The following is a 49348-nucleotide window of genomic DNA, read 5'->3' on the forward strand; positions in this document are numbered from 1 at the left end:
GTCTGGACCGACACCGACCCCGACCGCACCGGCATGCTGGACTTCGTCTTCGCCGACGGCTTCGGCTTCGAGACCTATGCCAACTACGCCCTCGACACGCCGATGTATTTCGCCAAGCGCGGCGACCGCTATGTCGACGCCTCGGGCCAGTCGTTCCGCGACTTTCTCAAGGGCGAACTGCCGGCCCTGCCCGGCGAACGGCCGACGCTGAAGGACTGGAACGATCACCTGACCACCCTCTTCCCCGAGGTGCGGCTGAAATCCTATCTGGAGATGCGCGGCGCCGACGGCGGCCCGTGGAGCCGGATCTGCGGCCTGCCCGCCCTGTGGGCCGGCATCCTGTATGACGCCCCCTCGCTCGCGGCGGCCTGGGACCTGTGCAAGGACTGGGACATCGCCGACCACGAGCGGCTGCGCCGCGACGTCACCCGGCTGGGCCTGAAGGCCGAGGTCGCCGGTCGTTCGGTGCGCGACATCGCCGTCGACATGGTGGCCATCGCCCGCCGCGGCCTCAGGAACCGCGCCCGCATGTCCGGCGGCATGGTCGACGAGCGCGGCTATCTGTCCGAGCTGGAAGACATCGCCGACAGCGGCATCACCCCTGCCGACCGGCTGCTGAGCCTGTATCACGGCGAATGGGAAGGCGACGTCACCCGCATGTACCGGGACTTCGCCTACTAGGCCGGCCATGCCGACCGAGAATGAGCGCAAATATGTACTGGAGGACCCGGCGGCGGTGCTGGCCCTGTGGCCGCGCGCCGACTGGAGCGAGGTACGCCAGGGCTATCTGCCCGGGGATGCCCGTATCCGGCGGCAGACGACCGGCCGGATCACGACCGACAGCTTCACCTGCAAGATCACGGCGGCGGGACGTCTGATCGAGATCGAGACCGCCGTCGAGGCGCGCGATTTCGACGACCTCTGGCCCCTGACCACGCGCCGCATCCACAAGCTGCGCCATACGGTGGCCGATCCCGCCGGCCTGCGCTGGGACATCGACCTGCTGCTGGACGGTGAGGAGGCCTTCTACTGGGCCATGGCCGAATGCGAAATGCCCGAGGCCATGGACGCCCCGCCCTCGATCCTGGCCGCCCTGCGGCCCCATGTCGCCTATGCGGTGCCGCGTGACCGTCAGGTCGAATTCAGCAATGCCCGCCTGTCCGACCCCGCCCATGCGGCCGCCCTGGTCTGGTGAGCGCCCGGCTGCGGCAAACAACCACGGGAACGCGTAGCCAGCTTGAGCATTCGCTTTGGCATGACCCAGCAAACAACCCCGCCCAACCACCCCGCCGAACGCCCCGCCGACCACGACGCCCGCCTTTCGGATGGACCCACGATTGCCGTGAAAGAAGTCAAACAGGGCCGCGGCGGCCTGCGCATCCTGTGGGTGCTGCTGGCCTCGTTGACCCTGATCGTGATCCTGTTCGCCATCATCTACGCCGCGCGCGCCCCGGGCCTGAGCCAGACCGAGGCCGAAACCGACGCCCGTCCGATGCCGGCGGAGCTGCAGCCCCAACCGCAAGCCGATGTGGTGCCGCAATAGACGCGCCGGTCGGTCTCTGATTGCCGGCATGTCTCGTCCCGGCGATCACCTTGACAAGGTTTGCCATGATTGCGCCAATACGCGTCACAGGAGACCGCGATGGCGACGATGAACATCTCCCTGCCCGCGCCCATGAAGGCCTGGGTCGAGGAACAGACCCGAACCGGCCGCTACGGCAATTCCAGCGACGTGGTGCGTGACCTGATCCGCCGCGAACAGGACCGGGCCGACAAGATCGCCCATATGCAGCGGCTGATTGACGAAGGTTACGCCTCGGGAATCAGCGATCAGACACCCGAGGAAATCATCGCCGAAGCGCGGGCAGGAAACGTCCGATAGGCAGTTGTCATCCCGGAAGCGCCGCAGGCGCTGTCCGGGACGCTCGAGTGCAAGAAAATCAATCCTCCCGGAAGCGGCGTCAGCCGCTGTCCGGGAGACGGGCCGGGATCCCGCATGGCGGCACCCGTCTCCCGGACAATCGCGCCGCGATTTCCGGGAGGCCCCTGCTGTCAGGAGCAGTCCGTCCCGGATCGCCGCGTCGCGGCGTCCGGGATGACAAGGCGACCGGATCCTTACACATGTCGACCGCCCGCGCCCGCGCCGGACCGGCGACGTCCACTTTCGGTGCGAATGTCGATGCCCGATCCACCGGGGCCGGACATCACCAAGGACGGCTTCCGACCCATAGCGGACCGCAGAACGGCTCAGGCGACGCCATTACAATGGGCTGAAAGAACGCGGCGGCTTTCATAGTCAATCGAGAGCGTCACGATCTCGCAGCCGCCATCGAAGATGACGGCAAACGGCTCGTCGATGTGGATGTCACGGCGACCGCGCCGCAAAGCCTCCTCGGACGGCTGTGCAGCTGGCCCCAAGTCCTCCATTCCGTTCGCCGTATAACGAGACGTCCGCCAATCGGACGGATGAAGCTCGACCGGCGGCGCGAAAACAGCTTCGACAATCGCCTTCCCATCAATCTCGACCACTCGGTAGTAGCGAGCATATTCAGTGATTGGTTTCGGATCGCCGCTTCGGCGGTCTGTCGCGCTTAGAGCCGCATGCAGATCCAGTTCGGCTTCCAGATGTTGAGCCCAATCACGGGTTAAAATCGGCGATTGAGCGACGACAACCTGCTGCGACGCGAACGCTGCCAGACCGCCCAACAACAGTGCTTCGCCCCAAAACCTCATAGGCCAAACAAAGCGCGCCCTCGTCCGTAGCGCAAGTCAGCTTGCCACCCCTGGCAGACATGGGCTCGGACCCCGTTGTCAGACATTCCCGTTTCCTGCGATCCTCCGCTGTCAGGGAGCGAAACATGACCCACCCCATCCACATCGGCATCGGCGGCTGGACCTTCGAGCCGTGGCGGGGGGTCTTCTATCCCGACGGTCTGGTCCAGAAACGCGAGCTCGAATTCGCCAGCCGGGCCCTGACCTCGATCGAGATCAACGGCACCTACTATTCCACCTTCAAGCCCGACAGCTGGCTCAAATGGCGGGACGAGACGCCGGACGGTTTCGTCTTCGCGGTCAAGGCCAGCCGCTACTGTACCAACCGCAAGGTGCTGGCCGGGATGGGCGAGTCGATGGGGCGGTTCCTCGGTCAGGGGCTCAGCGTCCTGGGCGACAGGCTGGGCCCGATCAACTGGCAATTCATGGGCACCAAGAGGTTCGACCCCGAGGATTTCGAGGCCTTCCTGACCCTGCTGCCGGCCGAACAGGACGGGGTGCGGCTGCGCCATGCGGTCGAGGTGCGCCACCCCAGCTTCGACACCCAGCAGTTCTACGACCTGGCCGCCCGATACGGCGTGGCCATCGTCTATGCCGTCGGCGATGAGTCCCCCGACTGGCCCCGCATCGACCAGCCGACCGCCGGTTTCACCTATGCCCGGCTGATGTCCAGCCGCGAGGACGAGCCGACCGGCCTGACCGCCGCCGAGCTGCAGGCGGTGGCCGCCCAGGTCAGGGCCTGGGCCGGCCGCGGCGACGTCTTCGCCTATTTCATCTCGGGGGCCAAGCTGAGGAACCCGGCCGCGGCCCAGGCCCTGATCCGCGAACTGGGCTGAGGCGGGGCGACCCGTCCGGCTCTGACGCAGGGCCGTGCCAGGCTGGAGGGGCGGCCGGGTCCGGCCGCCGCCGCCCCGGTGGACCCAGTGGACCGAGTGGACCGAGTGGACCCTGTTTTTCTGTCCCGCTGCCCCGCCCGGGGTGGCGACGACGCCAGGGCGGCAAGGGGCCGCCCGCGGTCTTTCCGCCGCCGGTCCGCCTTGCGGCGGCGGGCCCGCGACCACATCTGAAGAGGCCCGCCGCCAGTCCGGAAACTCCCCCATGCCCATTGCCACCCGCGCCTTCGCCGCGACCGCCGCCCATACCCCGCTGTCGCCCTACAGTTTCGAGCGGCGCGACCCGGGTCCGGACGATGTGGCCATCGACATCCAGTTCTGCGGCGTCTGCCATTCGGACCTGCACGTCGCCAACAATGACCTGGGCAATACCCGCTACCCGATCGTGCCGGGCCACGAGATCGCCGGCGTCGTGTCCGCGGTCGGCTCGGACGTGACCCGCTTCAAGATCGGCGACCGCGTCGGCGTCGGCTGTATGGTCGACAGCTGCCGCGTCTGTTCCTCCTGCAAGGAGGGCGAGGAACAGTATTGCGTGCCGGGCATGACCCAGACCTATGGCTCGCCGGATCCCAAGGGGGCCGCCGTCGGCCAGACCGTGACCCAGGGCGGCTATTCCGACCACATCACCGTCGACCAGAACTATGTGCTGTCGATCCCGGACTCGATCCCGCTGGACGCCGCCGCCCCCCTGTTGTGCGCCGGCATCACCACCTATTCGCCGCTGCGGGAATGGAAGGTCGGCCCCGGCTCGAAGGTCGCGGTCATCGGTCTCGGCGGCCTCGGCCATATGGCCGTCAAACAGGCCGCGGCCATGGGGGCCGAGGTCACCGTCCTGTCGACCTCGGACCGCAAGAAGGCCGATGCCGAGCGGATGGGGGCCAAACATTTCCTGATCAATTCCGACAAGGCCGCCATGGCGGCGGCCGGCGAGAAATTCGACCTGATCATCAACACCGTCTCGGCCACCCACGAGATCGCCAGCCACATCAACCTGCTGGCCCGCGACGGCACCATGGTGATGCTGGGCCTGTCGACCGAGGGCATGCCCGTCTATGCCCTGCCGCTGCTGTGGCGTCGTCGCCGCATCGCCGGCTCGCTGATCGGCGGCATCCGCGAGACCCAGGAGATGCTCGATTTCTGCGCCGAACACGGCATCGCCTGCGAGATCGAGGTCATCGCCCCCGACCGGATCAATGAAGCCTATAGCCGGATGGAGAAGTCCGACGTCCGCTACCGCTTCGTCCTCGACATGGCGAAGCTCTAGACCGTCCGGCGTGGGGGGCCGCCCGCCCGGCCCCCACGATCGGGGTTCTCCCGCTCCCGCCAACCCGCTAGGATCGTCCCGAACAAGGCCCCGCGTCAGACGGAGCCGTCAGGGACAAGGAAACGCACATGGCTCGAGTGGCTCTGGTCACGGGTGGAACCCGCGGCATCGGCAAGGCAATCGTTCAACGTCTGAAGGAAGACGGCATGGCCGTCGCCGCCGGCTATTCCGGCAATGTCGAGGCCGCCGAAGCGACGGCGAAGGAATTGGGCGTCACCATCGTCAAGGGCAATGTCGGCTCGTTCGACGACTGCGCCCGGGCGGTGAAGGAGATCGAGGACCAGCTCGGCCCGATCGACGTCCTGGTCAACAATGCCGGCATCACCCGCGACGGCTTCTTCCACAAGATGAGCCACGACCAGTGGTCCGACGTCATCCGCGTCAATATGGACAGCGTGTTCAACATGACCCGCCATGTCATCGTCGGCATGCGCGACCGCGGCTTCGGCCGCATCGTCAACATCTCGTCGATCAACGGCCAGAAGGGCCAGGTCGGCCAGACCAACTATTCCGCCGCCAAGGCCGGGATGATCGGCTTCACCAAGGCGCTGGCGCTGGAGAACGCGCGCAAGGGTGTGACCGTCAACTGTATCGCCCCGGGCTATATCGACACCGAGATGGTCGGCGCCATGGACGAGAAGGTCCTGGCGGGCATCATCGCCCAGATCCCCGTGGGTCGACTGGGCAAGGGCGAGGAGATCGCCGACATGGTGTCCTGGCTGTCGGGCGAGCGTGCCGGATATGTCACAGGGTGCACGCTCTCGCTGAACGGCGGTCAATACCTGGTCGGCTGACCCCGACCTTGCCTAAAATCCGCCGGGGTGAGGTTCCACCCTCCGCCGCATGATATTCTCGGTTCCGGTCAGAACGGCGTCCACGCCGATCGCGACCACGCTGGCGCTCGCCATCGTGGTCGCGGGCCTGACGGCGACGACGGCCGCCCGGGCCCAGATCCAGGGCAATGCCCAGGCGGAACAGAGCCGGGCCCTTCGCAATCAGGACCGGTCCGACAGCCTGCCGACCGCCGGACGCTATGTCGCGGACAGTGGCGAGACCTTTGTTCTCGGCGGATCCGGCCGTCAGGCCCTGCTGCGCTTCGAGCGCCGCGACGAAACCTGGGTGTTGCGCCCGACCCCGGCCCCGCGCGGCGACATCATCTATCGCAATGACGCCGGCGAGCAGGTGCTGCGCGTGACGCCCGACGGCGGCATGACCATCTTCACCCCGGTCGCCCGGGGCGGCTCACCGGTGTCGTTCGCCGGACCGGGTCCGACCCTGTCACCACCGTCCCTCGGCCCGGCCGAGCTGTTCAACCTGATGGCGCGCCGCAGCGGCATGATCACCCAGGCCCTGGGCCGTCTGGTCGAGATCAATCTCGACACCGGCGATGACTCCGAATCCCTGGCCGTCGACGCCCTGATCATCTCCACCGATGCGGTGATGCGGATCGCCCGCTCGCCGTCGGCCCGTCCCAGCCTCAGCCGGCTGCGGCGCATCACGATCATCGAGGGCGATCGCGCCGCCGTGACCTATCTGAGCAGTGAGCTGAGGATCGTGGTGGCCCCCAGTCAGGGCCTGGCCGGTCGACCGTCGTCGGCCCGCATCATCCGCGCCTTCCTGCCCCAGGACTGACGCCTAGCCGCGGAAATCGTCCTTGGCGGCGCGGCGCACGGCGAAATCGGCGGCGTCCTTCGCCCTGAGGAACGGATTGTAGGCCCGCTCGACCCCTATGGTCGTCGGCACGGTCGCCTCGCCACGGGTCCGTGCGGCGAAAATCGCCTCGGCGTGGGCCCGCATCTCCGGACGATCATCCAGCGACAGGGCGAAGCGGGCATTGGCGGCGGTATATTCGTGGGCGCACCAGACCCGTGTTTCCGGCGGCCAGGCCGCCAGGGCCTGAAGACTGTCCCACATCTGCTGTGGCGTCCCCTCGAACAGGCGGCCGCAGCCCAGGGCGAACAGGGTATCCCCGACGAAGGCCTCGCCGTCGGCGACCGACCGATAGACCAGATGGCCCAGGGTATGGCCGGGGGTGACCGTGACCTGCAGCAGGGTCTGACCCAGCTCGACCGCATCGCCATCGCCCACGATCCGGTCCAGCGGGGCGACGCGCCCCACCTCGGCCGGTCCGACGATCTCACAACCGGTTCGGGCCTTGAGCGCCGCGTTTCCGCCGGTGTGGTCGGCGTGCCAGTGGGTGTTCAGGATCAGGTCGAGCGTCCCCCATCCCAGCCGTTCGATTTCCGACAGTATGGCGTCAGCGGCGGGCGTATCGATCGTCGCCACCCGACCGCTGGCCGCATCTCGGACCAGCAGGCCGTAGTTGTCGTTGAGGCAGGGGAACAGGTGAACGTGCAGGGCCATGTGCCCATTCTAGCAGCGACCGCTCGCCCAAGCCTACTGCAGCCGCTATGTTCGCCCGATGCGACGCAGCATCGAAGAGCTACGAGCCTTCTACGGTGAACCCTCGGGGGCGCTGGTGCGACGCCTGCTGGCGCGACGCCTCGACAACGCCTGGGGTGAGGCCAACGACTGCGACGTCCTCGGTCTCGGCTATGCCACCCCCTGGCTGGACGCCTTCGTCGGGGCGCGGCGTGTCGTGGCCGCCATGCCCGGCGGGCAGGGTGTCGAGCCCTGGCCGCTGGTGGGACGAAACCGCTCCCTTCTCGTCGATGACCGCCGCCTGCCGTTCACCGCCGGGAGCTTTGACCGCATCCTGCTGATCCACGCCCTCGAAGAGGCCGACGACGCCAGGGCCTTGCTGGCCGAAGCGGTCCGCGCCCTGGCCCCGGCCGGTCGGATCATCCTGACGGCGGCGGCCCGCGGCGGCCTGTGGTCCCGCGCCGAAGCGACGCCGTTCGGCCATGGCCGCCCATTTACCCGCGGCCAGCTGGAACGGCTGGTGCGCGAGGTCGGCCTTGAGCCGACCGCCTGGTCTCAGGCCCTCTACATGCCGCCGTGGCCGCCACTCCTGCCCCTGGCCGACGGCTTCGAACAGGTCGGACGCCATCTGTTCCCCGGGGCCGCCGGGGTGATCATGCTGGAGGCGACCCGCCAGGCCTATGCCCGCCTCCCGGTCAATGGCGCGACCCGCACCGTCCGGGGCCGGACACCGGCCATGGCCCCGCAACCGGCCACCCAAATGCCGGGTTCCGCACGGAACGATCTGGATGGATCGCCCGAACGCCCCTAAAGGGCGCTGATGCACCGACTGATCCTGATGCGGCACGCCACCGCCGAACGTGCCCCCGGCCCGGGCCGTGACCGTGACCGGCCCCTGTCGGCCACCGGCCGTCTCGACGCCGCGCGCATGGGCCGCGCCCTGGCGGCGCGGGGCCTGCGGCCGGACCGGGCCCTGGTCTCGTCGGCGACCCGCACCAGCGAAACCTGGGACCTGCTGCATGACGCCCTGGGCGACGTGGAGGTCCGGCATGAACCCGCGCTCTACAATGCCGGAGCCGATGTCCTGCGACGGTTCGTCGAGGCCTCCGAGGATGAGGTGGGCTGTCTGATGGTGGTCGCCCATAATCCGGGTATCCATCTACTGGCGGTCGAATATCTGATCGAAAGCGCGGCCTCACCGTCGATTCTTGACCGGCTGAGTGGCGGTTTCGAGCCGGCCTCGGTCGCCATCTTCACCGTGGATGCGGCCGGCCGCTGCACCTGGGAGGGCCTGCTTGAGCCCGGCACCGTCGGAGATCGGGAATGACCGTAGCCCTCGGGACGGCCTTCAAGCTGATCGACGCCGCCGAATGGAAGGCCGCCCTCGAGGCCGGTCACTACGACGGGTCCGCCGTCGACCGGGCTGACGGCTATATTCACATGTCGACTGCGGCTCAACTGGCCGAGACTGCGCGCCGCCACTATGCGGGCCGGGACGGGCTGATGCTTCTGGCGGTCAACACCGGGGCGCTGGGCGAGCGCCTGGTCTGGGAGCCCTCGCGGGGCGGCGACCTGTTTCCACACCTGTACGGTCCCCTGCCGGTCACGGCTATCGGCACGGTCCGCGCCCTGACGGTAAGCGACGACGGACAGATGCGCTTCGACGACGGCGGAACGGCTCCGTGAGCGGTTTTGATCCCGGCACCTGGCTGTTGCGCCGGCTGGACCCGGAGGTTGCCCATGGTCTGGCGATCCGGGCCCTGGCCTGGGTGCCCCTGCCCGTCCCCCCCGCCGACGACCCCATTCTCGCCACCACGGTCGCGGGCCTGCGACTGAGTAATCCTGTGGGTCTGGCCGCGGGGCTCGACAAGAACGGCGAGGCCTTGCGTGGCCTATCTCGCCTGGGCTTCGGCTTTGTCGAATGCGGCTCGGTCACGCCGCGCCCGCAAGACGGAAATCCAAGGCCGCGCCTGTTCCGTCTGTCCGAGGACCAGGCCGTGATCAACCGCATGGGCTTCAACAATGCCGGACTGGACGCCTTCGCCGACCGGCTGGCTCACCGCCCGCCACATGCCGTCGTCGGGGCCAATCTGGGGGCGAACAAGGACACGGAAGACAAGGCCGCCGACTATGTCGCCGGACTGCACCGCCTGGCTGGTCTGGCTGACTATTTCACCATCAATATCTCGTCGCCGAATACGCCGGGCCTGCGGGCCCTGCAGGGGCGGGCGGCGCTGGATGACCTGCTGGGCCGGATCGCCGAAGCCCGAACTCCGGGCGGCGTCCCGGTCTTTCTGAAAATCGCCCCTGACCTGACGGTCGCCGAGATCAGCATGATCGTCGAGGCGACCCTGGCCTACGGCATCGATGGTCTGATCGTGTCGAACACCACCCTCGACCGCCCGGACAGTCTGCGTTCACCATACAGGGATGAGTCCGGGGGGCTGTCGGGTGCCCCGTTGAAGGTCCGGGCGCGGGCCGCACTGCGTGCCGCCGCCGAGGCCGGATCCGGCCGTCTGCCGCTGATCGCGGTCGGTGGAATCGACTCCGGGGCCGAGGCCTATGCCCGCATTCGCGCGGGTGCCGCTGCGGTTCAGCTGTATTCGGCGCTGATCTACGGGGGGCCGGGACTGGTCCGCCGGATCAAGCGGGATCTGGCCGCCCGGCTGCGGTCAGACGGGTTTTCCACACTGCAGGAAGCGATTCTGGCGGGCCCGTTGACGGAGCGTTAGGGCTACCCGGGCATGGTCATTTCAAGGGTAAACGTGCCCGCCTCGGAAAGCCGCATGCCACAGGCCTACGCCGACACACCGTCTGACTGGACCGACGCCGTCCGACAGCGCCGCAAGGCGTTGCTGCAGCGGCTCGGCATGGGGGCGGCCGCCGCCCTCGTGTTCAGTCCGGTGATCGGCTGGACCTACTGCCTTTCCTGGGTGGTCGGCTATTTCGCGATCCAGCTTCTCGACATCTGGGTCTTCGAGCCGATCAACAGCGGCAGGAGCAGCCATCTTCGCGGCCCGCGCCTGTTTGCCGGCGGCGTCCTTCTGTTTCTCAACACCCTTTATTTCGGCAGCCTGTCGATCCCGCTCTGGCTGATCGGCGGGGCGATGGGTGGTATCTGCGCGACGATTCTCCTGACGGCCGGTGCCGTCTACAGCGTCATCAACGCGCCTCGGTCCAAGGTCGTTCTGGCCCTGACCATCATCCCGCATCTGACCTATCTGGCGGCCACGCCCTTCTTCATGTCCGTGCTCGGGGCCTCAACCGCCTTCGCCACCGCCACGGCCATCTCCGTGGCCGTCTTCGCCACCTATTGCGTCTCGACCTGGATGCGGCTGAACCAGGCCCGCACGGCCGAGAGCCAGGCCCGCGTCGAGGCTGACCTCAAACGGGCCGAGGCCGAACGGATTATGGAGAGCCGCAGCGCCTTCCTGGCGGCGGTCGGCCACGATCTGCGCACTCCGATCAGCGCCATCCTTACCGGAGCCGCGGAACTGGAACGGGGTGCCGGAGACAATGCCGGCCGGGCCCAGGCCCAACTGATCACCGACGCCGGCGTGATGATGAAGGCTCTGCTGGACGACCTGCTCGACCACGCCAAGCTCGAGGCCGGGCATATGACTGTCGAGGCCAGCGATTTCGACCTCCGGGCCCTGCTGTCCCAGACTGTTCGCCTCTGGCGCGGACCGGCCCGGTCCAAGGGGCTCAAGCTGCGGGTCGAGGGGGCCGCCTCGATCCCACAGTTGGTACGCGGCGACCCCATGCGTCTGCGCCAGGTGCTGAACAACCTGCTGTCCAACGCCATGAAATTCACCGAGACGGGCTCAGTCACCCTGCAGCTTCGGGCCTGGGACGATGAACTGACCCGCCACGCCCTGCTGATCGAGATCAAGGACACCGGCCCCGGCATGACCCCGGCCCAGGTCGACCGCCTGTTCACGCCGTTCGACCAGACCGCAGAAGGCGTCGGCAGCCGCTACGGCGGTTCCGGCCTCGGCCTAGCGATCAGCCGCCAGCTGGTGGAGCTGATGGGCGGACGGCTCACCGCACGCAGCGTCCGCGACGAGGGCTCCAGCTTCACCCTCGCCCTGAACCTGATGGAAAGCCGGACCGCCGCCGTCGCGGCACCGTCAGAAGCCCTCGACCAGGACAGCCGCGACGCCGTTGCCCAGTCCCTGGGTCGTCGCGTGGCCAGGCCCGTCCAGCAACCCAGGGCACCGGTCGCGGAAGAGGTGGTCGCGGTCGAGGACGACGAGGAGGGCCGCCCCATGCGGGTTCTGGTCGTCGACGATCACGACATCAACCGCCGCGCTATCCAGCTGATCCTCCAGCCTCTCGGCTGCGATATCGCCACGGCCGCCGACGGACTCGCGGCTCTGAAGATCTGCGAGAACGCCAGCTTCGACCTGATCTTCATGGACGTGCGTATGCCCGAGCTGGACGGACGCGAGACCACGCGCCGCCTGCGGGCGGGCAACAGCCCGAACGCGGATACCCCGGTTATCGCCGTCACCGCCGATACTTCGGCCGATGACATCGCCGCCTGTATGGCGGCGGGCATGACCTATTTCGTGCCCAAGCCGATTACCCCGACCCTGCTTCTGGGGGCGGTCTCCCACACCCTGGCGGAAGCCGGAGCTGCAGACGACGACGACACCGCCGCCGCCGTCGCCTGAGCTCCGCACCTCGACCCTGTCGGTCTAGATCTGGGCCAGCAGATGTTCAGCTGACGAGACCTTGAACTCACCACCCTGTTCGATGTTCAGCTGGTCGACCACGCCGTCCTTGACCAGCATCGAATAGCGCTGTGACCGCTCGCCCATGCCGAAGCCCTTGGCGTCCATGGCCAGACCGACGTCGCGGGTGAAGTCACCGTTGCCATCGGCCAGCATGACGACGTCGTCAGAACCGATGCCCTGGCTGTCGGCCCAGGCCCCCATGACGAAGGCGTCATTCACCGAGACACAGGCGACGGTGTCGACACCCTTGGCGGCCAGGTCGGCGCGATGGTCCTTGAAGCCCGGAAGGTGTCGGGCCGAACAGGTCGGAGTAAAGGCCCCCGGCACCGCGAACAGGGCCACGGTCTTGCCCTTGAACAGGGAGTCCGTCGTCACCGGACGGGGACCGTCGGGGGTCATGGTGGTCAGGGTGGCCGAGGGAATACGGTCGCCGATCTGGATCGTCATCGCAGGTCTCCGGTGTTTGGGAAGGATTAGGTGTCCTGCGTCAGATAGAGAGCCGTCGCCCCATCTCCAAGGGGCGCGCCCCCGGAAGCTGTCGAGCGCAATTCGGCAGCCACCCGCTTGCGCAGCGGCACGGCGCTGCCGATGATGGTCATATGAGCGATTTCCCCTCCCTCGTCGGACGGTTGCTGGTGGCCATGCCGGGCATCGGCGATCCACGTTTCGAGCATGCGGTGATCCTGATCTGCGTCCACGAGCCGGACCATGCGATGGGGCTGCGCCTCGATCGCCCGGCTCCGGGTGTCGACCTGAAGGCGGTCCTGGCCAGGCTGGACACCCCGGTGCCGGCCCGGGCCTCCGGCCAGCCGGTGCTGATCGGCGGTCCGGTGGAACGGGAACGCGGCTTCGTCCTGCATACCGACGACTGGATGGCGGCCGACGCCAGCCATGCCTTTGGTCAGGGCCTGGCCATGACGGGAACCCGGGAGGCCCTGGTGGCCATGACCGACCCCCTGACCGGTCCGCGCCGGTCGACCCTGCTTCTCGGCTATGCCGGCTGGGGCCAGGGTCAGCTCGAGGACGAGATCAGCGAGAACGTCTGGCTGACGGCCGACGCGGACACGGACCTGATCTTCGACGATAGTCATGACACCAAATGGAGTCGGGCCGTGGCCGGCCTCGGCGTGGATCCGGGACAGCTGTCCGGTCAGTCCGGGCGGGCCTGAGGCCGCCACAGACCGGTCAGGCCGAGCGAGCCTTCAGCGGGGCCGTGCCGTCGGCCAGCGACTCATTCAGATAGACCTCGGCCTCCTGAGCCGGCAGGGCCTGGGCATAACCAAAGCCCTGGCCGTAGTGGCACTGGGCCTGCAACAGAAGCCGCGCCAGATCCGCGTTTTCAACGCCCTCGGCCACGACTTCCAGCGACAGGTCACGACCGAGGTTGACCACGGATTTGACGATCTTGGCCGAGCCCTCGTCCTTGTCCATTGTCAGCACGAAATAGCGGTCGATCTTCAGCGTATCGAACGGCAGCTTGGCCAGCCAGGCCAGGGACGAGAAGCCGGTGCCGAAATCATCCAGCGCCAGCGAGGCCCCGGCCGCCTTGAGACGGCTCAACACCTCGGCCGCCTGGGCTGTGTCGCGCATGATGTCGCCTTCGGTGACCTCAAGCTTCAGCGCGCCGCGCGGCAGACCGGTCTCGGCGATGATCCGGGCGACATCCTCGACCAGGTTGGCGCGTTCGATCTCGCCGACCGACAGGTTGACGCTGCAGAACAATTTGCCCGCCCCGGGGTGGCGTTTGAGCCATTCGGCCAGCTGCCGCGCCGCGCGCGTCATCATCAGCAGACCCAGGTCATTCATCAGACCCATCTCCTCGGTCAGGCCGAGGAAGTCGTCGGGCGGGACCAGGCCGCGCTTGGGATGACGCCAGCGGGCCAGAGCCTCGAAACCGGCCACGGCCCCTGTGTTGAGATTGACGATCGGCTGGAAGAAGGGTTCGATCTCTCCGCGCAGGAAGGCATTTCGCAGGTCCGCCTCAAGGCCGAGGCGCGACAGGCTGTCGCTTTCCAGGGCCCGACCATAGGCCGCGGCTCCGCCGCGCCCTGCGGTCTTGGCCTGTTCGACCGCCAGTTCCGCCCGACGCAGCAGTTCGGCGACGTCCGGCGCATCGGGCCCACCCTCGGCCGTGACCGCGCCGATGGCCACGGTCGGATAGATGTCGAAACCGGCGATCCGCAGCGGCTGCTCGACCGCTTCGCGCAGACGTTCGGACGGATTGCCCGGTGCGCGCGGAACCAGCACGGCGAACTCGTCCTCGCCGACGCGGGCGGGCAGGACATCCAGCGAAAAGGCCGCCGACAGGCGCGATCCGAGGGCAGCCAGAACCATGTCGGCGCGCTCGTGGCCCAGGGCCTCATTGAGCCGCCGCAGACGATCGACGTCGGCGACGATCAGGTCGTAATCACCCGGCTGGGTCAGGACCTCGGCCGCCCGGTTCAGGAAGGTTCGGCGATCCAGCAGGCCAGTCAGGGCGTCGAGATGCCCACCGGCGAATTTGGTCTCCAGCGCCACCACCCCGGCAGCCCGCAGCCCGTCCTCAAGCCAGACTCCGCGCCACAGACAGGTTTCCGCATCGCGCATGCGCAGGCGGATGGCGATCTCCGCCCCTTCGGCCTGGGGTTTGAGAATCCGTTCAGCGAGGGCGCGGTCCTGGGGGATGGCCACAGCGGTGAAGGCGGCCCCGGAACACTCGGGGGCCAGCGGCCCCAAGCCCAGCGACCGGGTCGCCCCGGTGAAGCGCATCTGGTCGTCGGCGGGCGTCCATATCCACAGCGCCGTATCGGCCGCGGCCAGGGCTTCGATGGCGGTCGTCGCGTCCCACGCCAGAGATCTCGGCCGAGTATTCAAAACGCTTGTCCGACCCCTGTCATGGCGGCGTTTGGCCGTCGCTGCGCTCCGCTGCGTCATTCACACAGCCGAACAGAAGATGATCTGCCCATGCCCCGTTAATTTTGAGATAAGCCCGGGCCAGACCCTCGTGGACGAAACCGGATTTTTCCAGCACGCGACGCGAGGCGAGATTGCCGGGAACGCAGGCGGCCTCGAGCCGGTGGAGGTGCAGCGAGCCAAAGGCGAAGACCACAAGAGCCCGAACCGCCGCCGTGGCATGGCCGCGCCCGGCGAAGGGCTGGCCGATCCAGTAGCCGATCGTGCCCATCTCGGCGACGCCGCGACGCACATTGGACAGGGTGACCGCCCCGACCAGGGTCCCGGTCTCTGCGGTGAAGATAAAGAATGGCCAGGCGTTCCCCAGTTCCACCTCGCGCGCATAGATGATCATGCGACGGCGATAGGCGGCCCGGCTCAGATCATCCTCGGGCCACAAGGGCTCCCAGGGCTGGAGATAATCGCGCGAGCGCTCGCGCAGGCTTGACCAGGCGGCGTGGTCGACCGGCCGCGGGGCCCGAAGGATAACCCCTTCTCCCTCCAGCACCGTCCCGATCGGCTCGGGCATCCAGTCGAACAACGCCATCTGAACAGCCTAGCCCCGGAGTACTCAGCCGAACAGGGCGTCACGGAAGACCGCACCCGCGCCCGCAGCAGCACGGGGACCGAGGACGGCGCTGGCCGCGCGTGCCGGCACCAGCAGGTCACGGGCGACGGTTCGCACATCCTCAATGGTCTGGGCCAGAACCCGGTCAGCCATGGTCTGGGACGGGATCGGCGCGCCGAAGATCAGGGTCTGGGCCGCATGGCGCCCGGCCCGCCCGGCCGGGCTTTCGTCTGACATCCACAGGCCGGCATTGAGCACGGCCTTGGCCCGGGCCAGCTCGGCCGCGGTCGGGCCGTCGTCGGCAAGGGCGCGAATTTCGTCGGCACAGACCCGCGCCAATTCCTCTGCGCGGTCGCCGGCGGCACCGGCATAAATCCCCAACACCCCCTCACTGTCATAGGGCTCGTGATAGGCGTCGATGGCATAGGCCAGACCCCGTTCCTCGCGCGCACTCTGGAACAGGCGCGACGCCATACCCCCGCCGAGGATTTCCGCCATCAGACGGACGGCGGAATAGGCCGGGTCCCGGACACCGGGGGCCGGCAGCTGGAACACCAGATTGGCCTGTTCGATGCGGCGGGACAATTTGGCCTCGCCACCAGTGAAGACTGCGGATGCAGGCTCCTTCGCCGGGGTCGCCACCGCCGCGCCAAAGGTGCGCTCGGCCAGCTCCAGGAACCCGGCCTCGTCGACCGCGCCCGAAACGGCAATCACCATCCGGTCCGGGGAATAGAGCCGGGTACGCCAGGCTCCGATACTGTCGCGGGTGACCGGGGCCAGACTGGCTACGGAACCGAGAATGGGCCGCCCAAGGGACTGGCCGGAGAAGGCCCGGGTCTGGACCATTTCGAAGACATGGTCGTCGGGGGTGTCGAAGGCTTCCGCGATCTCCTGGGCGACGACATCCTTCTCGCGTTCGATCTCGGCCGGATCCAGCGTCGGGCGGAACACCAGATCGGCGACCACCTGCATGGCCAGGGGCAGGGAGCCGTCCAGGGCCCGCACCTCGAAACTGGTACGCTCATAGCCGGTCGCGGCATTGATCGACCCGCCCTCGGCCTCGATTCGCTCGACGATCTCGCGGGCCGCCATATTGCCGGCCCCCTTGAACACGAGGTGTTCGAGAAGATGGGACCATCCCGACTGGGCCTCGGTCTCCCAGCGAGCACCGCCCCGCACGGCCACGGTCAGGGCCAGGGTCCGCAGCCCCGGCATGGGATCGCAGACCAGACGGACGCCGTTGGACAGGGTGTGCAGGGTTGCGGTCAGGGCTTCAGCTTTCGACGGACCAGGGCGATGTAGAACCCGATCAGGGCCAGGGCCAGACCGAACCAGGTCAGGGCATAGCCGAGGTGATTGTTGGCGAAGGCGACGGGCGGTACGGCGGGACGCAGCGCCGGCCAGTCGGGATTGGTCGAGGTGACCGCATACAGGGTTTCGGCGCCCACCAGACTGGTCACACCCAGGGTCCGGGCCATGGCGGCATTGTCGCGGGCATAGAAGTGACGCCCTTCGGGCGGCAGGGCCATCAGGCCCGGGGTCGAGGCGGTGCGGATCACGGCCACGAGCCGGATCGGGGGGCCGTCGCGCGTCACCGGCGGGCGGGCGGAAATGGTCTCGGCGACGAAGCCGCGATCGACCAGCAGCACGCCGGTCTCGGGCCGTCCGGGCGCGGCCGGCTCGGGGCAGGCCGAGATCAGCCGCACCCCGGCCTCGCCGTCGAGGATCGACTGCAGTTCGACAAAGGGGGCCGTGGCCAGTCCCGGGCAGTCGAGGATGACCTGACGAAACTCCCGGTCAGGTCCGGGCGGCAGCTGGGTGATCGGAACCGGGGCCTTTGCCGCCGCGGCGTCCGCGCGGTCCATCAGTCCCTCTTTCCACTGCAGGCGTTGCACCTGCCAGACCCCGAGGCCGATCAGCAGGGTCAGCATCAGGGCGGAGACGATGGTCAGCCCCCACGGAAACCGGGCCCGCCAGGATGTCTCAGAAGTCGTCATTATTGACCTGCGCGGCCTTGTTGCGCATCTGCAGGGCGACCATCACCCCCTTGGCCGGGCGCATCAGGCCCAGCGCCAGCCCAGCCACCAGCGGCAGGGCCACCGCCAGCATGGCCCAGATCGGCGGGTTGTAGGCGACCTGAACGAACAGGGCCCCGAACACCACGATCCCGCCGGCGATCTGCATGACGAAGATCGCCGCGCCGTCGCCGGTGTTCATGCCACTGAAATCAAATTCGCAGACCGGACACCGGTCGGTCACTTTCAGAAACCCCGTGAACAGCCTGCCCTGCCCGCAGTTGGGGCAGCGACAAAGCAGACCGGCGCGGATCGGATTGATCCGCACCGGCGCGCGAGGTTTAAGAAGCGGGTCTTCCGTCAACCGAAGGTGACGTAGACGAAGGCGAAGAGGAACAGCCAGACCACATCGACGAAATGCCAGTACCAGGCAGCCGCCTCGAATCCGAAATGCTTCTCGGGGCTCATCTGGCCGGCCAACAGCCGCAGCAGGCAGACCAGCAGGAAGATGGTGCCGACCAGGACGTGGAAGCCGTGGAAGCCCGTCGCCATGAAGAAGATCGAGCCGTAGAGGCCGGCGTTGGCCGCCTCGGCGTTGAAGAACAGGTTCTCATGCAGAATGTGCTGGTACTCATAGACCTGCACCGCGGTGAACAGGATGCCGAGGACCACGGTAATGATCAGGCCGGTCTTGGCGGCACTGCGATCTCCGACCTGCAGGGCATGGTGGGCCCAGGTCACCGTCGTGCCGCTGAGCAGCAGGATCACGGTGTTGAGCAGCGGCAGTTGCCAGGCGTCCAGGGCCTCAATGCCCTTGGGCGGCCAGGTCGACCAGGCGGCGGCGGTGTCGGTCCAGCCGGCGATGGCCGGAATCTCGGTCCGCGCCTCGTTGAACACGGCCATGTCAAAGAACATCCAGAAGAAGGCCGCGAAGAACATCACCTCGGAGGCGATGAACAGCATCATGCCGTAGCGCAGGCCGATCGAGACGACCGGGGTGTGATCCCCGCCGCGGCTTTCCTTGATGACATCCGCCCACCAGCCGAACATCGACAGCAGGACACCGGCGAAACCGGCGAAGAACACGGCGGCCTTGCCGGGCCCGAACAGGGCAGCGGTCACGGCGTCGGAATCAGCGGGCGCGAGCCCCTTCATCCAGACCACGGCCCCGATCATCATGATCGTGACCGCAATGGATGACACCAGCGGCCAGGGGCTGGGGTTGACCAGGTGGTAGTCGTGGTGCGGAGCAGCGTGGGCGTCGGCCATCAGTGGGTCTCTTGAATCGTCGATAGTCGTTGTGTGGGCTATAGCGCCCGCTATCCGACAGCGCCAGTGGCAGAAGCCAGGGAGGCCGTCTGCTCACCCTTGGTCGGGTAGAAGGTGTAGCTGAGGGTAATCTCGCGCACGCCTAGGCTTTCGCGGTCAGTGGCGATCTCGGGGGCCACAAAATACTGGACCGAGAATTTCTTCGTCTCGCCGGGCGCGATCGTCTGACTGTCGAAACAGAAGCACTGCAGCTTCTGGAAATAGGGACCGGCCCGCTCGGGCACGACATTGTAGGCGGCGGTGGCGTGGATCGGCTGGTCCGAGGTGTTGGTCACGTCGAAAAAAGCCATGCCGGTGTCGCCGATCCGGACCCGCTGGGCCACCTGTTCGGCGCGAAACTGCATCGGCAGGTCGCGGACATTGGTGTCGAAGCGAATCAGCAGCGTCTCGTCCAGGATCTCGGTCGGGGCCACTTCGGCGCGGCTCACCGTGCCGTTGAAGCCGGTGACCTGGCAGAAGATCCGGTACAGGGGCACCGAGGCGAAGGCCGCGCCCGTCATCAGCACCACCGTCGCCGCGCAGGCGAGGGCGATCGTATGGGTCCGGTTCACTGGGCCGTCACCGCTTCCGCCGGATTCGCTGCGATCCGGGCGTCGATATTGCGCTTCAGGTTCAGCACCGTGACCGTGAAGATCAGGACGATGAAGGCGACCAGGGCACCGGCGATGGCGACATTGCGCTTCTTGCGGGCAGCGAGGGCTTCAGGGCTCAGACGCATGGTTAAATTCCCAGACCGGACAGCTTCTCGAGCAGCAGCGCCGCGAACAGCGCCATCAGATACAGGATCGAGAAGGCGAACAGATTACGCGCCGGTTTGGCCTCCGCGCGCACATCATACAATGCGGCCTCTCGCCCCACCGCCTCGGCCTTGTCCGGCTGGTCACCAGCGCGCGAACGCCACAGGCGGATCGCCAGGCCGAGGAAGCCGAGACCACCCAGGCCGGACACCACCAGATACAGGATTCCACCCAGGCCCAGCAGGCCGGGGGCGATGGCGACGGGCACGAAGACCAGGCTGTAGAGCAGGATCTGCAGTCGGGTCGATTTCGCGCCGCGCGCCACCGGCATCATCGGAATGCCTGCCCTGGCGTAGTCGCCGGCCGAATACAGGGCCAGGGCCCAGCTGTGCGGCGGGGTCCACAGGAAGATGATCAGGAACAGCAGCCAGGCCTGCCACGGGGCCTGGCCGGTGGCCGCGGCCCAGCCGATCACCGGCGGGAAGGCCCCGGCCGCGCCGCCGATGACGATGTTCTGGGGCGTCCGGCGCTTCAGCAGCAGGGTGTAGAAGCCGGCGTAATAGACGATGGTCATCAACAGCAGGCCGCCGGCCAGCCAGTTGGTCGTCATGCCCAGCAGCATGACCGAGAAGATCGACAGGACGACCCCGAAGGTCATGGCGTCGTTCTTGTTAATCCGCCCGGCCGCGACGGGGCGCCCGCGCGTGCGGCGCATCAGGGCGTCGGTCTCGCCTTCCAGCGCCATATTCAGCGCCCCCGCCGCCCCGGCCCCGACGGCGATGCACAGGATGGCGATCACGGCCGAAACCGGATCCAGCGTGCCGCCCGCCACGACCAGGCCGGTCAGCGCCGTGAACACCACCAGCGACATGACGCGCGGCTTCAGCAGCTGGAAGAAATCCTCCGGCTGGGCGGTCGAGACGGCGGGGCTGGCGCTGCGGGTGCTCATGATCAGGTCTTCAAAAGGCAAGGGCCGCCCTTCCGGTATCGAAAGAGCGGCCCCTGGGTCTGGTATCCGGTTGGGATCAGTGCTCGTCCGACTTCACCACCGGCAGTTCATTGAACTGGTGATGCGGCGGCGGCGAGGACAGGGTCCATTCCAGGGTGGTGGCCCCTTCGCCCCAGGGATTGGCAACACCCGGACGACGACGGATGGCGGCTTCGGCCAGCATGATCAGGAAGACGGCGACGCCGGCGATCGTGATCAGATAGCCGACCGACGACACCTGGTTCCACAGGGTGAAGGCTTCCGGATAGTCGACATAGCGTCGCGGCATGCCCTGCAGGCCGAGGAAATGCTGCGGGAAGAACACGAGGTTCACACCCACGAACATGATCCAGAAATGCGCGGCCCCGAGGAACTCGTTGTATTTCACGCCGAACATCTTCTCGAACCAGTAGTAGAAGCCCGCGAAGATGGCGAAGACGGCCCCGAGCGACAGCACATAGTGGAAGTGGGCCACGACGTAATAGGTGTCGTGCAGGCTGTAATCGATGGCCGCATTGGCCAGGACCACACCCGTCACGCCGCCGACGGTGAACAGGAAGATGAAGCCGATCGCCCACAGCATGGGCGTCTTGAAGCTGATGGAACCGCCCCACATGGTGGCGATCCAGCTGAAGATCTTCACCCCCGTCGGCACCGCGATAATCATGGTCGCGGCGATAAAATAGGCGCGCAGGTTCACGCTCATACCGACCGTGTACATGTGGTGGGCCCACACGATGAAGCCGACGAAGCCGATGGCGACCATGGCGTAGGCCATGGCGAGATAGCCGAAGATGGGCTTGCGACTGAAGGTCGAGACGATGTGGCTGATGATGCCGAACCCGGGGAGGATCAGGATGTAGACCTCCGGGTGGCCGAAGAACCAGAACAGGTGCTGGAACATCACGGGATCACCGCCGCCGGCGGGGTCAAAGAAGCTGGTGCCGAAATTGCGGTCCGCCAGCAGCATGGTGATGGCCCCGGCCAGAACTGGCAGCGACAGCAGCAGCAGGAAGGCGGTGATCAGCACCGACCAGGCGAACAGCGGCATCCGGTGCAGGGTCATGCCCGGCGCGCGCATGTTGAAGATGGTGGTGATGAAGTTGATGGCCCCCAGGATCGAGGACGCGCCCGCCACGTGCAGGGAGAAGATCGCGAGATCCATGGCCGGTCCGGTGTGGCCCGAGGTCGAGAGCGGCGGATAGATGGTCCAGCCGCCGCCGAAGCCCTTGCCCGGGCCGCCGTCGACGAACATCGACAGGCAAAGCAGGACCCAGGCCGCGACCAGCAGCCAGAAGGAGACGTTGTTCATGCGCGGGAAGGCCATGTCCGGCGCACCGATCATGATCGGCACGAACCAGTTGCCGAAGCCGCCGATCATCGCCGGCATGACCATGAAGAAGATCATGATCAGGGCGTGGGCGGTTACGGTGACATTGTAGCCGTGCTTGGACGCCTCGACGAGGCCGAGTTGCTCGACCAGGCCACCCTCGACGAACACCTGGATGCCCGGCGCGGCCAGTTCCCAGCGAATCAGGCCGGACAGGGCCCCGCCGACCAGACCCGCCATGATGGCGAAGATCAGGTAGAGGGTGCCGATGTCCTTGTGATTGGTCGACAGGAACCAGCGGGTGAAGAAGCCCGGCTTGTGATCATGGTCGTCGTGACCGTGAGCGTCGTGGGCGATGGTTGCGGTGGCCATGGTCTTTGGGGCTCTCGCGTAGCGTTACTGGGCAGCCGGCGCGGCGGGAGCCGGCTCGGCAGCGGAAGGGGTCGCCGAAGCGGCGGTCAGGGCGGGGATCTCGGTCGGGACGGCCGCGGCAGCGGTTGCCTCGACCTTCGGCGTCATGGATCCCCCCTTGGCGGCGACCCAGGCCGCGAACTCGGCCTCGGTGACGACGTTGATCTGGATGGGCATGAAGGCGTGATCGACGCCACACAGCTCCGAACACTGGCCGTAGAAGCTGCCGGTGCGCTCGGCGCGGAACCAGGTCTCGTTGACCCGGCCCGGGATCGCGTCGGTCTTCAGGCCGAAGGCCGGCATGGCGAAGGCGTGGATCACATCGGCGGCGGTGACCAGAACCCGGACCGTCTTGCCGACCGGCACGACCATCGGTTCGTTGGCAGCGAGGCGATACAGTTGCGGCGGGGCCTCGCCCTCGGGCATCATGGTCGAGATATATTCGGCCACACCCTGGTCGGGGTATTCATAGGCCCAGTTCCACTGGTTGCCGGTGACCTTAACCGTCAGGTCCGGGTCCGGCATGTCGTTGTAGGCAAACAGCAGGCGGAACGAGAACAGGGAGATGACCACCAGGATCAGCACCGGCAACACGGTCCAGATCACCTCGATCATCGTGTTGTGGCTCCAGCGCGCGGGCACCGGATTGGACTTGGCATTGTAGCGGACGACGATCCAGACGATCAGGCCCAGCACCAGCAGGGTGATCAGGGTGATCGCCGGCATCAGGATCACATTGTGAAACCAGATGGCCTCATGCTTCAGCGGTGACGCTGCCGGTTGCAGATCGATACCGCCCGGCGTGGGCTGGCCCATACGATCCTGCGCCCAGGCCGGCGTCGCGGCGAATACGGCCAGGGTCATGGAGGCGAATGCGCCTCCGACCAGAGTCATCAACGACCCTCTGGCTCGCGTGCCCTTCCCCATTCGAGACTTCCTCATCAATTCGCTCTGCAGCAGACTCCTGCGAGTGCGTCGCAGGTGAAGGCCCGCCCGGATCGTCCGCAGCGGTTTCAAGGCCGGTCCATATCGGCTCACCTTCGACTTGCCAAGCGATTGACGCGCCCATGACGCCGCACCGCCCCATTCGATGATCGATTAATTCGCTGTCATGTTTGGATAGCTACCTTGCGACACACGATACCTTGCGATAGACAAAAGCCATCAAGGGAGACACCGATGTGACTGAAACCATCGAGATACAGCTTAAAAAGGGAGTGCTCAGCCTATGCGTGCTGGCCCTCCTCGCCCGGGCGGACAGCTACGCCTATGAGATCGCCAGCCGGCTCGCCGACGCCATCGATATGGGCGAGGGCACCATCTATCCGCTGATGCGCCGCATGCAGTCGGATGGACTGGTCGAGACCTATCTGGTCGAATCATCCAGCGGGCCGTCGCGCAAATACTATCGCCTGACCGCTGCCGGCACCGATGCCCTGGCGACCCAGAGTGACGAATGGCGCGCCTTCGTCCGGGCCGTTAACGACGTCCTTGCTGACATCCAACCGGCCACGGCCGCCCCAATTTCTTCAGAGACCGGAGACGCCCAATGACCCGTGCCGATTTCATGGCCCGGCTGAAGAGCGGGCTGATTGGCCTGCCGACCTCCACAGCCGCCGAGATCCTCAGCGACTATGACACCCATTTCGACGACGGAGCCGCGGACGGTCGCAGCGAGGCCGAGGTCGCCGCTGCCCTGGGCCATCCCGAGCGACTGGCGCGGGAGCTGAAGGCCGAGGCCGGCATCCAGCGCTGGCAGCAGGAAAAGAACCCCTCCGCCGCCGCGGGGGCCGTCTTCGCCGTGCTCGGCCTGGGCGCGCTCGACATCATCTTCCTTCTGCCGCTGCTGATGGGGGTGATCGGTACACTGATCGGCTTCTTCATCGCCGTCATTGCCCTGTTCTTCGCCGGTGGCGTGATGCTCGTCGCCGGTCCCTTCGCCGGGTTTCCGGGTGGCGGTCTCGCAGCCCTGCTCGCCGGGCTCGGCACCATGGCCGGGGCCACTGCGGCGGGAGCCATCCTGATGATTCTCACGGTCTGGCTGGTCAACGGCCTCGTCTGGTTCGCCCGCCTCCACTACCGGCTGCTGAAGCCGGCCCTTGAATCCCACACCCCCCAGAACCCGGGAGAGCCGGCATGATCCGCACCCTTCTCATCATCGCCGGAGCCGCCCTGGTTCTGGCCATCGCCAGCCTGTCCGGGGCCGCCGGCCTCGTGGCCCGGGACCTCGATAACAACGGTGGCAGCTGGACCATCCGTGACGGCGACGACCTGATCCGTATCGAGAGCGTGCGCAGCGAGCCGGGCCCGGCCGTCTCCCGCACCCTGGCCTGGTCCGGCGGAGACCGGCTGTCCGTCGATCTTCCGGCCGATGTCACCTATGTCCAGGGGCCCGAAGCTGGCGTCGTCGTCACCGGATCCCGGGCCATGGTCGATCGGATCCAGGTCAATAACGGGCGCATCACGGCGGACGGTCCCGATGAAATCACCATCCGGTGGTGGGCCGGCGGCTTCTCGGCCTGGAATGACCGCGACAACCTGAAAATCGTCGTCACCGCTCCCTCGGTGACCCGGTTCGATCTGGCCGGATCCCAGACCCTGACCATCCGGGACTATGACCAGCCGACCCTGTCGATCGACATTTCCGGCAGCGGCGACGTCACCGCCACCGGCAAGACCGCCGCCCTGGACCTCGACATTGCGGGGTCCGGCGAGGCTGACCTGTCCACCCTGGCCACCACGGACGCCACCGTCGGCGTCTCGGGGTCCGGCGAGGCCCGGGTCGCGCCGACCGGCACGGCACGGCTGTCGATTGCCGGGTCGGGTGACATCACCCTGACCACCCGACCGGCCAAGCTGGAGAGCAACGTCTCGGGCTCGGGCGACATCCACCAACGCTGAGCCGGACCGGCAGCGCCGGGCCGACAAAAGGGGCGGCGACCGATTGCACGGTCGCCGCCTTTTTTCACAGGGTCCGACCCGCGATTAGACGGAGGCGACCTCAGTCCCTACTTAGAGCTCATGACCGTATCCGTTTCCCCGCCCCCCATCCTTCAGACCGCCGGCGTCGATCCCGACGAGGCCCTGTCCATCCTGCAGGGAGCCCTGCACGGAGCCGATGACGGCGAACTCTTTCTCGAACGGTCCGAAAGCGAATCACTGGTGTTCGACGACGGTCGCCTAAAGGCCGCGTCCTATGATGCCACCGAGGGCTTCGGCCTGCGGGTCGTGGCCGGTGAAACCGCCGGCTATGCCCACGCCAACGAAATCAGCGCCGCCGCCCTGCGCCGGGCCGCTAACAGCGCCGCCCTGGCCAAACAGGGTCATGCCGGCGTGGTCGCCGAGGGTCCGCGCGCCACCAACCAGAAACTCTATGAGGCGATCGACCCGCTGGCGGCCCCCGTCTTCTCCGACAAGATCGCCCTGCTCGCCGAAATCGACGCCTGGGCCCGGGCCCGCGACCCGCGCGTGGTCCAGGTCTCCGCCTCGATCGTCGGCGAGCGCCGCACCATCGAGATCCTGCGCGCCGACGCCCTGACCGTGCGCGACATCCGGCCGCTGGTTCGACTCAATGTCTCCATCACCGTCGAAAAGGACGGCCGCCGCGAGAGCGCCTCCTCCGGTGCGGGTGGCCGGGCCGGGTTCGAGGCCTGGATCGCGCCCGAGCGCTGGCAGGGCCAGGTCGATGAGGCCCTGCGCCAGGCCCTGGTCAACCTCGAGGCCGTCGACTGCCCGGCCGGCGAGATGGATGTGGTGCTGGGGGCCGGCTGGCCCGGCGTCCTGCTGCACGAGGCTGTCGGCCACGGCTTCGAGGGTGATTTCCATCGCAAGGGCTCGTCGGTGTTCAGCGGCAAGATGGGCCAGCGCGTCGCCGCTCCGGGCGTCACCGTGGTCGACGACGGCTCGATTGCCGGTCGTCGTGGCTCCCTGTCGGTCGATGACGAGGGCACCCCGACCTCGCGCACCGTCCTGATCGAGGACGGCATCATGGTGGGGCTGATGAACGACCGGCTCAGCGCCCGTCAGCTGGGGCAGCGCGCCACCGGCAACGGTCGGCGCCAGTCGTTCGCCCATATGCCGATGCCGCGCATGACCAACACCTTCATGGAAGGCGGCGACGCCACCCAGGCCGATATGATCGCCTCGACGAAACGCGGTCTCTACGCCGCCAATTTCGGTGGCGGCCAGGTCGATATCACCAATGGCAAATTCGTCTTCCAGTGCACCGAGGCCTATCTGATCGAGGACGGGAAGATCACCGCCCCGGTGCGCGGCGCGACCCTGATCGGCGACGGGGCCACGGCCCTGACCAACATCACCATGATCGGCGACGACTTCGCCTTCGATCCCGGCGTGGGGGTCTGTGGCAAGGGCGGCCAGGGCGTGCCCGTCGGCATCGGCCAGCCCAGCCTCAAGATTGGTGGCCTGACAGTCGGCGGCACGGCCGTCTAGCTTTCCGCCACCCGAAACACGGTTCGTTAGAATAAAGGAACCGGGCGGTTCAATATTCCGCGCGCCCGGCGCACTCTATGGCGAAACCGTGTCGGTCATTACTACCCTGTAACATAACGAGTCTGTAATCATGTCGCCGATTTAATCCACCTTTCTGCCTTGTAACTGGAAACCCCTGCGACGCGGCGTCACACCTCGCCGCACAAAGCGAGAGGAATCCAATGACCAAATCCGTGCTGCTGGCGACGACGGCGATCCTGTTCAGCGGGAGCGCGGCCATGGCCCAGGCCCCTGCCGAGACTGCCCCGATGGCGAGAGCGGCGACGGTCGACGCTGCCGCCACGGGGGTCCTGGTCTTCGCCCCGGCCTTTTTCGCCGAGCAACAGCCCAATACGGCGCTGGACATGGTCAACCGGGTACCCGGTTTCTCGGTCGACGACGGCTCCGGCAGTCGCGGCTTCGAGGGGGCGGTGGGCAATGTGCTGATCAACGGCGCGCGCCCGGCCTCGAAGAATGACACGGGCTCCAATGTGCTGTCCCGCACCACCGCCGCCCAGGTCGAACGCATTGAACTGATCCGGGGCGGCGCGCCCGGCATCGACATGCAGGGCTATTCGGTCGTCGCCAATGTGATCCTCAGGTCCGAAAGCTCGCGGCAACACATCCTGACCACCTACGCCAGCCTGTTCGACGGCGGCCAGGACCTGTTCGGGGCCAACTACCAGTTCACCGCCCGTGAGGGCGAGCGAAGCTGGGGCCTGACCCTCAGTGACGGCATTTCGTCCAGCGATTCGAACGGGACCGGCCGGGTGCTTCGCACCGACGGCAACGGCGTGGTGCTGCGCGACGAGAGCATCTTCACCGACGGCTACGGCGGCGGAGACTCGATCCGTGGCAACTATTCCGGCCCCCTGGTCGGCGGCAAGGTGGACCTGACCGCCCGCTACGGCATCAATGACTGGCACGGCCAGCAGCTGCAGACCTCGGCCGTCGCCCGGCGCGAAAGCCTCGACGACAACGACGGCGACAGCGGCGAGTTCGGGGTCGTCTACACGCGACCGGTCAACGACCAGTGGAAGCTGGAAACCCGCTTCATCCACCAGTTCGAGAATTTCAGCGGCACCTCGACCTATCGCCAGAGCCTGAACGGCGTCGACAGTCCCGAACAGGTGTTCGGCTATGACGGCAGCTCGTCCGAAACCATCCTGCGCGGCCTGCTGCGGTACGAGCGGTCGCCCCGGCTGACCCTCGAGACCGGCGGGGAGCTGGCCTACAATATGCTGGAGACCGACCAGGCCTTCACCGTCGGCGGGGCGGCCGTTCCCCTCCCCTCGGCCTCGGTCACGGTCGAGGAGACCCGCGGCGAGGCCTTCGGCAAGGTTACGTACCGCCATGACTCGCAACTAACCCTTGAGGGCGGCCTGCGCCTGGAAGGCTCGACCATCAGCCAGTCCGGCGACGCGAATCAGGAAAAGAGCTTCTTCTTCGCCAAGCCCCGCTTCCTGGCGACCTGGACGCCGATGGAGAACAACCAGGTCCGCTTCCGCTTCGAGCGCGAACTGGGCCAGCTGGACTTCAGCGACTTCGCCGCCTCGGCTGACCTGAACAACGGCAATGTCTTCGGTGGCAACGTCGATCTGGAGCCCGAGCAGCGCTGGATCAGCGAACTGACCTATGAGCGCCGCTTCTGGGGTGAGGGGATCGTCAGCCTCGGCCTGCGGCACGACGAGATCATCGATGTGATCGACGTCATCCCCCTGCCGGGCGGCCTGTCCGCCACCGGCAATATCGGTGACGGCACCCTGGACCAGCTTTCACTCTCGGCCACGCTGCCGACCACGAAGCTGGGCCTGGCCGGCGGCCTGATCACCGTGTCGAACACCTGGAACCACACCGAGGTGACCGACCCGACCACGGGTGAAATCCGGCCCATCTCGCGGGTCCGGCCCAGCCAGGTCGTGATCGAGTTCCGCCAGGACATCACCAGCCTGAAGGCGCAGTGGGGCTTCAACGTCCTGCCGGCGTTCGACCAGACGACCTACGACCCCGACCAGACCCGGACCTTCCAGCTGCGTGACTATTTCGAGGCCTGGGCCGAGTACAAGCCGACCGCGGACCTGTCGATCCGGGCCCAGGTCAACATCTGGAACGACTCAACATTCGAACGGGTCGCCTATGCCGATCGCACCACCCGCGCGGTCGCCTATGTCGATACCCAGCTGATCGACCCGCGGACCTTCTTCCAGATCCGGGTGCGCAAGACCTTCTAGCGGCCTCGCCTTGGCGCAAGGAAAAGGGCGGCTCCCTGATCGGGGAGCCGCCCTTGCCTTGTCCGGTTGTCGCCGCCCCTTACGGGTTGGTGACGCTACGGTCTTCCTGACCGCGATCGGTCAGACTCGGTCCGGGATGGTTGTCACCGCCGGTGGCATGGGCCCAACCCTTGATCAGGAAGCTGATCAGGATGAAGGCGATGCCGATGCCGACACCCCATTTGCCCAGGGTGTCGAAGCCCTGCAGCGAGGTCGCCAGGGCCCCTTGCGGGTCCAGAACCTGACCCCCGACCGTCTCCGTACCCATCAGGCCGGCGATCTTGCCGCCGACGAACTGGGCGATGGAACTGGCCAGGAACCAGACGGCCATCATGAAGCTGACCACCGACGGCATGGACAGTTTGGTGATCTCCGACAGGCCCACCGGCGACAGGAACAGCTCACCGGTTGTGTGCAGCATGTAGAGCAGGGCCAGGATCATCAGCGGCATCTGGAAGGTCGGACTGACCATGCCGGAGCTGGCGGCCCAGACCACGACCAGGAAGCCGAGACCCACCTGAACCAGACCCAGACCGAATTTCATGGTCGGGTTCGGATCCATCTTCTTGCTGGCCAGCCAGGCCCACATCGCCGCAAAGATCGGGGCGAAGATCAGGATGAAGCCGGCGTTGAACGACTGCACCTGGGCCGCCGTGATGGTGGCGTCGATCCAGAAGCCGGACGGGGTGATGCCCGCCGCCGCGATCTGGGCCGGGGTCCCGATGGTGATGCCGAGGAACTGCATGGCCACCGGAGTGATGGTCAGGTCGACGTTACGGTCGGCGAACAGGTTCAGCGAGGTACCGGCCTGTTCGAACAGGGTGAAGAAGACCACCGCGCCGAAGATCAGCACCAGGGCCAGCATCATCCGTTGACGCTGGACCCAGGTCTTGCAGACCGCGATGATGATCCAGAGGATCGCCAGCAGCGACAGCACGGTCGAGGCCAGAAGCACGTTGCCGACGAGGGCGTTGCGCTGGACCATGAACCAGACCACGGCGACGCCGAGAACGCCGAGAATGTAGATCAGCCATTCGCGGTTGATCGGACCGATCAGCGGCCGCTTCAGCAGTTCCGGGTTCGGCGGTTCGCCATGACCCTGCAGCAACGGCTTGCCGAGCACGAATACGACCCAGCCAAGCGCCATGCCGATACCGGCGAGGCCGAAGCCCGCCCACCAGCCGACGGTCTGGCCGAGATAGCCGCACAGAACCGCGGCCCAGAAGGCCCCGAGGTTGATGCCGTAATAGTAGAGGGTGAAACCGGAGTCGCGACGCGGGTCGCCTTCCGGATAGAGCTGGCCGACGATGCTGGAGATGTTCGGCTTCAGGAAACCGACGCCCATGATGATCAGCGACAGGGCCAGGTAGAAGATGTTGATGTCGCCCTGGTTCCGGGTCTGCGTCATCTGATACGAGCCGGGGGCCAGGGTGGCCGGCAGGCTGGCACCTTCAGGCATGCCGGCGATGGCGATGCCGCCGCCTTCACCCGCGCCGAAGCTGTATTTTTCGCCGTCGACGACGATGGCGACCTCACGCGTGGCACCCCGGCCTTCGGCCGCGACTTCATAGGCGGTGCCGCCATAGGTCAGGGTTTCGGTGGCGGGGCTGCCCTCGAGGGCCATCATGCCGTGACCGGCAACCAGCAGCAGGGCCCCGAAGGCGATGGCCTTGCGGGTGCCGATATAGCGGTCGGCCAGGATGCCGCCGACCAGCGGCAGCAGATAGACCAGCGAGGTGTAGGAGCCGTAGGTCGACCCCGCCATCGCATCGTCAAACAGGAAATGCTGGGTCAGGAAGAAGATCAGGATGCCGCGCATCCCGTAGTAGGAAAACCGCTCCCACATCTCGGCGAAGAACAGGATGATGAGGCCCCGTGGATGGTGCTTCAGCATCTGCAGCAGGACCGGCACGCCGGTGATAAGGGTTATAAGCAACCCCAGGATGATGACGATATTCATGCCTACCCTTTGGATGTCGGGCCACCGGCCCCTTGGTCTTCCGGAAAGGGCGTGTGGATGCCACGCAACCCCCGCCCCCCAGCGAAGCGGGGATAGGACCACCAGGATCGATGCTTTACAAGTCGTAACCCTTCGTGAGCCCCCGACATGCGAGACCCGCCCGTGAACGTCCGGCCGACGGAGACACCCATGCCCAGCACCCGCCGGACCGTTGTGGCCCTGATCAGCAGTGCTGCCGGGCTGGCCGCCTGCGGCCGGTTATCGGTCAGTGGCGGCGACGTTCTGGCGGCGGGCCAGCCGGCCGCCCTGCTGGTCTGGGCCGTGGCCCGCGAGCGGCTGCTGGGCTGGCCGCGTCGACCGTCCCCCACCATGCTGGCCGCCCTGCCCGTCCTGGCCGCGACCCTGCCGGAACTGGGAGCCCTGACCACGGGCGGTGCGCCGTCGAACCTCGAGACCATGGCGGCCCTGCATCCGCGGCTGATCATCGACTACGGCAATACCGGCCCTGAATACCGGGCGCTCAGTGACCGGCTCCGGACCCGGCTGGGGGCGGACTGGACCCTGATCGACGGGGCCCTGGACCGCACCGCCGAGGCCCTGATCGAAGCGGGTGACCGGCTTGGTGCCGAGGCCCGGGGCCGGATTCTGTCCGACATGGCCGCCGAGGTCCTGAGGCGCTGGCGACAGGCTCCCCCCGGTCCCGCCTTCTACTATGCGCGCGGGGGTGACGGGCTGGAGACGGCCTTCGCCGGTGCCCTCGCCACCGAAGTCCTGGAGGGGGCCGGCTGGACCAATCTCGCCATCGGTTCGCGCGACATCGGCCGGGTCTCGCGCGAACAGGTCGCGACCTGGGATCCCGAGGCCGTGGTCACCCTGAGCCGACCCTTCGCCACGGCGGCGGCGGTCGACCCCCTGTGGCGCACCCGACGCGACGGCTCGCGACGGCGGCTGCTGCTGCTGCCCGACACCCCGTTCGGCTGGATCGACCGGCCGCCGTCGGTCAACCGGTTGCTCGGCTGCCAGTGGCTGGCGGATCCGTCCGCAGACGGTACCGCCGCCGCCGCGCGTCTGGGTCAGGCCCTGTTCGGCGGTCCGGCGTCCGTCACCGCCCGTCCGGAATGGATCGCATGAATCGGGCGCGTCTGAAGGCGGTGATGCCGCTTTTGATCGGGGTCGCGGCGATGGCCGCCGTGCTGGGCGTGCTGGCGACCGGCCCCCTGGCGGTGACGCCTGCGGCCCTGTTCTCAGCCCTGTTCGGCCGGGGCTCGGCCGAGGCCGAACTGGCTCTGGCCCTGCGTGCGCCACGGCTGCTGGCCGCCCTGATGACCGGGGCCGGACTGGCCGGGGCCGGGGCCGGCTTCCAGATCCTGTTCCGCAACCCGCTCGTCGCCCCCGACCTGCTGGGCGTCTCGTCCGGTGCCGGGCTCGGGGCCGCGCTGGCCCTGTTGTTCGGAGCCGGCATTCTCGGGGTCCAGGGCGCGGCCTTTGTCGGGGGTCTGGCCGCCGCCACCCTGGCCCTGGGCTGCGCCGGCCTGGCCCGCGCCGTCGATGCCCGGCTGGCCCTGGTCCTGTGCGGCCTCGTCGCCGGAGCCCTGGCCTCGGCCGGGCTGGGCCTGGTCGTGGTCATCGCCGAACCCTATTCGCAGCTTCCGGCCGTGACCTACTGGCTGCTGGGCTCCTTCACCCGCGCCACCCTGTCCGAGGCGCTGATCGCCCTGGTGCCGACCGCCGTGGGGGCCGCGGTCCTGCTCTGGCTCGGCTTCCGTCTGGACGTGCTGTCGCTCGGCGATGAACAGGCGCGATCGCTGGGCCTGCCCGCCGGGCGGCTGCGGCTGCTGGCCATCGCCGCCGCCACCCTGATGACCTCGGCGGCCGTGGCCGTGGCCGGGGTGGTCGGCTGGATCGGCCTGCTGGCCCCGCACGCCGCCCGCCGCCTGGTGGGTGAGCGGGCCGGGCGGCTGATTCCCGCCGCCATGGCCACGGGGGCGGTCCTGGCCCTGGTGATCGACCGGCTGAGCACCGCCTTCGGACCGGCCGAGATCCCGGCCGGCCTGCTGGCCGCCGCGGTCGGGGCCCCGGCCTTCCTGTGGCTGTTTGTCGTCTCGTCGCGGCGGCGCCCATGACCCGCCTCGACCTTGATCAGCTCAGCGTCGGCCGCGACGGCTTCCGGCTCGGGGCGCTCGACCTGCAGGCCCGGGGCGGCGAGGTCATCGCCGTAATCGGCCCCAATGGCGCGGGCAAGACCACCCTGCTCAAGACCCTGGCCCGGCTGGTTCCGCCCCTGTCCGGATCGGCGGCTATCGAGACCAACGCCCTGTGCCCGGTCGCCTATCTGCCGCCGCCCGGAGCCGTGGCGGCCGGTTTTTCGGCCCTGCATCTGACGGCCCTGGGGCGGGCCGCCCGGCGCGGCTGGTCGCCCGGCCTCGCTCCGGCCGACCTGGAGGCGGCGCGCGCGGCTCTGACCCGCCTGGATGTCAGTGATCTGGCTGATCGTCCGTTCGATCATCTGTCCAGTGGCCAGCAGCAACTGGTCCTGGTCGCCCGGCTGATGGTGCAGGACGCGGCGGTCTGCCTGCTGGACGAACCCCTGGCCATGCTGGACCCGGCCCATGCGACCGCGATCGAGCGCGCCGTCCGGGACCTGGCCGATGCGGGGCGGCTGGTCATTGCCTCCACCCATGGTCTGGCCTTTGCCGCCCGCGCCGACCGGGTCATCGCCCTCGGTCCGGACGGCCCCGCCGTCCTGCCGCCCGGCGAGGCCCTGTCCCCGGCGCGAATGGCGCAGTTGTTCGGGGTGGCGGTTACAGTCTGCCCCTGTTGCGGCCAGCCCGGAGTCGCCTGACCGGCCCGGTATCCACGGTGTCGCGGCTGTGGCGCGTGTGTCCCGAAATGTCCGCCATGTCTCGTGGGAATTGTCCCGCTTGTGTCGCCCGTCAGTGAAAGTCGCGCGACCCCGGCAGCACCCGCACATCGCGGGGATGCTGCCCCCGCCCCGGCGCCACCGGGCCCGACGGGCCGTCGCCGGTCAGATGGCCCAGCATCGGGGTCCAGTCCTCCAGATCCTCGACCACCAGATGGGTGACGCCGTCGGCCTGCTGCACCCGCCCGCGGGCCAGCACCATCCGCGCGCCCATGGCCACCGGCCGCAGCCGCTCGAACACATCGGCCCATAGCACCAGATTGGCCCCGCCGGTCTCGTCCTCCAGCGTCAGGAACACCACCCCCTTGGCCGTGCCGGGGCGCTGGCGCACCAGCACCACCCCGGCCACGCTGACGCGACGACGGTCCGGCACCCGGGCCATGGCCGCCGCCGGCATCGCCCCCGCCGCCGTCAGCCGCTCGCGCAGGAAGGCGACCGGATGCCCCTTCAGCGACAGGCGGATCGTCTGGTAGTCGCCGACCACCTCTTCCGAGGCGCTGAGCCGGGGCAGGGCCTCGGGCGGAGGCCCGTCGCTCTCGGTCAGACCCATGGCCTCGAACAGGGGGGCGGAGGAGGCCGGCGGCGCGCCCCGGGCCGCCCACAGGCCCTGACGCCGCGACAGGTCCAGCGAGCCGCAGGCGTCGGCCCCGGCCAGCCGGTCCAGGGCCGGTGGCGGCAATCGCGTCCGCCGTCGCAGGTCCTCCAGATCGGTGAAGGGCCCGTCCTGCCGGGCCGCGACCAGGGTCCGGGCCCAGTCCTGACGAAAGCCGCCGATGGTCCGCAGACCCAGACGCAGGGCGTGGTGGGGCCGGTCGGGGATGGGCTCCAGACCGGAATCCCAGTCGCTGGCATTCACATCCGGATGCCGGACCTCGATGTCATGTTGACGGGCGTCGCGCACGATCTGGGCCGGGGCGTAGAAGCCCAGCGGCTGGCTGTTCAGCAGGGCGGCGGCGAAGACATCCGGGTACCAGCATTTGACCCAGGCCGAGACATAGACGAGGTGGGCGAAAGAGGCGGCGTGGCTCTCGGGAAAGCCGTATTCGCCGAACCCCTTGATCTGGTTGAAACAGTTCTGGGCGAACTCCGGATCATAGCCGCGTCGCACCATCCCCTGGACCAGCTTGTCCTCATAGGCGGGCATGGTGCCCAGATGGCGGAAGGTGGCCATGGCCCGGCGCAGGCCGTTGGCCTCGGCCCCGGTGAAGGCGGCGGCGACCATGGCGATGCTCATCGCCTGTTCCTGGAACAGGGGCACACCCAGGGTCCGGCCCAGCACCGCCTCCAGTTCGTCGGGACGGCCGATGCCCGGGGCCGGCTGCGGGAAGTCGACGCGGAAGGCCGCTCCCTTCTCGCGCCGCTCGGCCCGGCGCTGCAGATAGGGATGAACCATCTTGCCCTGGATCGGGCCCGGCCGGACGATGGCCACCTGGATCACCAGATCATAGAAGGTCTCGGGTCGCAGGCGCGGCAGCATGGCCATCTGCGCCCGGCTCTCGACCTGGAAGACGCCGACGGAATCGGCCTTCTGCAGCATGGCATAGACCGCCGGGCATTCGCGCGGCACCGTGTGCAGGTCCAGGTCACGGCCATGGCTGTCGGCGATCATGCCGAAGGCCCGTTTCAGCGCCGTCAGCATCCCCAGGGCCAGCACATCGACCTTCATCAGCCCCAGATGATCGATGTCGTCCTTGTCCCATTCGATGAAGGTCCGCCGGTCCATCGCCGCATTGCCGATCGGCACCGTCTCGGTCAGCAGGCCGCGGGTCAGGACGAAGCCGCCGACGTGCTGGGACAGGTGGCGGGGGAAGCGGATCAGTTCGGCGGTCAGGTCCAGGGCCAGCTTCAGCCGGGGGTCGTCGCGGCCCAGCCCGGCCCGGTCGACATGCTCGTCCCGGACCTCGCTGCCGTGTGAGCCCCAGACCGTGTCGGCCAGCCGGGCCGTGACGTCCTCGCTCAGCCCCAGGGCCTTGCCCACGTCGCGGATCGCCGACCGGGGCCGGTAATGGATGACCGTGGCGACGATGGCGGCGCGGTCGCGGCCATAGCGGTCATAGATGTACTGGATCACCTCCTCGCGCCGCTCATGTTCGAAATCGACGTCAATGTCGGGCGGCTCACGGCGCTCGGCCGAGATGAAGCGTTCGATCAACATGGCCTGCTGGGCCGGATCAACATTGGTGATGGCCAGGCAGTAGCAGATCACCGAATTGGCCGCCGAGCCCCGCCCCTGGCACAGGATCCGCCGCGGTTCGGCCCGGGCCCAGCGGACGATGTCGTGCACGGTGAGGAAATAGGGGGCGTAGGCCAGCGTCCGGACCAGCCTCAGTTCCTTGACGATGGTGGCGACCACGCCCGGCGGCACCCCCTGTGGCCAGCGCTCGCGCGCGCCCCGGAAGGTCAGCCGGGTCAGATAGCGGTGCGGGGAATAGCCGGGGGCCACCGGCTCCTCGGGATATTCATAGCGCAGTTCCCGCAGGGAGAAGCTGCAGGCCCGGACCACCTCCAGCGTACGCTCCAGCGCCGCCTCTTGGCCCCGGAACAGACGCGCCATACCGGCCGGTGATTTCAGATGGCGTTCGGCGCTGGCCTGCAGCCGCCGCCCGGCCCGGTCGATGGTCGTGCCCTCGCGAATACAGGTCAGGACGTCCTGCAACGGGCGACGATCAGGGCGGTGGTAGAGGACGGCATTGGTCGCGATCAGCGGCGCGCCGGTCCGCCCGGCCATGGCCGCCAGACGGTTCAGCCGCGCCCGGTCCCGGCCGTCCCACAGGGGTTGGGCCGCCAGATAGAGGGTGTCGGGCCAGGCCCGGCACCAGGCCGCCAGCCGGGCCTCGAAGGCCACGTCGGGCCGGTCCGGGGCCATGGCCAGGGCGATCATCCCCTCGCCCAGCCCACAGGCCTGGTCGAAGGTCAGCCGCGTCTCGCCCTTGGTGATCCGCCCCTCGCCGTCGTCGGGCACGGCCGGGGACACGATCTCGCTCTTGCCGAGCGACAGCAGGCGGCACAGTCGCCCGTAGGCGGCGCGGTGACGCGGAAACACGATCAATTCGGTGCCGTCGGTGAAGACCAGACGGCAGCCGATCACCAGCCGCAGGTCGTGCGTCTCGGCCGCCATCAGGGCCCGCACCACCCCGGCCAGGGTGTTGACGTCGGCCACGCCGATCGCGGCCAGCCCGAGCGCCTTCGCCTGTTCGACCAGTTCGGCCGGATGCGAGGCCCCCTCCAGAAAGCTGAAATTGGTCCGCACCCCGAGCTCGGCATAGTCGCCGCTCCAGCCGGTCGCCCCCACAGTCACCCCGGCGCTCACGCAAACATCCCGTGCATCCACCATGAGGGGGCACGCTCATCGTCATGACCGGCGTATTCGCGGCCATACAGACCTTCGCGGAACAGCCAGTAGCGGTGCCCCCCGTCGTCCTCGACGCAGTAGTAGTCGCGGGTGCGGGCCTGGCGATCGTCGGGACGCGGTCGCCACCATTCGGGCGACAGCCGCTCGGGTCCGTCGGCCCGTCTCACCCGCCGCGACACCCGCCGCCAGGTGAATCGGGCCGGGGCCCCGTCCGGCAGCTCGGCCAGGGCCTCGATCGGTTCCGGGGGATCGAACATCAGGATCGGACGCCGCCGCCCGTCACCGGTATCGGGAAGGGACGGCAGGGTCCCCAAGGCCGGACGCAGCCGCTCGGCCCGTTCCGGAATCCAGCTGTCGACCGGCTCGGGCCGGAGCACCTGCCGCTCCCCCAGTCGGGCCGACAGCCGGTCGATCAGCGGGGTCAGGGCAGCGGCGCGGTCATCGACGACCTGCGCCTCCATCTCTCCCTGCCGGTCCGTGATCGGCTCGGTCAGATCGGCGCTCAGCATCAGGGCGTCGATGCCGAAGCCGGGGTCGATCCGCTCCAGACCCCGCTCCCGGAACAGCCGCAGCCAGACGACGGGATCGCGATCCGCCCGGCCCATCCGCACCGACAGCCCACTGACCGTGCCGTCTGTGCGAAAGCCGTTCAGGGTCAGGGTCCGCGCGCCCTGGCTGTCCCGGTTCAGGGCTGCGGCCAGATCGGCCGCCAGACCGGGCAGCCGGGCCGCGATCCCGTCCGTATCGGTCAGCGGTTCCGCATGGGCTTCCCAGACGCGATACCGTGGCGGGGCACGAACCGGCACCAGCGCCTCGGCACAGAACCCCAGGGCCTGGTCCAGCCGCCGCACCAGATCGACCCCGTCCCCGTCGCGAAAGCGCCGCGCCAGCCCGGCCCGGGGCATGGGATACAGGTCGCCGATCCGCTTCAGACCGAAGCGGCGCGCCTCGGCCACGACGTCCGCGCCGATGCGCAGGGCCTCGACCGGCAGGCCGGCGAGACTGTCCCTCAGGCTGTCGTCATCCACCGACAGGGTCCGGCGCTCGGGATCGCCATGGCGGGCCAGGGCCCAGGCCGCGCCGATCGTCGGGGCCACGGCCACCCGCGCGGTGATCCCGGCCTCGGCCAGCCGCGCCCCGATCCGCTCCGGCAGGGCGGCCACTCCGCCAAACAGATGCGCGGCCCCGGTCATGTCGAGACAGATCCCGTCCAGCCCGTCCGCCGAGGCCGACACACTGACCGCCGGGGACCAGCGCTCGGCCCAGAGGGCCAGCCCTTCCAGAGCGCGCCGGTCGGCCTCAGGGTCGGCCGGATGACAGGCCAGTGTCGGGATCATGGCCAGGGCGTCGGCCTGGGTCTGGCCGCGACGCAGGCCCGCGGCCCGGGCGGCCGGATTCAGGGCATGGATCATCGCCCCCCGCGCCGTCTTGCGGATCAGGGCCAGGGGCATGGCCGGGTCCAGGGACGGATCAGGCGGCGAGAGTCGTCCGGCCGATCGCGCCCGGACCGTCACCGGCCAGTCGATCAGCCAGACGGAGACGATGCGTCTCATCAGCCTGCTCCAGCATCCATAAGCCCGGCCGCTCGCTACGGCTGCGCACCAGTTCGGCCCCCACACGCCCCGCGCCCGGGGCCCGGAGGTCGGCCGGGTCCATCGCACTGGCCACAGAGGCGATGCGCCAGCGTCGTCGCGCCGCGCTGAGCCCCCCGTGACGGAGCCGCAGCATCACCCCGACCGCCCCGCCCTCCTGAGCGGCGAACCCCAGCCTGCGGGTCTGGGCCAGGCTGGCCGCCTCGATTCCGCCCAGGGCCAGGGTCACCGCACCCGATCGCAGCGCCTGCTCCATCGCCCACAGCCCCTCGGCCCCGGTGTTGGCCACGGCGAGGATGAGGTCGATCCCCGTCAGGCCCCGTCCATAGGGCCGACCATGCTCGGCCAGCCAGGCCCGGGAGGTTGCGAAAAACACCACCGGTCGGGCCCCTTCGGGCACGCGAGACAGGGCGAAGGCGAAGGCCGTCACCAGATGACCGGGCGCGGCCGCGCACACCTCTTCCAGCACCGCCGGCTGGGCGGGATAGGGGGCGTGCGAGAGGCGGGGTGACGGGTCCATGAGCATCCAGAAATTGAATGTTCACTCTTTGTTCCGATTTAACCGGGAGTCAAACGCGAATCCGGATCCCGCCTTCAGGACCTCTGGATGAAAGGACGGTCGGGGCTCAGCCCTGGGGGCGAGCCTTCAACGCATCGCGGATTTCGACCAGCAGCACCTCGGTCGCGGTCGGGGCCGCCGGGGCCGCCTCGGGCTCGGCCGCCTGCTCGCGCCGCAGGCTGTTGATGCCCTTGACCACCAGGAAGACGACGAAGGCCACGATCAGGAACTGGATCAGGGTGTTGATGAAGGCCCCGTACTGGATGGCGACCTCCTCGATCGCCTCCGTGGTCGGGTTCTCGGGCGTCAGCACCCATTTCAGGTTGGAGAAGTCGACCCCGCCCAGCAACAGGCCGATCGGCGGCATGATCACCTGCTCGACCAGGCTGGTGACGATCTTGCCGAACGACGCCCCGATGATGACCCCGATGGCCAGATCGACGACATTGCCCTTAACGGCAAATTCCTTGAATTCTTTCAGCATACCCACGCGGGCAACTCCTGGATCAGGCGTCGCCCGACGCGTTCAGCCGCTCACGCAGCTCCTTGCCGCTCTTGAAGAAGGGCACGGCCTTGGCCGGCACATCCACGGCCTCGCCGGTACGGGGATTGCGACCGGCCCGCGCCGGTCGGCTGCGAACCGAAAAGGCCCCAAAGCCCCGGATCTCGACCCGACCGCCGTCGCCGAGAGACTCGATCATCTGGCCCAGAACAATGTTCACGACCCGCTCGACCTCGGCGTGGGTGAGGTGGGCGTTTTCCGCCGCGAGCTTCTCGATCAGCTCGGATTTGATCATTGTCACCCCCTGCCCGGTTCGCCATTCCCAGGCCGCGTCAGACGAAAACGACTGCACAGCCGACCCCACCCTAGCCTTCGCCCGTCGAGGGAAAAAGGGCCTCTGCGACAATTGGCTGCAAATAGGTGGTTAACCGCCAGCAACCGCACACAAATCGTCCGTCCAGACCATATGCCGACAGGTTCCACGCATGAAAAAGGCGGCCGGATCGCTCCGGCCGCCTCGTTTCATCTACCGGGTTGGAAGGTCTATTCCTTCGAACCGGCCTTTTCGCGCAGGGCGGCACCGAGGATATCGCCCAGGGACGCGCCGGAATCCGACGAGCCGAACTGTTCGATGGCCGAGGCCTCGTCCTTCATTTCCAGGGCCTTGATCGACACCGAGACGCGGCGCGTGGCCTTGTCGATGCCGGTGATCATGGCGTCGACGCGGTCACCCACGGCGTAGCGCTCGGGGCGCTGCTCGGCACGATCGCGCGACAGGTCGGACTTGCGAACGAAGGCCGTGACCGGCGCATCGTCTTCACCGAATTTGACTTCGATGCCGCCGGTCTCAATCGAGGTGACGGTGACGGTAACCTGCTGGTTCTTCTTGTACGGGTCGCCTTCCATCGGATCGCCGCCGAGCTGCTTGATGCCCAGCGAGACACGTTCCTTCTCGACGTCGACGTCCAGAACCTTGGCCTTGACGGTTTCACCCTTGCGATAGCGCTGGATGGCTTCCTCGCCCGAGACGTTCCAGTCGAGGTCCGACAGGTGGACCATGCCGTCGATGTCGTTGTCGAGGCCGATGAACAGACCGAATTCGGTGGCGTTCTTGACCTCGCCCTCGACGGTCGAGCCGATCGGGTTGGCGGCGACGAAGGCATCCCACGGATTGTCCTGGGCCTGCTTCAGGCCCAGCGAGATGCGGCGCTTGGAGGCGTCGACATCCAGAACCACGACGTCGACTTCCTGCGAGGTCGAGACGATCTTGCCGGGGTGGACGTTCTTCTTGGTCCAGGACATTTCCGAGACGTGGACCAGGCCTTCAACGCCGGCTTCCAGCTCAACGAATGCGCCGTAGTCGGTGATGTTGGTGATGCGGCCCGTATATTTGGCACCGACCGGATATTTGGCTTCAACGCCGTCCCAGGGATCGGACTGCAGCTGCTTCATGCCGAGGCTGATGCGCTGGGTGTCCGGGTTGATCTTGACGATCTGGACCTTGACGGTGTCGCCGACGGCCAGGACCTGGCTCGGGTGGGAGACGCGCTTCCAAGACATGTCGGTGACGTGCAGCAGGCCGTCGATGCCACCGAGGTCCACGAACGCGCCGTAGTCGGTGATGTTCTTGACCACGCCTTCGCGGACTTCACCCTCTTGCAGCTGACCAACCAGCTCGGTGCGCTGTTCAGCGCGGGCTTCTTCCAGGATGGCACGACGCGAGACGACGATGTTGCCGCGCGGACGGTCCATTTTCAGGATGGCGAAGGGCTGTTCCTTGCCCATCAGCGGGGCGACGTCGCGCACGGGGCGGATGTCGACCTGCGAACCCGGCAGGAAGGCGGACGCGCCGCCGAGGTCGACGGTGAAGCCACCCTTCACGCGGCCGACGATGGCACCCATGACCGGCTGGCCTTCGGCGAACACCAGTTCCAGACGGGTCCAGGCTTCTTCGCGACGGGCCTTGTCGCGGCTGATGACGGCTTCACCGAGGGCGTTCTCGACGCGCTCCAGATAGACCTCGACGTTATCGCCGACCTTGGGCAGGGCCGTGCCGTCGCCCTGGCCGAATTCGCGCATCGCGATGCGGCCTTCGGTCTTGAGGCCGACGTCGATGATGACGACGTCCTTTTCGATGCCGACGACGAGACCGTGGATGACCTGGCCTTCGCCAAGGTCGCGGCCCTGCAGTTGTTCGTCGAGCAGCGCGGCGAAATCGTCACGCGAGGGGGTGAAGGATTGTGTATCGGTCATGAAGTTATGGGGTTTCTGAATGGGTTGTGGCGCGTGACCGAACGGCCCCGCGCGAGGTGAAGATTAAAGGGAATCCAGTCGATCGACGCGAGACGTAAGCAGCCAGAACGCCCGCGGAAGCCGAGAATGACGCGTTGGATTTGTCCGGAACCCTTACAGGCCGTGTCGGACGCGCGCCGCCTCGACGATACGGCGGGCCGCATCGAAGGCCGTCTCTATATCCATATCGGTCGTATCCAGCAAGACGGCGTCGTCCGCCTGGACCATCGGGGCCGCGCCGCGCCCGGCGTCGCGCGCGTCGCGGCGGATGATATCGGCCAGCATGTCCTCATAGGCGATCGTCTCGCCCCGGCCGGTCAGTTGCAGCCAGCGCCGCCGCGCCCGCACCTCGGGGGTGGCCGTGATGAACAGTTTGGCCACAGCGTCGGGGGCGATGACGGTGCCGATATCGCGGCCGTCCAGCACCGCTCCACCGGGCCGGGCGGCAAAGGTGCGCTGGAATTCGAGCAGGGCCGCGCGCACGCCGGGATAGCCGGCGACCCGGCTGGCCGCCTCGCCGGCTCCGCGGCTGGTCAGCCGTTCAGTGTCGCTGAGATGGCTGACGTCCAGTGAGCGGGCGACGCTTTCAGCGAGGGTTTCGTCCTCGAGCGCGCCGTCCCGATCCAGCAGGCCCATGCCGACCGCGCGGTACAGCAGGCCGGTGTCGAGATGCGGCAGGCTGTAGGTCTGCGCCAGCCGGGCGGCGATCGTGCCCTTGCCCGAGGCGGCCGGGCCGTCGACGGCGATAATGAGGGAGTTTTTCATTCAGAGGTGGCGATATCGGCCCCGAGGCCGCGCATCAACGCCTCAAAGCCCGGAAAGCTGGTGGCGATCATGCCGGGCGCGTCGACGGTGACCGGTTCGGTCGCGGCCAGACCCAGCACCAGATGGCTCATGGCGATGCGATGATCGCCGTGGGTGGTCACGGTCGCGCCACCCCGGACCGGGCCGCCGGTGACGGTGAACCCCTCCGGCTCCTCGTCGATCGTGACGCCACAGGCGGTCAGGCCGGCGGCCATCAGGGCGATACGGTCGCTCTCCTTGACCCGCATCTCGCCGATGCCGCGCATGACGGTGCGCCCTTCGGCGAAGGCGGCGGTGGCGGCCAGGACCGGATATTCGTCGATCATCGAGGCGGCGCGTTCGGGCGGGACCACGATGCCCTTCAATGTCGAATGGCGGGCGGTGACGTCAGCGATCTCTTCGCCGCCGGCCATGCGGCGGTTCGCGATCGTCAGATCGGCCCCCATCTCGATCCAGGTGTCGAACAGGCCGGTGCGCAACGGGTTGAGCATCACCCCTTCGACGGTGACCTCCGAGCCGGGCACGATCAGGCCGGCGGCCAGGGGGAAGGCGGCGGACGATGGATCGCCGGGGACGGAAATGGCCGTCCCGGTCAATGGCTGCCCCCCTTGTAGGCGGACGCGCCACCCAGATCCGGACGCCTCGACAGACACCACAGCCCCGAAGGCGCGCAGCATCCGTTCGGTATGATCGCGGCTCTTCACCGACTCCGTCACCGAGGTGACGCCATCGGCGTTGAGGCCGGCCAGCAGGATCGCCGACTTCACCTGGGCCGAGGCGACCGTCTGGATATAGTCGAGCGCCGCGAGGGCCCCGCCCGTCTGACCGGCCGGCAGGCGGGCGGCGTCGAAACGGGTCCCCATGTCCCGCAGAGGATCCATGACCCGCCCCATCGGCCGTTTCCGCAGGCTCGCGTCGCCGTCGAAGGTTACCGTGATCGGATACCCCGCCGCCGCCCCCATCAGCAGCCGCACCCCGGTGCCGGCATTGCCGCAGTCGATCACGCCGGCGGGCTGTCTGAACCCGCCCTGGCCGGTGACGCGCCAGTGGCCGTCACCCGGTCGTTCGACGGTCGCGCCGAAGGCTTCAACCGCCCGGGCCGTGGCCAGGATGTCCTCGCCTTCCAGCAGGCCGTCAATTTCGGTCACGCCGGTGGCCATCGCCCCCAGGATCAGCGCCCGGTGCGAGATTGATTTGTCGCCCGGCGCACGGACGACACCCGCCAGCGGCGGGCTCGGGCGGGCGGTCAATTTCAAGGGGGTGGGCACCCGCAGCGCTCTCTTATGGTGGACGGACGACCATGGCCCGGAGGCGGCGGCGCGAAGATGGCTTTTGACAGCGGGGCTCCGGAGTGGCAAGGGACGCGCCCGAATTCCAACCCCCTGCCAAAGGTATCATCCGTGGCCAATCCCGAACTGGGTGCCAAGCAGGTCTGCCCGAACTGCCAGGCCAAATTCTACGATCTGGGCCGCCGTCCGGCGCACTGCCCCAAATGCGCGCACGAATTCGATCCCGAGGAGGCGCTGAAGCTGCGCAGCCGTCGCGGTCGTCCGGGCGGCTACCCCGCCGACGACGCCGAGACCGAAGAGGTCGTGGTCAAGAAGCCCGAGTCGGACGATGACGACGAGGACGATACGGTCGCGACGCCGGAAATCGACCAGGAAGGCCACGAGCCGATCGTGACCCCTGACGACGACGACGACACGGCGGCCGAGGCCTCGGAAGAAGCCGGCATGAATACCACCGACGGCGATGATGACGACGTCCTCGACGACGACGACGACGACGACGATTCCGTACCCTTCATCGAGGACGAGGACGACGACGCCTTCAACGGTGCCGTGGCCAAACCGGTCAAGGACGAGGACTGATTCCAGGTCCCGTTCACCCCGTCAGACGGGGGTTTGAACGGGGGTGAAAATAAATGGCGGAACCGGGCTTGATCCCTGAAAGGCCCTGACATAGGTTCCGCCGCCTCGCCGCACCCCATCTCTTCGGGACACGGCGTACCGACCGAAAGGTTCGGGGCTTTAGCTCAGCTGGTAGAGCGCTTGCATGGCATGCAAGAGGTCAGCGGTTCGACTCCGCTAAGCTCCACCATCGAAGGCCCCGCGGGAAACCGCGGGGCCTTCGTCCATTTCGGCGCAGGTTGACCTGTCCCGCCCCCCTCACCATCTAGGGTCTTCAGCCCATGCCTCGCCGATTCCGGGGGGCTCATGGCTGAGGTCGCTTCTGCGAGGGCCTTGATATGACGACACGCACCATCCTGTTCGACAGCCCCTTTCTGCTGGGCTTCGATCATACCCGGGCCCTGATCGACCGGGCCGCCCGGGCCGCCGCCGAAAGCTATCCCCCGTACAATGTCGAACAGCGCGGCGAGGCCTCGGTTCGAATCAGCCTGGCCGTGGCCGGATTCGCGCCTGACGATCTGAGCATCACACTCGAGGGCCGGCAGCTGACGATCACCGGCAAGCGCGAGGATCCGGGCAAGGCCGAACCGGCCTTCCTGCACCGCGGCATCGCCGGTCGCGGCTTTGTTCGCAGCTTCGTGCTGGCGGACGGACTCGAGGTCGAGGCCGCCCGACTGGAGCACGGCCTGCTGCACGTCGACCTGCGCCGGCCCGATGACGCCGTCATTGTGCAGCGCATTCCGATTTCGGCGGGCTGAACCCGTCTCGTTTCAATATCGACGGCACGACCGTCGAACCGCCCGCGCCCGCGAGCGTTCAGTAAAGAGTAAGGAGGCGCACCCATGCCGCCGATCGTGATGACCAAGGAAGATTTTGCCGGACTGGGCGCGCCCGATCTCGTCTATGTGCGCGCGATCAAGGCCGCTGACATCCTGGCCAATACGCCGATCACCGAGATCAAGGGCCTCGAGATCCAGCCCGACCAGATTCTGTTCGCCGTGCACGGGGCCGATGGCGAGCGCCTGGCCGTGATGATGGACCGAGAGACGGCCTTTGCGGCGGCCGTCGCCCATGAACTGGAGCCGGTTTCGGTCCACTGACGGCCTGCGGCCGCGCACCGCCACGCAAACCGGCCTGAACCCGCCCCTGGGGCGCGGAACCGACCCGGCGGAGCCCGACCCCGGCCGGGGCCGGAAATCGCGTCAGGCCGCCGTTGCCGGGGCTTCGCGCACAAACAGGGCGTGGATGGCGTCCGGGGTCCGGGCCTTGCGCAGATGCTCACGCAGTTCGGGCGAGCGCAGGGCGCGTGAAACGGCGGCCAGGGCCCTCAGATGCTCGGCCCCGGCACGGGGCGGGGCAAACAGGGCGAACAACAGGTCGACGGGGCGATCATCGACGGCCCCGAAGGCCACCGGCGTATCGAGGCGGACAAAGACGGCCAGAACGTGATCCAGACCCTCGATCCGGGCGTGCGGTACGGCAACGCCGGACCCCAGCCCCGTCGATCCGAGCGCCTCGCGCTCAAGCAGGGCCTCCATGATCCGCGCCTCGGGCAGACCCAGAGACACGGCGGCAGCCTCGGCCACCACGTGAAGGGCCTGTCGCTTCGACGACGCACCGCTGCGCAAGACGACACCGTCCCGGGCAAGCAACTCACCGATATCCATCGAAACCCCGACTCTTACGCCATCATTTCCCAGAAGGGCGGGCGCCGTTTAGACGCTCCACCCCCTCAGGGAAAGCACTATGATCCAGAACCGTTTACAGAACGGTGTCCATTGACCGCCCGGGTCCGTTCAGGATCGATCCACCCGACATTGCCGTCCGGCCGACGATAGACGACCGACAGCCCCCCATGGGCGGCATTGCGGAACAGAACCACCGGATAGCCGGTCATATCCAGTTCCAGCACCGCCCGGCCGACCGTCAGCGTGCGAATTTCCGCCTCGGTCTCGGCGATGACCATGCCGACCGGCGGCGGTTCGTCGGCCCGGCTCGAGTCGCCGAACTCCTCATCCTCTACGGTGTCCGGATTGCGGAACACCGTCATGGACGCCACCTCACGGGCGGCGTTTTCGGACTTCTCGGGCGACAGGCCCTTGGGTCCGGCATGATGGTTTTTCAGCCGACGCTTGTAACGGCGAACCCGCTTCTCAAGCTTTTCGAGGCTTTCGGTGAAGGCCGCCTGAGCGTCGCCGCCCTGGCCCGAGGTGACGATGACCTCGCCGGAGGCGAGGCGAACCCAGCAGTCGACCTTGAAGCCGTAGCCGTCCTTGGACACCACAACCTCGGCCTTCGAGCCGCCGCGTTCGAAATATTTGCCAACTCCATCCTGGAGCTCAAGGGTGATGCGCGAGCTTAACGCGTCGCCGACATCTACGTGCTTACCGCTGACCTGAATCTGCATGACCACACAACGCAACTGACCGCGTTTGGTGTCAACGGGCATCACTTTTTTGTGGTCGCCGAAAGGGTCGAACTCAGCCGGTGCGCAGCATCCGCTTGCGTTCGACCGACGACGGAATCCGCAGGGCCTCACGGTATTTGGCGACCGTGCGCCGGGCGATGTCGATTCCGGCCTCACTGAGGATTTCGACGATCCGGTCGTCGGAAAGGATGTCCCCGTCCCGGCCTTCGGCGTCGATCATCGCCTTGATGCGATGGCGGACGGCCTCAGCCGAATGCAGAGCCCCGCCGTCCGACGACTGGATGGCGGCGGTGAAGAAGAATTTCAGCTCGAACACACCGCGCGGGGTCGAGACGTATTTGTTCGAGGTGACCCGGCTGACGGTTGATTCGTGCATGCCGATGGCCTCGGCCACGGTCTTGAGGTTCAGCGGGCGCAGGAATTCCACGCCGAAGGCCAGGAAGGCATCCTGCTGGCGCACGATCTCGGACGAGACCTTGAGGATGGTCCGGGCCCGCTGATCCAGCGACTTGACCAGCCAGCTGGCCTGGGCGGCGCAGTCGGCGACAAAGGCCTTCTCCGTGTCCGAGCGGGCACCGGCGGCCACCACCCCGTGATAGCGTTTGTCCATCAGCAGGCGCGGCAGGCTGTCGGCATTCAGTTCGATCCGCCAGCCGCCGGCCGGATCGGGCCGGACGTGGACGTCGGGAATCACCGTCTGGGCCGGATCACCGCCGAAACCGGCCCCCGGCCGGGGCGTCAGGGCCTTCAGCTCCGAAATCATCTCGGCCATATCCTCGGCGTCGACACCGCAGGCCTTGCGCAGGGCCGACAGGTCGTGGCGGGCCAGGAGCTGGAGATTGTCGAGCAGGGCCGCCATGGCCGGGTCGAAGCGATTACGTTCAACCAGCTGCAGCTTCAGGCATTCGGGCACCGAACGGGCCATCACCCCTGTGGGCTCGAAACCCTGGCACAGGACCAGGACAGCCTCGATACGCTCGATGCTGCAGCCCAGCCGCTCGGCGATCTCGTCCAGATCGGCGCGCAGATAGCCGCCCTCGTCGACCCCGTCGATCAGGGCCAGGGCGATGGCATGGTCGGTGGTGTCGAAGCCGGCCGATGAGGCCTGGGCCTGCAGATGCTCCCACAGGGTCAGATCGTGGCGGTCGGGGCGTTCCCCGCCCTCGCCGTCGGCGATGGAGCCGCCCTTGCCGGCCCGCGACCAGTCGGACAGACCCGGCTGGGCCTCGTCGGCCATCCGGTCGGTGGCGCGCTCGCCCTGGGTGGCGTCGCCGTAGACGTCGTCCTCGCGGGCATCCAGCGTGCGCTCGCCGTCCTGGGCCCGGCCGTCCTCAAAACTCAGTTCAGCGCCGTCGGTGGATACAGTTTCGGCCGGAGCGTCCGCGGCGTCGGCCTCGACCTCCTCGCGCGACAGCAGGGGATTACGCTCGATCTCGGCCTCGACGAAGGCGTCGAGTTCCTGGTTCGACAGCTGCAGCAATTTGATCGCCTGCTGCAGCTGGGGCGTGATGACCAGACCCTGGCCCTGCCGTACCTCAAGCCTCTGACCGATCACTTCGGATAGCTCCCCCAGCCTCGCCACCGGGCGTGGCCCGAAACTTGCTGAGGGCAGAATGCCGCGAAGCGGTTAACGAGCGGCGAACGCGCGATCGTCAGCCGTACATGTCGCCCAGATAGACCCGGCGGACCTCGGGATCGCGGATGATGTCCTGGGCCGCGCCCTCGAACAGCACCGCCCCGCCCGAGATGATCGTGGCGTGGTCGATGATTTCCAGCGTCTCGCGCACATTGTGGTCGGTGATCAGCACGCCGATGCCCTGGCCGGACAGATAGCGGATCACCTGGCGGA

Annotated in this window: 51 protein-coding genes, 1 tRNA gene and 1 pseudogene; 26 read left to right on the forward strand and 27 right to left on the reverse strand. The window is 67.7% G+C overall.

Going from position 1 to position 49348, the window contains the following annotated elements:
• The 4 genes from PSV00_RS05600 to PSV00_RS05615 all read left to right on the forward strand — a co-directional run.
• Positions 1-681 (forward strand): glutamate-cysteine ligase family protein (locus PSV00_RS05600; protein ID WP_300445528.1); only part of this gene is annotated, 681 nt, incomplete at its 5' end.
• A gap of 7 nt (positions 682-688) precedes the next feature.
• The gene (locus PSV00_RS05605; RefSeq protein ID WP_300445529.1) at positions 689-1195 is read left to right on the forward strand and encodes a hypothetical protein; all 507 of its coding nucleotides are present in this window, start codon (positions 689-691) and stop codon (positions 1193-1195) included.
• Positions 1196-1255: 60 nt separating this feature from the next.
• Positions 1256-1543, forward strand: a complete 288-nt coding sequence (locus PSV00_RS05610; RefSeq protein WP_300445530.1) for a hypothetical protein — start codon at positions 1256-1258, stop codon at positions 1541-1543.
• A 99-nt stretch (positions 1544-1642) separates the two neighbouring features.
• Complete coding sequence (locus PSV00_RS05615) at positions 1643-1882, forward strand: type II toxin-antitoxin system ParD family antitoxin (protein ID WP_300445531.1); 240 nt, start codon at positions 1643-1645, stop codon at positions 1880-1882.
• A 365-nt stretch (positions 1883-2247) separates the two neighbouring features.
• On the opposite strand, the gene PSV00_RS05620 is transcribed toward PSV00_RS05615, so the two are convergent.
• Positions 2248-2706: a hypothetical protein gene (locus tag PSV00_RS05620; RefSeq protein ID WP_300445532.1), complete on the reverse strand. Its 459-nt coding sequence runs from the start codon at positions 2704-2706 to the stop codon at positions 2248-2250.
• 152 nt (positions 2707-2858) lie between these two features.
• On the opposite strand from PSV00_RS05620, the gene PSV00_RS05625 reads away from it, so the two are divergent.
• The 4 genes from PSV00_RS05625 (at position 2859) to PSV00_RS05640 (ending at position 6621) form a co-directional block, all read left to right on the forward strand.
• Positions 2859-3608: a DUF72 domain-containing protein gene (locus PSV00_RS05625; protein WP_300445533.1), complete on the forward strand. Its 750-nt coding sequence runs from the start codon at positions 2859-2861 to the stop codon at positions 3606-3608.
• A gap of 262 nt (positions 3609-3870) precedes the next feature.
• The gene (locus PSV00_RS05630) at positions 3871-4929 is read left to right on the forward strand and encodes an NAD(P)-dependent alcohol dehydrogenase (RefSeq protein ID WP_300445534.1); all 1059 of its coding nucleotides are present in this window, start codon (positions 3871-3873) and stop codon (positions 4927-4929) included.
• 128 nt (positions 4930-5057) lie between these two features.
• A complete protein-coding gene (gene phbB, locus PSV00_RS05635; protein ID WP_300445535.1) occupies positions 5058-5783 on the forward strand; it encodes an acetoacetyl-CoA reductase in 726 nt (241 codons plus the stop codon).
• 49 nt (positions 5784-5832) lie between these two features.
• A complete protein-coding gene (locus tag PSV00_RS05640) occupies positions 5833-6621 on the forward strand; it encodes a DUF4908 domain-containing protein (protein WP_300445536.1) in 789 nt (262 codons plus the stop codon).
• Between the two features lie 3 nt (positions 6622-6624).
• On the opposite strand, the gene gloB is transcribed toward PSV00_RS05640, so the two are convergent.
• The gene (gene gloB / locus PSV00_RS05645) at positions 6625-7353 is read right to left on the reverse strand and encodes a hydroxyacylglutathione hydrolase (protein WP_300445537.1); all 729 of its coding nucleotides are present in this window, start codon (positions 7351-7353) and stop codon (positions 6625-6627) included.
• A gap of 58 nt (positions 7354-7411) precedes the next feature.
• Here gloB and PSV00_RS05650 point away from each other — a divergent pair, with 58 nt between their 5' ends.
• From PSV00_RS05650 to PSV00_RS05670, 5 genes are read left to right on the forward strand one after another with little or no spacing between them, the layout of a single operon-like run.
• On the forward strand, positions 7412-8182 hold the full coding sequence (locus PSV00_RS05650) for a methyltransferase domain-containing protein (RefSeq protein WP_300445538.1): 771 nt from the start codon (positions 7412-7414) through the stop codon (positions 8180-8182).
• A gap of 9 nt (positions 8183-8191) precedes the next feature.
• Positions 8192-8698 carry a histidine phosphatase family protein gene (locus PSV00_RS05655; RefSeq protein ID WP_300445539.1) on the forward strand — a complete coding sequence of 169 codons (507 nt, stop codon included), beginning with the start codon at positions 8192-8194 and terminating at the stop codon, positions 8696-8698.
• Positions 8695-9057 carry a DUF952 domain-containing protein gene (locus PSV00_RS05660; protein WP_300445540.1) on the forward strand — a complete coding sequence of 121 codons (363 nt, stop codon included), beginning with the start codon at positions 8695-8697 and terminating at the stop codon, positions 9055-9057. The genes PSV00_RS05655 and PSV00_RS05660 overlap by 4 nt, the downstream gene beginning before the upstream one ends.
• Complete coding sequence (locus PSV00_RS05665) at positions 9054-10103, forward strand: quinone-dependent dihydroorotate dehydrogenase (RefSeq protein WP_300445541.1); 1050 nt, start codon at positions 9054-9056, stop codon at positions 10101-10103. Before PSV00_RS05660 ends, PSV00_RS05665 begins: the two co-directional genes overlap by 4 nt.
• Before the next feature lie 54 nt (positions 10104-10157).
• A complete protein-coding gene (locus tag PSV00_RS05670; protein ID WP_300445542.1) occupies positions 10158-12047 on the forward strand; it encodes an ATP-binding protein in 1890 nt (629 codons plus the stop codon).
• Positions 12048-12071: 24 nt separating this feature from the next.
• Here the strand turns inward: PSV00_RS05670 and PSV00_RS05675 are convergent, their stop codons facing one another.
• Complete coding sequence (locus tag PSV00_RS05675; protein ID WP_300445543.1) at positions 12072-12557, reverse strand: peroxiredoxin; 486 nt, start codon at positions 12555-12557, stop codon at positions 12072-12074.
• A 152-nt stretch (positions 12558-12709) separates the two neighbouring features.
• On the opposite strand from PSV00_RS05675, the gene PSV00_RS05680 reads away from it, so the two are divergent.
• Positions 12710-13279: a YqgE/AlgH family protein gene (locus tag PSV00_RS05680; RefSeq protein ID WP_300445544.1), complete on the forward strand. Its 570-nt coding sequence runs from the start codon at positions 12710-12712 to the stop codon at positions 13277-13279.
• A gap of 16 nt (positions 13280-13295) precedes the next feature.
• Here PSV00_RS05680 and PSV00_RS05685 read toward each other — a convergent pair whose 3' ends face one another.
• The 11 genes from PSV00_RS05685 to coxB form a co-directional block, all read right to left on the reverse strand.
• Positions 13296-14963 (reverse strand): bifunctional diguanylate cyclase/phosphodiesterase, encoded by a 1668-nt coding sequence (locus PSV00_RS05685; RefSeq protein ID WP_300445545.1) that lies wholly within the window; start codon positions 14961-14963, stop codon positions 13296-13298.
• A gap of 19 nt (positions 14964-14982) precedes the next feature.
• Entirely contained in the window at positions 14983-15588 is a 606-nt protein-coding gene (locus PSV00_RS05690; RefSeq protein WP_300445546.1) for a GNAT family protein, read from the reverse strand.
• A gap of 24 nt (positions 15589-15612) precedes the next feature.
• The gene (locus PSV00_RS05695; protein WP_300445547.1) at positions 15613-16824 is read right to left on the reverse strand and encodes a pitrilysin family protein; all 1212 of its coding nucleotides are present in this window, start codon (positions 16822-16824) and stop codon (positions 15613-15615) included.
• Between the two features lie 50 nt (positions 16825-16874).
• The gene (locus tag PSV00_RS05700) at positions 16875-17606 is read right to left on the reverse strand and encodes an SURF1 family protein (RefSeq protein WP_300445548.1); all 732 of its coding nucleotides are present in this window, start codon (positions 17604-17606) and stop codon (positions 16875-16877) included.
• Complete coding sequence (locus PSV00_RS05705) at positions 17593-17952, reverse strand: DUF983 domain-containing protein (RefSeq protein ID WP_366944638.1); 360 nt, start codon at positions 17950-17952, stop codon at positions 17593-17595. The genes PSV00_RS05700 and PSV00_RS05705 overlap by 14 nt, the downstream gene beginning before the upstream one ends.
• 32 nt (positions 17953-17984) lie before the next feature.
• The gene (locus tag PSV00_RS05710) at positions 17985-18893 is read right to left on the reverse strand and encodes a cytochrome c oxidase subunit 3 (protein ID WP_300445550.1); all 909 of its coding nucleotides are present in this window, start codon (positions 18891-18893) and stop codon (positions 17985-17987) included.
• 50 nt (positions 18894-18943) lie between these two features.
• Positions 18944-19504, reverse strand: coding sequence for a cytochrome c oxidase assembly protein (locus PSV00_RS05715; protein WP_300445551.1), 561 nt, complete (start codon positions 19502-19504; stop codon positions 18944-18946).
• Entirely contained in the window at positions 19501-19671 is a 171-nt protein-coding gene (locus PSV00_RS05720; protein WP_300445552.1) for a hypothetical protein, read from the reverse strand. The genes PSV00_RS05715 and PSV00_RS05720 overlap by 4 nt, the downstream gene beginning before the upstream one ends.
• A 2-nt stretch (positions 19672-19673) precedes the next feature.
• Positions 19674-20639, reverse strand: a complete 966-nt coding sequence (cyoE, locus tag PSV00_RS05725; protein WP_300445553.1) for a heme o synthase — start codon at positions 20637-20639, stop codon at positions 19674-19676.
• Between the two features lie 76 nt (positions 20640-20715).
• Entirely contained in the window at positions 20716-22380 is a 1665-nt protein-coding gene (gene ctaD / locus PSV00_RS05730) for a cytochrome c oxidase subunit I (RefSeq protein ID WP_300445554.1), read from the reverse strand.
• A gap of 24 nt (positions 22381-22404) precedes the next feature.
• A complete protein-coding gene (coxB, locus tag PSV00_RS05735; protein ID WP_300445555.1) occupies positions 22405-23313 on the reverse strand; it encodes a cytochrome c oxidase subunit II in 909 nt (302 codons plus the stop codon).
• 287 nt (positions 23314-23600) lie between these two features.
• Between coxB and PSV00_RS05740 the strand changes: the two genes are divergently transcribed.
• The 5 genes from PSV00_RS05740 to PSV00_RS05760 all read left to right on the forward strand — a co-directional run bounded on the left by PSV00_RS05740 (position 23601) and on the right by PSV00_RS05760 (position 29141).
• Positions 23601-23972, forward strand: coding sequence for a PadR family transcriptional regulator (locus PSV00_RS05740; RefSeq protein WP_300445556.1), 372 nt, complete (start codon positions 23601-23603; stop codon positions 23970-23972).
• Positions 23969-24559 (forward strand): DUF1700 domain-containing protein, encoded by a 591-nt coding sequence (locus tag PSV00_RS05745; protein ID WP_300445557.1) that lies wholly within the window; start codon positions 23969-23971, stop codon positions 24557-24559. Before PSV00_RS05740 ends, PSV00_RS05745 begins: the two co-directional genes overlap by 4 nt.
• Positions 24556-25320, forward strand: coding sequence for a DUF2807 domain-containing protein (locus PSV00_RS05750; RefSeq protein WP_300445558.1), 765 nt, complete (start codon positions 24556-24558; stop codon positions 25318-25320). Before PSV00_RS05745 ends, PSV00_RS05750 begins: the two co-directional genes overlap by 4 nt.
• Before the next feature lie 120 nt (positions 25321-25440).
• Positions 25441-26871 carry a metalloprotease TldD gene (gene tldD, locus PSV00_RS05755; RefSeq protein WP_300445559.1) on the forward strand — a complete coding sequence of 477 codons (1431 nt, stop codon included), beginning with the start codon at positions 25441-25443 and terminating at the stop codon, positions 26869-26871.
• Between the two features lie 221 nt (positions 26872-27092).
• Positions 27093-29141: a TonB-dependent siderophore receptor gene (locus PSV00_RS05760; protein ID WP_300445560.1), complete on the forward strand. Its 2049-nt coding sequence runs from the start codon at positions 27093-27095 to the stop codon at positions 29139-29141.
• Positions 29142-29220: 79 nt separating this feature from the next.
• On the opposite strand, the gene PSV00_RS05765 is transcribed toward PSV00_RS05760, so the two are convergent.
• On the reverse strand, positions 29221-31140 hold the full coding sequence (locus PSV00_RS05765) for an oligopeptide:H+ symporter (protein WP_300445561.1): 1920 nt from the start codon (positions 31138-31140) through the stop codon (positions 29221-29223).
• A gap of 189 nt (positions 31141-31329) precedes the next feature.
• Between PSV00_RS05765 and PSV00_RS05770 the strand changes: the two genes are divergently transcribed.
• From PSV00_RS05770 to PSV00_RS05780, 3 genes are read left to right on the forward strand one after another with little or no spacing between them, the layout of a single operon-like run.
• The gene (locus tag PSV00_RS05770; RefSeq protein WP_300445562.1) at positions 31330-32271 is read left to right on the forward strand and encodes a hypothetical protein; all 942 of its coding nucleotides are present in this window, start codon (positions 31330-31332) and stop codon (positions 32269-32271) included.
• The gene (locus PSV00_RS05775; RefSeq protein ID WP_300445563.1) at positions 32268-33263 is read left to right on the forward strand and encodes an iron ABC transporter permease; all 996 of its coding nucleotides are present in this window, start codon (positions 32268-32270) and stop codon (positions 33261-33263) included. The genes PSV00_RS05770 and PSV00_RS05775 overlap by 4 nt, the downstream gene beginning before the upstream one ends.
• Complete coding sequence (locus PSV00_RS05780; protein ID WP_300445564.1) at positions 33260-33982, forward strand: ABC transporter ATP-binding protein; 723 nt, start codon at positions 33260-33262, stop codon at positions 33980-33982. Before PSV00_RS05775 ends, PSV00_RS05780 begins: the two co-directional genes overlap by 4 nt.
• Before the next feature lie 91 nt (positions 33983-34073).
• On the opposite strand, the gene PSV00_RS05785 is transcribed toward PSV00_RS05780, so the two are convergent.
• The 8 genes from PSV00_RS05785 to aroA form a co-directional block, all read right to left on the reverse strand.
• Entirely contained in the window at positions 34074-37370 is a 3297-nt protein-coding gene (locus PSV00_RS05785; protein WP_300445565.1) for an error-prone DNA polymerase, read from the reverse strand.
• Positions 37367-38965, reverse strand: a complete 1599-nt coding sequence (locus tag PSV00_RS05790; RefSeq protein ID WP_300445566.1) for a DNA polymerase Y family protein — start codon at positions 38963-38965, stop codon at positions 37367-37369. Before PSV00_RS05790 ends, PSV00_RS05785 begins: the two co-directional genes overlap by 4 nt.
• Positions 38883-39524 carry a hypothetical protein gene (locus PSV00_RS05795; RefSeq protein ID WP_300445567.1) on the reverse strand — a complete coding sequence of 214 codons (642 nt, stop codon included), beginning with the start codon at positions 39522-39524 and terminating at the stop codon, positions 38883-38885. Before PSV00_RS05795 ends, PSV00_RS05790 begins: the two co-directional genes overlap by 83 nt.
• Positions 39525-39630: 106 nt before the next feature.
• Entirely contained in the window at positions 39631-40053 is a 423-nt protein-coding gene (gene mscL, locus PSV00_RS05800) for a large-conductance mechanosensitive channel protein MscL (RefSeq protein ID WP_300445568.1), read from the reverse strand.
• 16 nt (positions 40054-40069) lie between these two features.
• Complete coding sequence (locus tag PSV00_RS05805; protein WP_300445569.1) at positions 40070-40360, reverse strand: integration host factor subunit beta; 291 nt, start codon at positions 40358-40360, stop codon at positions 40070-40072.
• A 248-nt stretch (positions 40361-40608) separates the two neighbouring features.
• A complete protein-coding gene (rpsA, locus tag PSV00_RS05810) occupies positions 40609-42318 on the reverse strand; it encodes a 30S ribosomal protein S1 (protein ID WP_300445570.1) in 1710 nt (569 codons plus the stop codon).
• A gap of 153 nt (positions 42319-42471) precedes the next feature.
• A complete protein-coding gene (cmk, locus tag PSV00_RS05815) occupies positions 42472-43122 on the reverse strand; it encodes a (d)CMP kinase (RefSeq protein ID WP_300445571.1) in 651 nt (216 codons plus the stop codon).
• Positions 43119-44417, reverse strand: coding sequence for a 3-phosphoshikimate 1-carboxyvinyltransferase (gene aroA / locus PSV00_RS05820; protein ID WP_300445577.1), 1299 nt, complete (start codon positions 44415-44417; stop codon positions 43119-43121). The genes cmk and aroA overlap by 4 nt, the downstream gene beginning before the upstream one ends.
• Before the next feature lie 144 nt (positions 44418-44561).
• Between aroA and PSV00_RS05825 the strand changes: the two genes are divergently transcribed.
• From PSV00_RS05825 to PSV00_RS05840, 4 genes are all read left to right on the forward strand, one after another.
• Positions 44562-45032, forward strand: a complete 471-nt coding sequence (locus PSV00_RS05825) for a TIGR02300 family protein (RefSeq protein ID WP_300445572.1) — start codon at positions 44562-44564, stop codon at positions 45030-45032.
• 153 nt (positions 45033-45185) lie between these two features.
• Positions 45186-45261, forward strand: a tRNA-Ala gene (locus PSV00_RS05830).
• Positions 45262-45409: 148 nt separating this feature from the next.
• Positions 45410-45829: an Hsp20 family protein gene (locus PSV00_RS05835; protein WP_300445573.1), complete on the forward strand. Its 420-nt coding sequence runs from the start codon at positions 45410-45412 to the stop codon at positions 45827-45829.
• Between the two features lie 84 nt (positions 45830-45913).
• Positions 45914-46171: a DUF1150 domain-containing protein gene (locus tag PSV00_RS05840; protein ID WP_300445574.1), complete on the forward strand. Its 258-nt coding sequence runs from the start codon at positions 45914-45916 to the stop codon at positions 46169-46171.
• 102 nt (positions 46172-46273) lie between these two features.
• Here the strand turns inward: PSV00_RS05840 and PSV00_RS05845 are convergent, their stop codons facing one another.
• The 4 genes and pseudogenes from PSV00_RS05845 to PSV00_RS05860 all read right to left on the reverse strand — a co-directional run.
• Positions 46274-46738 carry a PTS sugar transporter subunit IIA gene (locus tag PSV00_RS05845; protein ID WP_300445575.1) on the reverse strand — a complete coding sequence of 155 codons (465 nt, stop codon included), beginning with the start codon at positions 46736-46738 and terminating at the stop codon, positions 46274-46276.
• A 77-nt stretch (positions 46739-46815) separates the two neighbouring features.
• A complete protein-coding gene (gene raiA, locus PSV00_RS05850; RefSeq protein WP_300445578.1) occupies positions 46816-47478 on the reverse strand; it encodes a ribosome-associated translation inhibitor RaiA in 663 nt (220 codons plus the stop codon).
• A gap of 73 nt (positions 47479-47551) precedes the next feature.
• A complete protein-coding gene (rpoN, locus tag PSV00_RS05855) occupies positions 47552-49054 on the reverse strand; it encodes an RNA polymerase factor sigma-54 (protein ID WP_300445576.1) in 1503 nt (500 codons plus the stop codon).
• A 97-nt stretch (positions 49055-49151) separates the two neighbouring features.
• A pseudogene (locus PSV00_RS05860) lies at positions 49152-49348 on the reverse strand (LPS export ABC transporter ATP-binding protein); the annotation flags it as partial.

This window comes from Brevundimonas sp., from assembly GCF_029945885.1.
In the GTDB taxonomy this organism is placed as follows: domain Bacteria; phylum Pseudomonadota; class Alphaproteobacteria; order Caulobacterales; family Caulobacteraceae; genus Brevundimonas.

Excerpts from the sequence above, each read along its gene's own strand:
- PSV00_RS05605 (WP_300445529.1), top strand. The coding sequence starts at position 689 with ATGCCGACCGAGAATGAGCGCAAATATGTACTGGAGGACCCGGCGGCG.
- PSV00_RS05610 (WP_300445530.1), top strand. The coding sequence starts at position 1,256 with ATGACCCAGCAAACAACCCCGCCCAACCACCCCGCCGAACGCCCCGCC.
- PSV00_RS05615 (WP_300445531.1), top strand. The coding sequence starts at position 1,643 with ATGGCGACGATGAACATCTCCCTGCCCGCGCCCATGAAGGCCTGGGTC.
- PSV00_RS05625 (WP_300445533.1), top strand. The coding sequence starts at position 2,859 with ATGACCCACCCCATCCACATCGGCATCGGCGGCTGGACCTTCGAGCCG.
- PSV00_RS05630 (WP_300445534.1), top strand. The coding sequence starts at position 3,871 with ATGCCCATTGCCACCCGCGCCTTCGCCGCGACCGCCGCCCATACCCCG.
- phbB (WP_300445535.1), top strand. The coding sequence starts at position 5,058 with ATGGCTCGAGTGGCTCTGGTCACGGGTGGAACCCGCGGCATCGGCAAG.
- PSV00_RS05640 (WP_300445536.1), top strand. The coding sequence starts at position 5,833 with ATGATATTCTCGGTTCCGGTCAGAACGGCGTCCACGCCGATCGCGACC.
- gloB (WP_300445537.1), bottom strand. The coding sequence starts at position 7,353 with ATGGCCCTGCACGTTCACCTGTTCCCCTGCCTCAACGACAACTACGGC.
- PSV00_RS05650 (WP_300445538.1), top strand. The coding sequence starts at position 7,412 with ATGCGACGCAGCATCGAAGAGCTACGAGCCTTCTACGGTGAACCCTCG.
- PSV00_RS05655 (WP_300445539.1), top strand. The coding sequence starts at position 8,192 with ATGCACCGACTGATCCTGATGCGGCACGCCACCGCCGAACGTGCCCCC.
- PSV00_RS05660 (WP_300445540.1), top strand. The coding sequence starts at position 8,695 with ATGACCGTAGCCCTCGGGACGGCCTTCAAGCTGATCGACGCCGCCGAA.
- PSV00_RS05670 (WP_300445542.1), top strand. The coding sequence starts at position 10,158 with ATGCCACAGGCCTACGCCGACACACCGTCTGACTGGACCGACGCCGTC.
- PSV00_RS05675 (WP_300445543.1), bottom strand. The coding sequence starts at position 12,557 with ATGACGATCCAGATCGGCGACCGTATTCCCTCGGCCACCCTGACCACC.
- PSV00_RS05680 (WP_300445544.1), top strand. The coding sequence starts at position 12,710 with ATGAGCGATTTCCCCTCCCTCGTCGGACGGTTGCTGGTGGCCATGCCG.
- PSV00_RS05690 (WP_300445546.1), bottom strand. The coding sequence starts at position 15,588 with ATGGCGTTGTTCGACTGGATGCCCGAGCCGATCGGGACGGTGCTGGAG.
- PSV00_RS05695 (WP_300445547.1), bottom strand. The coding sequence starts at position 16,824 with ATGCCGGGGCTGCGGACCCTGGCCCTGACCGTGGCCGTGCGGGGCGGT.
- PSV00_RS05700 (WP_300445548.1), bottom strand. The coding sequence starts at position 17,606 with ATGACGACTTCTGAGACATCCTGGCGGGCCCGGTTTCCGTGGGGGCTG.
- PSV00_RS05710 (WP_300445550.1), bottom strand. The coding sequence starts at position 18,893 with ATGGCCGACGCCCACGCTGCTCCGCACCACGACTACCACCTGGTCAAC.
- PSV00_RS05720 (WP_300445552.1), bottom strand. The coding sequence starts at position 19,671 with ATGCGTCTGAGCCCTGAAGCCCTCGCTGCCCGCAAGAAGCGCAATGTC.
- cyoE (WP_300445553.1), bottom strand. The coding sequence starts at position 20,639 with ATGAGCACCCGCAGCGCCAGCCCCGCCGTCTCGACCGCCCAGCCGGAG.
- ctaD (WP_300445554.1), bottom strand. The coding sequence starts at position 22,380 with ATGGCCACCGCAACCATCGCCCACGACGCTCACGGTCACGACGACCAT.
- coxB (WP_300445555.1), bottom strand. The coding sequence starts at position 23,313 with ATGACTCTGGTCGGAGGCGCATTCGCCTCCATGACCCTGGCCGTATTC.
- PSV00_RS05745 (WP_300445557.1), top strand. The coding sequence starts at position 23,969 with ATGACCCGTGCCGATTTCATGGCCCGGCTGAAGAGCGGGCTGATTGGC.
- PSV00_RS05750 (WP_300445558.1), top strand. The coding sequence starts at position 24,556 with ATGATCCGCACCCTTCTCATCATCGCCGGAGCCGCCCTGGTTCTGGCC.
- tldD (WP_300445559.1), top strand. The coding sequence starts at position 25,441 with ATGACCGTATCCGTTTCCCCGCCCCCCATCCTTCAGACCGCCGGCGTC.
- PSV00_RS05760 (WP_300445560.1), top strand. The coding sequence starts at position 27,093 with ATGACCAAATCCGTGCTGCTGGCGACGACGGCGATCCTGTTCAGCGGG.
- PSV00_RS05765 (WP_300445561.1), bottom strand. The coding sequence starts at position 31,140 with ATGAATATCGTCATCATCCTGGGGTTGCTTATAACCCTTATCACCGGC.
- PSV00_RS05770 (WP_300445562.1), top strand. The coding sequence starts at position 31,330 with ATGCCCAGCACCCGCCGGACCGTTGTGGCCCTGATCAGCAGTGCTGCC.
- PSV00_RS05775 (WP_300445563.1), top strand. The coding sequence starts at position 32,268 with ATGAATCGGGCGCGTCTGAAGGCGGTGATGCCGCTTTTGATCGGGGTC.
- PSV00_RS05780 (WP_300445564.1), top strand. The coding sequence starts at position 33,260 with ATGACCCGCCTCGACCTTGATCAGCTCAGCGTCGGCCGCGACGGCTTC.
- PSV00_RS05790 (WP_300445566.1), bottom strand. The coding sequence starts at position 38,965 with ATGAGACGCATCGTCTCCGTCTGGCTGATCGACTGGCCGGTGACGGTC.
- PSV00_RS05795 (WP_300445567.1), bottom strand. The coding sequence starts at position 39,524 with ATGGACCCGTCACCCCGCCTCTCGCACGCCCCCTATCCCGCCCAGCCG.
- PSV00_RS05805 (WP_300445569.1), bottom strand. The coding sequence starts at position 40,360 with ATGATCAAATCCGAGCTGATCGAGAAGCTCGCGGCGGAAAACGCCCAC.
- rpsA (WP_300445570.1), bottom strand. The coding sequence starts at position 42,318 with ATGACCGATACACAATCCTTCACCCCCTCGCGTGACGATTTCGCCGCG.
- cmk (WP_300445571.1), bottom strand. The coding sequence starts at position 43,122 with ATGAAAAACTCCCTCATTATCGCCGTCGACGGCCCGGCCGCCTCGGGC.
- PSV00_RS05835 (WP_300445573.1), top strand. The coding sequence starts at position 45,410 with ATGACGACACGCACCATCCTGTTCGACAGCCCCTTTCTGCTGGGCTTC.
- PSV00_RS05840 (WP_300445574.1), top strand. The coding sequence starts at position 45,914 with ATGCCGCCGATCGTGATGACCAAGGAAGATTTTGCCGGACTGGGCGCG.
- PSV00_RS05845 (WP_300445575.1), bottom strand. The coding sequence starts at position 46,738 with ATGGATATCGGTGAGTTGCTTGCCCGGGACGGTGTCGTCTTGCGCAGC.
- raiA (WP_300445578.1), bottom strand. The coding sequence starts at position 47,478 with ATGCAGATTCAGGTCAGCGGTAAGCACGTAGATGTCGGCGACGCGTTA.